This is a genomic window from uncultured Chitinophaga sp., assembly GCF_937874145.1.
Classification (GTDB): Bacteria; Bacteroidota; Bacteroidia; order Chitinophagales; family Chitinophagaceae; genus Chitinophaga.
The window spans coordinates 1-44,741 of the sequence record NZ_CALNBI010000210.1 but is presented as its reverse complement, the minus strand read 5'-3'; the positions used below and the strand labels follow the sequence as shown (position 1 = coordinate 44,741).

35 protein-coding genes and 1 pseudogene are annotated in these 44,741 nt (G+C 55.5%); 23 read left to right on the top strand and 13 right to left on the bottom strand.

Annotation, left to right across the window (positions count from 1 at the left end; all coding sequences use genetic code 11):
• The 3 genes from Q0510_RS10250 to Q0510_RS10240 all read left to right on the top strand — a co-directional run.
• Nucleotides 1-265, top strand: a 265-nt coding sequence (locus Q0510_RS10250) for a winged helix-turn-helix domain-containing protein (RefSeq protein ID WP_298710749.1), incomplete at its 5' end; no start/stop codon positions are given.
• Nucleotides 266-287: 22 nt separating this feature from the next.
• Nucleotides 288-1,523: a HAMP domain-containing sensor histidine kinase gene (locus Q0510_RS10245; protein WP_298710746.1), complete on the top strand. Its 1,236-nt coding sequence runs from the start codon at nucleotides 288-290 to the stop codon at nucleotides 1,521-1,523.
• Between the two features lie 80 nt (nucleotides 1,524-1,603).
• Nucleotides 1,604-3,094 carry a trypsin-like peptidase domain-containing protein gene (locus tag Q0510_RS10240; RefSeq protein ID WP_298710743.1) on the top strand — a complete coding sequence of 497 codons (1,491 nt, stop codon included), beginning with the start codon at nucleotides 1,604-1,606 and terminating at the stop codon, nucleotides 3,092-3,094.
• Between the two features lie 93 nt (nucleotides 3,095-3,187).
• On the opposite strand, the gene Q0510_RS10235 is transcribed toward Q0510_RS10240, so the two are convergent.
• The 5 genes from Q0510_RS10235 to Q0510_RS10215 are packed head-to-tail and all read right to left on the bottom strand — an operon-like array spanning nucleotide 3,188 to nucleotide 8,759.
• Nucleotides 3,188-3,607 carry a response regulator gene (locus Q0510_RS10235; RefSeq protein ID WP_298710740.1) on the bottom strand — a complete coding sequence of 140 codons (420 nt, stop codon included), beginning with the start codon at nucleotides 3,605-3,607 and terminating at the stop codon, nucleotides 3,188-3,190.
• Nucleotides 3,591-4,688 (bottom strand): hybrid sensor histidine kinase/response regulator, encoded by a 1,098-nt coding sequence (locus tag Q0510_RS10230; protein WP_298710737.1) that lies wholly within the window; start codon nucleotides 4,686-4,688, stop codon nucleotides 3,591-3,593. The genes Q0510_RS10235 and Q0510_RS10230 overlap by 17 nt, the downstream gene beginning before the upstream one ends.
• A gap of 22 nt (nucleotides 4,689-4,710) precedes the next feature.
• Complete coding sequence (locus Q0510_RS10225; protein WP_298710734.1) at nucleotides 4,711-6,870, bottom strand: 7TM diverse intracellular signaling domain-containing protein; 2,160 nt, start codon at nucleotides 6,868-6,870, stop codon at nucleotides 4,711-4,713.
• A 58-nt stretch (nucleotides 6,871-6,928) separates the two neighbouring features.
• Complete coding sequence (locus tag Q0510_RS10220) at nucleotides 6,929-7,627, bottom strand: hypothetical protein (protein WP_298710731.1); 699 nt, start codon at nucleotides 7,625-7,627, stop codon at nucleotides 6,929-6,931.
• Nucleotides 7,628-7,655: 28 nt separating this feature from the next.
• The gene (locus Q0510_RS10215; protein ID WP_298710728.1) at nucleotides 7,656-8,759 is read right to left on the bottom strand and encodes a ThiF family adenylyltransferase; all 1,104 of its coding nucleotides are present in this window, start codon (nucleotides 8,757-8,759) and stop codon (nucleotides 7,656-7,658) included.
• Nucleotides 8,760-9,325: 566 nt separating this feature from the next.
• Here Q0510_RS10215 and Q0510_RS10210 point away from each other — a divergent pair.
• Nucleotides 9,326-10,054 carry a superoxide dismutase gene (locus Q0510_RS10210; protein ID WP_298710726.1) on the top strand — a complete coding sequence of 243 codons (729 nt, stop codon included), beginning with the start codon at nucleotides 9,326-9,328 and terminating at the stop codon, nucleotides 10,052-10,054.
• A 325-nt stretch (nucleotides 10,055-10,379) separates the two neighbouring features.
• Here the strand turns inward: Q0510_RS10210 and Q0510_RS10205 are convergent, their stop codons facing one another.
• Entirely contained in the window at nucleotides 10,380-11,585 is a 1,206-nt protein-coding gene (locus tag Q0510_RS10205; RefSeq protein WP_298710724.1) for a glycosyltransferase family 39 protein, read from the bottom strand.
• 113 nt (nucleotides 11,586-11,698) lie between these two features.
• A complete protein-coding gene (locus tag Q0510_RS10200; protein ID WP_298710721.1) occupies nucleotides 11,699-13,138 on the bottom strand; it encodes an LptF/LptG family permease in 1,440 nt (479 codons plus the stop codon).
• 142 nt (nucleotides 13,139-13,280) lie between these two features.
• Here Q0510_RS10200 and Q0510_RS10195 point away from each other — a divergent pair, with 142 nt between their 5' ends.
• Nucleotides 13,281-13,886: a hypothetical protein gene (locus Q0510_RS10195; protein ID WP_298710718.1), complete on the top strand. Its 606-nt coding sequence runs from the start codon at nucleotides 13,281-13,283 to the stop codon at nucleotides 13,884-13,886.
• 5 nt (nucleotides 13,887-13,891) lie between these two features.
• Here the strand turns inward: Q0510_RS10195 and Q0510_RS10190 are convergent, their stop codons facing one another.
• Nucleotides 13,892-14,272, bottom strand: coding sequence for an START-like domain-containing protein (locus Q0510_RS10190; RefSeq protein WP_298710715.1), 381 nt, complete (start codon nucleotides 14,270-14,272; stop codon nucleotides 13,892-13,894).
• Nucleotides 14,273-14,666: 394 nt separating this feature from the next.
• Here Q0510_RS10190 and Q0510_RS10185 point away from each other — a divergent pair, with 394 nt between their 5' ends.
• The 10 genes from Q0510_RS10185 to Q0510_RS10140 all read left to right on the top strand — a co-directional run bounded on the left by Q0510_RS10185 (nucleotide 14,667) and on the right by Q0510_RS10140 (nucleotide 24,469).
• Nucleotides 14,667-15,542, top strand: coding sequence for an RNA polymerase sigma factor RpoD/SigA (locus Q0510_RS10185; protein ID WP_206614510.1), 876 nt, complete (start codon nucleotides 14,667-14,669; stop codon nucleotides 15,540-15,542).
• 106 nt (nucleotides 15,543-15,648) lie between these two features.
• Nucleotides 15,649-16,968 (top strand): signal recognition particle protein, encoded by a 1,320-nt coding sequence (ffh, locus tag Q0510_RS10180; RefSeq protein ID WP_298710712.1) that lies wholly within the window; start codon nucleotides 15,649-15,651, stop codon nucleotides 16,966-16,968.
• Nucleotides 16,969-17,092: 124 nt separating this feature from the next.
• Nucleotides 17,093-17,557: a 30S ribosomal protein S16 gene (rpsP, locus tag Q0510_RS10175; RefSeq protein WP_298710710.1), complete on the top strand. Its 465-nt coding sequence runs from the start codon at nucleotides 17,093-17,095 to the stop codon at nucleotides 17,555-17,557.
• 79 nt (nucleotides 17,558-17,636) lie between these two features.
• Nucleotides 17,637-18,158: a ribosome maturation factor RimM gene (gene rimM / locus Q0510_RS10170; RefSeq protein ID WP_298710707.1), complete on the top strand. Its 522-nt coding sequence runs from the start codon at nucleotides 17,637-17,639 to the stop codon at nucleotides 18,156-18,158.
• A gap of 12 nt (nucleotides 18,159-18,170) precedes the next feature.
• The gene (gene trmD / locus Q0510_RS10165; protein ID WP_298710704.1) at nucleotides 18,171-18,851 is read left to right on the top strand and encodes a tRNA (guanosine(37)-N1)-methyltransferase TrmD; all 681 of its coding nucleotides are present in this window, start codon (nucleotides 18,171-18,173) and stop codon (nucleotides 18,849-18,851) included.
• A gap of 85 nt (nucleotides 18,852-18,936) precedes the next feature.
• The gene (gene rplS, locus Q0510_RS10160) at nucleotides 18,937-19,284 is read left to right on the top strand and encodes a 50S ribosomal protein L19 (protein ID WP_109699867.1); all 348 of its coding nucleotides are present in this window, start codon (nucleotides 18,937-18,939) and stop codon (nucleotides 19,282-19,284) included.
• A 174-nt stretch (nucleotides 19,285-19,458) separates the two neighbouring features.
• Nucleotides 19,459-19,686, top strand: coding sequence for a twin-arginine translocase TatA/TatE family subunit (locus Q0510_RS10155; protein WP_109699868.1), 228 nt, complete (start codon nucleotides 19,459-19,461; stop codon nucleotides 19,684-19,686).
• Nucleotides 19,687-19,767: 81 nt separating this feature from the next.
• Entirely contained in the window at nucleotides 19,768-21,216 is a 1,449-nt protein-coding gene (gatA, locus tag Q0510_RS10150) for an Asp-tRNA(Asn)/Glu-tRNA(Gln) amidotransferase subunit GatA (protein ID WP_298710695.1), read from the top strand.
• Between the two features lie 15 nt (nucleotides 21,217-21,231).
• On the top strand, nucleotides 21,232-22,473 hold the full coding sequence (locus Q0510_RS10145) for a lytic transglycosylase domain-containing protein (protein WP_298710692.1): 1,242 nt from the start codon (nucleotides 21,232-21,234) through the stop codon (nucleotides 22,471-22,473).
• 277 nt (nucleotides 22,474-22,750) lie between these two features.
• A complete protein-coding gene (locus Q0510_RS10140; RefSeq protein ID WP_298710689.1) occupies nucleotides 22,751-24,469 on the top strand; it encodes a carboxypeptidase-like regulatory domain-containing protein in 1,719 nt (572 codons plus the stop codon).
• 78 nt (nucleotides 24,470-24,547) lie between these two features.
• Here Q0510_RS10140 and Q0510_RS10135 read toward each other — a convergent pair.
• A pseudogene (locus Q0510_RS10135) lies at nucleotides 24,548-25,765 on the bottom strand (cation:proton antiporter).
• A 427-nt stretch (nucleotides 25,766-26,192) separates the two neighbouring features.
• On the opposite strand from Q0510_RS10135, the gene Q0510_RS10130 reads away from it, so the two are divergent.
• The 4 genes from Q0510_RS10130 (at nucleotide 26,193) to Q0510_RS10115 (ending at nucleotide 30,913) form a co-directional block, all read left to right on the top strand.
• Nucleotides 26,193-26,579, top strand: a complete 387-nt coding sequence (locus Q0510_RS10130) for an RNA-binding S4 domain-containing protein (RefSeq protein ID WP_298710687.1) — start codon at nucleotides 26,193-26,195, stop codon at nucleotides 26,577-26,579.
• Nucleotides 26,580-26,617: 38 nt separating this feature from the next.
• On the top strand, nucleotides 26,618-27,844 hold the full coding sequence (gene lysA / locus Q0510_RS10125) for a diaminopimelate decarboxylase (RefSeq protein WP_298710684.1): 1,227 nt from the start codon (nucleotides 26,618-26,620) through the stop codon (nucleotides 27,842-27,844).
• A gap of 2 nt (nucleotides 27,845-27,846) precedes the next feature.
• Nucleotides 27,847-28,473: a DUF3267 domain-containing protein gene (locus Q0510_RS10120; RefSeq protein WP_298710751.1), complete on the top strand. Its 627-nt coding sequence runs from the start codon at nucleotides 27,847-27,849 to the stop codon at nucleotides 28,471-28,473.
• A gap of 67 nt (nucleotides 28,474-28,540) precedes the next feature.
• On the top strand, nucleotides 28,541-30,913 hold the full coding sequence (locus Q0510_RS10115) for a hypothetical protein (RefSeq protein WP_298710682.1): 2,373 nt from the start codon (nucleotides 28,541-28,543) through the stop codon (nucleotides 30,911-30,913).
• A 71-nt stretch (nucleotides 30,914-30,984) separates the two neighbouring features.
• Here Q0510_RS10115 and Q0510_RS10110 read toward each other — a convergent pair whose 3' ends face one another.
• Nucleotides 30,985-34,611: a BamA/TamA family outer membrane protein gene (locus Q0510_RS10110; protein ID WP_298710679.1), complete on the bottom strand. Its 3,627-nt coding sequence runs from the start codon at nucleotides 34,609-34,611 to the stop codon at nucleotides 30,985-30,987.
• The gene (locus Q0510_RS10105) at nucleotides 34,608-35,462 is read right to left on the bottom strand and encodes a hypothetical protein (RefSeq protein WP_298710676.1); all 855 of its coding nucleotides are present in this window, start codon (nucleotides 35,460-35,462) and stop codon (nucleotides 34,608-34,610) included. Before Q0510_RS10105 ends, Q0510_RS10110 begins: the two co-directional genes overlap by 4 nt.
• Nucleotides 35,463-35,533: 71 nt before the next feature.
• Between Q0510_RS10105 and Q0510_RS10100 the strand changes: the two genes are divergently transcribed.
• From Q0510_RS10100 to Q0510_RS10085, 4 genes are read left to right on the top strand one after another with little or no spacing between them, the layout of a single operon-like run.
• Nucleotides 35,534-36,760 carry a Pycsar system effector family protein gene (locus tag Q0510_RS10100; protein WP_298710673.1) on the top strand — a complete coding sequence of 409 codons (1,227 nt, stop codon included), beginning with the start codon at nucleotides 35,534-35,536 and terminating at the stop codon, nucleotides 36,758-36,760.
• 3 nt (nucleotides 36,761-36,763) lie between these two features.
• Nucleotides 36,764-38,761 carry a polyphosphate kinase 1 gene (ppk1, locus tag Q0510_RS10095; protein ID WP_298710671.1) on the top strand — a complete coding sequence of 666 codons (1,998 nt, stop codon included), beginning with the start codon at nucleotides 36,764-36,766 and terminating at the stop codon, nucleotides 38,759-38,761.
• Nucleotides 38,762-38,771: 10 nt separating this feature from the next.
• Nucleotides 38,772-39,266, top strand: coding sequence for a DUF4442 domain-containing protein (locus Q0510_RS10090; protein ID WP_298710668.1), 495 nt, complete (start codon nucleotides 38,772-38,774; stop codon nucleotides 39,264-39,266).
• Nucleotides 39,263-40,666, top strand: a complete 1,404-nt coding sequence (locus tag Q0510_RS10085; RefSeq protein WP_298710666.1) for an MBL fold metallo-hydrolase — start codon at nucleotides 39,263-39,265, stop codon at nucleotides 40,664-40,666. The genes Q0510_RS10090 and Q0510_RS10085 overlap by 4 nt, the downstream gene beginning before the upstream one ends.
• Before the next feature lie 4 nt (nucleotides 40,667-40,670).
• On the opposite strand, the gene Q0510_RS10080 is transcribed toward Q0510_RS10085, so the two are convergent.
• Both Q0510_RS10080 and Q0510_RS10075 read right to left on the bottom strand, forming a co-directional pair.
• Entirely contained in the window at nucleotides 40,671-43,769 is a 3,099-nt protein-coding gene (locus Q0510_RS10080; protein WP_298710664.1) for a two-component regulator propeller domain-containing protein, read from the bottom strand.
• A gap of 53 nt (nucleotides 43,770-43,822) precedes the next feature.
• Nucleotides 43,823-44,683, bottom strand: a complete 861-nt coding sequence (locus tag Q0510_RS10075; protein WP_298710662.1) for an ATP/GTP-binding protein — start codon at nucleotides 44,681-44,683, stop codon at nucleotides 43,823-43,825.
• Between the last annotated feature and the right edge of the window lie 58 nt (nucleotides 44,684-44,741).

The window sequence follows — 44,741 nt, the reverse complement described above, 5'->3', positions numbered from 1 at the left end:
CCGTACCGTCCGTGTAGGCAGCCAGGCAGCCGATCTCACCCGCTCCGAATACGATCTGCTCCTCTACCTGCTCACCAACCGCAACCGCGTCGTCTCCAAACACGCCATCGCCGAACACCTCTCGGGCGACGGCGAAGGCCTCTTCGATAATTACGATTTCATCTACGCCCACATGAAAAATCTTAAAAAGAAACTCATACAGGCCGGATGGACTGATCACATCAAAGCCGTATACGGCATGGGTTACAAGCTCGAAGCACCCTGACAGACCATAAAACGATCTCCCGATGAAGCTGCTCAACAAGACCCTGCAATATTATTTCTGGCTGTCCATCGTGCTCCTCATGGTGGCCATCCCCGTCTTTTATTACGTGCTGCAACGCATCGTGATCTCCAACATCGACGCCAGCCTGGAAGCCACCAAAACCCAGCTCATCCCGCGCCTCCGCGTCATGGAGATCCACCCCGGCGCACCGCAGCCCCGGCTCGACGACGGCATCACCCTCGAAAAAGCACCCACACGCCCCGGCAGCGATTCGCTGTACACCTCCGACCGCCACCGCCTGCTCACCTCGTACCTCGTCATCAACCGCGAAACCTACCGCCTGCAAATCAAATCTTCACTGGCCAACCATCAGCGCCTCATCGGGAGCATCATTATTTTTCAATCCGTGTTGCTGATCCTGCTGCTGTCGGGCCTGTTGCTGATCAATCAATCCCTCGCGCGCCGCATCTGGAAACCCTTCTACCAGACGCTTCGCAAACTGCGGGCGTACAAGGTCGACGATCCCGCGCCGCTGCAGCTGGCGCCTTCCAACATCAGCGAGTTCAAGGAGCTGAATACCGCGGTGGAACAGCTGGCGGAAAGAAGCCGGCAATCCTATCTCTCCCAGAAAGAATTCGCGGAGAACGCTTCCCATGAACTGCGGACCCCGCTGGCCGTTTTCCAGGGCAAACTGGAAATGCTCATGCAAACCAACCCGCTGACGGAAGACCAGGCCGCTCTCATTACCGAACTGGCGGACGCCAGCCACCGCATGGCCCGGCTGAACAAAGGGCTCCTCCTCCTTACGCGCATCCAGAACGGGCAGTTCCCCGAAACGGCCGATGTGTCCGTCCGCGATACGGCCCGCCACCTGCTGGGCCAATACGAACCGCAGATCGCGCAAAAGCAGCTGCGTGTTGAAGAAGACTGGCTCGATCAGCTGGAAGTAAATATGAGCCCCAATCTCCTGGAAGTCCTGCTCGGCAACCTGCTCTCCAATGCCATCCGGCATAATGTGGCGGGAGGGAAGCTGCTGGTAAAGGGCGCAAATGGCACGCTGACCGTCTCCAACACGGGGCAGCCTTACCCGCTGCAGGAAGACCGCATCTTCCAGCGCTTCGCCAAAAACAGCAAAGATGCCGAGTCGATGGGGCTGGGACTGGAGATCGTCCGCAAGGTTTGCGACCTGTATGGGTTCGAAGTGAAATACGCCTGGGAGCACGGGCTCCACAACTTCCAGGTGATAATGAAAAGTTAAAATCCGCCCCCCGGTCCCCGATATTCAGAAAGTATTCAGAATGCCATGGCAGTTTTACGCTATCAAAAAACCTGGATACTATGAACAAAAAGAAACTCTTCACAGGCCTCCTCATCGCAGGAGCCGTAGTAGCCGGCGGTTTCGCCCTCAGCGGCAAGGCCGGCAGATTTTCGGACGGTATCGCTTTCAATGATTCCCAACCCCTGATTCAAACAGCATATACAGGCCCGGCTTCGGCCCAGCCTACTGATTTTGAAAAAGCGGCAGGGAACGCGGTGCCCTCCGTCGTGCACATCCGCACGGTCGTAAAATTCAAACAATCCGCGCAACGGCAGCAGTTCGAAGGGATGGACGATGATATCTTCCGCCACTTCTTCGGCGACGGAGGCCCCCGCAGGCAATACAACCGCCCGGACCAGAAAGCCTCCGGTTCCGGCGTGATCATCAGCCCCGACGGCTTTATCGTGACCAATAACCACGTGGTCGACGGCGCCTCCGAGATCACCGTCACCCTCACCGACCGCAAGAACTACAAAGCGGAAGTGATCGGCACCGATCCCAATACGGACCTGGCGCTGATTAAAATCGACGCGAAAGACCTCCCCGCCATCCCCGTCGGCAACTCCGACGATGTGCGCCTGGGCCAATGGGTGCTGGCTATCGGCTATCCCCTCAACCTCGACGTAACGGTTACGCAGGGCATCATCAGCGCCAAATCGCGCAGCATCGGCATCAACCGCCAGGGTTCCGCCCCGGTGGAAGCCTTCCTGCAGACCGACGCGGCCGTGAACCCCGGCAGCAGTGGCGGCGCATTAGTGAACACGAACGGCGAACTGGTAGGCATCAACTCCGCCATAGCATCGCCCACAGGGGCTTATGCGGGATATGCCTACTCCATTCCGTCGAACCTCATGAAGAAAGTGATCAACGACATCAAGCAGTTCGGCAGCGTGCAGCGCGGTTACCTGGGCATCTCCATGGCGCCCGATAACCTCGACGATACGCAGAAAAAACAACTGGGCATCACCGCCGACAATACCGGTGGCGTATACGTGATCGGTACCGATCCCGCGGGTGCTGCGGCTGCGGCAGGCGTGAAGCAAGGCGACGTGATTACTTCGGTGAACGGCAGCGCGGTACATACCGGGTCTGAGCTTTCCGAACAAATCGCCAGGCTCAAGCCCGGAGACAAGGTGGCGCTCTCTTTACTGCGCAATGGTGCGGAAAGCAAGGTGGAAGCTACCCTGAAAGGCAAGCTCGGCAATATGACCGCAGGCAATAATACTTCGGTGAGCGCTCTGGGAGCTGATTTTGCAGCACTTTCGCGCCAGGATGCAGCCCGGATGGGTATCGCAGGTGGCGTACAGGTGCAATCCCTGGAAGAAGGCGGCCTGCTGGACCAACAAACGAATATGAAGGAAGGATTTGTGATTACCCGGGTAGGCGGCATCGCCGTACGCACGGTAGACGAACTGAAAGCGGCCCTGGCGCGCCAGAACGGCAATTTCCAGATCGAAGGGACGTATCCCGGCAGTGGAAAGACGTATTATTACGGTATCAACGAAAACTAAAAAGGAATTGTAACCAGGGGGGCCGTTTTCCGGGCCTCGGCCCGGGGAACATATATGGCTTCTTCATCTCGCATGAAGAAGCCTTTTTTATGCTCAGTTCTGATCGCGGAAAATTCCCTCTATCACATCTTTGAGCTCCCTGGGCTGGAGCGGCTTCTTTAACAGGCGGATTACCATGGGATTGGCGTTGGTGCGGGAGATATCCCCGAAATCCAGGGACGATGATACCATGATGATATAGCACTGGTTCTTGATCTTCTGGGGATAGGAATCGAACGAACGGAGAAACTCGAACCCGTCCATTTCCGGCATCTGGATATCGAGGAGGATGACGGTGGGCGGGATGTGGGGCAGGGTGATGTTGCTGGAAAGGAACTCCAGCGCTTTATTGGCATTGCTGAAAGACAGGATCGTGCGGCTGATCTGCTGAATGGAAATCAACCGTTCATGCAGGAGCAGATCGATGTCGTTATCGTCGATTAATATTACGCGAAGATCAGGTATCGAATTCATTTCTGTTCGGAATGGTAATTTCAAATTGCGTGCCTTCTCCGTAACGGGAGTCTACGCCGATGGTGCCCCCTATCTTGTTCAGGGCTTCTTTAACAATATACAGGCCAATACCGCTTCCGGGCTTGTTGTTGTTCTTGGAGCGGAAGAACATCTTGAAAATGTTGCTCAGGTGCTCGCTGAGGATCCCGATTCCGTTGTCTTCAATCCTGATCGTCGCTTTATGCGGCTCCACTTTTACCGAAAGGTTCACCTGCGGGGAGGATTCGTCCGGTTTCTGATATTTAACGGCATTGCTGATCAGATTGTTCAGGATAACGCTGATACGGAAGAAGTCGCCCTTGAACGGCACCGGCTGGTCTACCGTAACATTGAAGCCGATATTGGTGTTCTGGTGCTTGAACGTATCGATGCAATCGCTCATCAGTGCCTGGAAATCAATTTTTTCGTACTCCAGGTCCAGCCGCGAATTCCGGTAATACTCGATGATTTTCTGGATGAAGCTGTCGAGCCGGGTGATGCAGACCTCAATCATCCCCATATACCCCTGCGGGTCGGTCATCGTATTATCGAGCCGGCTGAGGTTGATGATGCCCTGCACGCTCATGAGGGGCGCCCGGAGGTCGTGGGAAGTGGAATAGATGAACCGGTTGAGCTCATCATTCGTTTTTTCCAGTTCCAGCACCTTTTCTTTCAGCTGTTTACGGGCGGAATAGATTTCGTATGCGTTATTGATGGTCTTGAACAGCTCGTGCTCGTCCCAGGGTTTTTTGATGTAGGAGAAGATATGCCCCTTGTTGATGGCGTCGATGATATCTTCCACATCGGTGTAACCGGTGAGGAGGATGCGGATGGGGTCGGGCAGCAGATCCTTGATCTCGTTGAAGAACTCCACCCCCGTAGTAGTGGGCATTTTCTGGTCCGCAATGATGATGTGGACCTCGATTCCTTTCAGTACCTGCATACCTTCGGCAGCAGAACTCGCGGTATATATCTCGTATGTTCTGCGGAAATTCGCGCGGAATGCATTAAGGTTATGTACCTCGTCGTCGATGTACAAAATCCTGATACGGTTATTTTTCATGTAGGGTTCTTTCTGCTTTTATTTACGCATGACTCTGGGCGATAGGCACATTCTGAGGTAAATATATGATAAATTCCGCTCCCTTGCCGGGTTCTGAATTTACCACGATCCGCCCGTGGTGCTTCTCGATAATACTGAAAACGATGGACAGGCCAAGCCCGGTTCCCTCACCCACGTCTTTGGTGGTGAAGAAAGGCTCGAAAATCTTTTCCTTTACCTTGTCCGACATACCGATACCAGTGTCCCTGATGCTGATGCTGACCATCTGGTCGGCCTCCAGCCGGGTTTTGACCGTAAGGTGCTCATCGCCCTGTTCGGGTTTCATCTTGATGGCGTTCAGGGCGTTGTTGATGATGTTGAGGAACACCTGGTTGAGCTTCCCTGCGAAGCACTCGATTTTCGGTAGTTCGCCGTAATCGTAATGCACGGTCACATTCTTGGGGATATTGTTGCGGAGCAATACCATGGTGGAATTGAGGCCCTCATGGATGTCCACGAATTTGAGGTCGCTTTCGTCGAGGCGGCTGAACGTCCGGAGCCCTTTCACGATCTCGGCAGTGCGGTTCGCGCCGTCTTCGATCCCTTTGATCAGGGTCTCCACTTCTTCATGCAGGTAATCGATATCGATCTGCTGCTTGTACCGGTCGATCTCGGCCAGCTGCGCCGCCACATCCTCGCCGGGGCGGATCGTGTCGTACTTGCGCAGCAGTGAGCGGATATCTTCAAAATCAAGCTTCAGCGGCTTGATGTTGGACGTTACGAAGTTGATGGGGTTGTTGATCTCGTGGGCGATACCTGCTGTCAGCTGACCGAGCGAAGCCATCTTCTCGGCCTCCACCAGCTGCGTCTGGGCGTTCTTCAGGTTCGTCAAAGTCTTGTTCAGCTCGCTGTTGGACGACTGCAACGCCTCGGTCCGTTCCGCCACCTTGGCTTCCAAAATCACGTTCTGCTCGCGCACCAGCTGCTCGTTCTCCTGCGCAATCCGCAGCGCCACCGCCTGGGATTCCTCTTTCTCCTTCCGGTAAATGTTGATTTTATTGGCCAGAGCGAAAGACAGCAGGGTAACTTCCGCGGCGGAGCCTACCTGCAGGGCGTAATACGTAAAGTCGTTGTACGGCAGGATGTTGAAGTTCCGCAGCACGAAAATGCACACGCTCGCCAAAAAGATCCCCCAGGCCACCAGGAAATAAGCCGCAGGCCCGTACCCCTTGCGCCATACCTTGAAGCCGACGAATATCGCCAGGATCGAGGCCGTCATGGCAATGATCTGGGTCATCATGTTGGCCACGAAGTGGTTGCTCATGAACGTGGGCACCAGGGCAAGACTGTAGGCTACCACCACGCCGGTGAGGAGTTTATGCCCCAACTTGTACTTTTCGCGGGTGTGAAGGAAGGATTGAATGAAAAGCGCTGCGGTGATGCCGTTAAAAACCGGGATCAGCAGGGTATCGTGCATCGCCAGCCAGGGACTGTTCGGCCAGAGGAACCGGAACGAATACCCCTGCTGCGAAGCCTGCGTCAGCCCCACGCAAATGATATAGCTCACGTAAATGAGGTAGCTGTTGTCGCGTACCGTGAGCCAGATGAAGAAGTTGTACAGCGCCATCACGAGGATGATGCCGGCGTAGAGCCCGAAAATAAAGTTACGCTCGGTGTTCTTGGCCACCAGCGTAGTTTCCGCTCCCAGGTACACTGGCAGCTGGGCCTGCTCGCCCGCACGGATCTTCAGGTAATATTCACGGGTTTGCCCCTGTGCGATATCGAGGGGGAAAATGTAATTCTGATGGTCGATGGGCCGCAGGTGGAACGGCTGGAACTGCCCCAGGTCGGTCACTTTGTATCCGCCGCCCGGCAATACTTCGTACAGCGATATTTCGTCGATGGTGGGATATTCCACTTCGAGCAGGAGGCGGTTGAGGTGGGAGGCGTTGGTAACGTGCAGCCGCGCCCAGCTGGTGAAGGGCGTGATCTGGAGATTGGGGACTTTGGCGCCCGAGGGCTTGAAAGCCTGCTCGCGCACCTGGTCGATGGTGAGGGCGTTGGAACTGTCGATATAAAGGTCGAGGAATTCGCCGACCTGCATCAGTTTGGCGCTATCGTTGAACACGACCGGCGTTTGCGCGCGGGTCGTGAAATGGGCAGCCAGGGAAAGCAGGATGAGGGCGAAAAAGCGTATAGACATTTTCAGTTCACGGTTGTTATAGTCAGGCGGCGAAATTTCGCAGCAAACATAATGGATTTTACGGAACCATTTGCGGCAATCCCAGCATGTAATTCACCTCGAAGGTCCCTTTCGGTCCCGTTTCGGTCCTGATCTGGTTGGGGCTGCTGCGCAAATCGCGTATGAGCGCCTGCTCCGAGGGATCGGCGCTTGCCAGTTCGTGGTTATCGCGTATGATCATGGCCGTAGCCACGAGGTCGTCTTTCGGATAATAAAACACTCCTTCATTTCCCAGCGAAGTATCGATCACCGCGCCCACCCGCTTGGCGCCCCTCACGGTTACCGGGGCGCAAAGTACGTGGACGTTGCCAACAGGGAGCTGCGAGGTCAGCGCTACGCAAACCCTGCTCAGGATCAGGCTCCCGATCCCCATGCCGGCCACCTCCTTGGAGTTCCACAGTCCGCAGATCTCCGCGCTGCCGGGCACCACGTCGGTATACACCTTCGGGTCGTACTTGCCTACCGCCATCTCGATGGGGAGGGGCAGCACCCCGTCGGCAATCTGTACACGGGCCCCGCCGTACGTTTTGGTGCCGGTCTCGTCTTCCACGATCACCACAACCGTGTTTTTGTGATGGAGCCAGTCCACATTGCCGGAGGTGATCTTATGGATGCCAAAGTAAATCTGCAACAGCTTACTGTGGCCCTCGTAAAACCGCATGCATGCTTCCGGGTCGTCTGGTGCGAAAAATGCCCTAACGTTGATCGGTGCGCTCATTGATTGCTTCGTTTAGTTGAATTGGGCGTTATTGAATGAGTTGATCGAAATCCACATAATACCTGCCGGAACTGCGTAGCTGATCCAGCAGGATCCTCCGGCAAGTGTCCGTCACCAGCGCCCCGCCTAACATAACGGAGGAGGCCAGCTGTGGCCAGGTGGTGATGGTTTTGCCGATCTCTCCCAGCGAATATTTCATACGGGGGCTCATGTGCGCCATGCCTGCCATAGGCCCCAGGATAGGAATCTTTTCTTCGTTGGACAAATGCTTCAGCGTGCTCAGGTCCTCGATGGGAGGGATGAGCCCATGCAGCAGCGGGTATTCCGGGTCCAGGTCGAACCGCTCGATGTCGAGCATGCCCCGGTCGTTGGTGTCCATCACCACCGGGATGCCATGCTTGCGGGCTTTCTGCCGGCTGAGGATCTTCACGTCGATCCCGTCACACTCTTCCACCAGCACGTCCAGCTTGCCGCCATCGGTCAGGAAGCTATCCAGGTTCTGCTCCGTAGCCCCGTCACGATATATCTTCACCGTCAAAAACGGGTCCATTTCAGCTATTTCCCGGGCCGCCACGATCACCTTGGGCATCCCCAGGTTGTCGACCGTGGTGCGCAGCCGGTTCATATTGGTCAGCTCCACCGCGTCGAAGTCCGCCAGCCGCAGTTCCCCGCACACCCGCTCCATGGCCAGGGTGAGGGCGATGGTCTGGCCTACCGACAAGCCGATGACGCCGATTTTCTTTTCCTGTAAGACATCCCGCTCCGCGGCGGTGATCTTATGCATATTGCGCGAAGTGCGCAGGGCGATGAATTCGGGTTTATCGAGCAGGTGGACCAGCCTGGCCGTCCACGGATAATATACCCAAACGCCGTACTGCTCTTCCGGAACGCCGTTCAGGTGGGCCTGTACGGCTGCTGCCGTTTCCGCTTCACTGAGGCGGCGGGTAGGGTGCTGGATCTTCACCAGCTCCCGGAGCTGGCTGCCCAGCTCATCATATACCCTGATGTGCGGGTGCTCCTGCAGCAACTGCTGCAAGGCTTCCTGGTCTGCCACCCGGCTCGGGTAATAAAACTCCGGGGAGAAGGTGACAGGCGCCGACTGTGTCTTTTGTATGCGTTCCTTGAGTGTCATACTGCCGCTACGCTCGATTTTCTTTTAATGATAAATTGGCCCTTGTGCTCTAATTGTTGTTAAAAATCAAAATCCGCCCGGCATTATCGGCGCCGGCCGGTCGAGAACTGAGTTGCCGCTAACCCAACCGATTGCGGTGAGCCAGCTATAAAATCCTGTGTTACCTTTCCTTTGCAGGAAACAGGGGTATTAATTAATGAACTTTAACGGAAAAGAATTGCGCTTGAACTAACTATTAAGGGGGGATGGACGATACCCGGATTTCGCCGGAATTGGCAGTCAGGCACGCCGGCGGCTTCACTTGCATTCTTTCGCGGGCAGGTCCTGGCTCCAGGGATAAATGGCTTCATCTTTTCAAAATGATTAAGTACACTACAGCTTACACATGAATAGAAAAGTAAAATAGCAATAAAATTCAAATTAAACGATTCTCGATGGCATTATTTTGAATTAATTCCAAAATACGGACTTCCGTAGACGCAAATTAGTAAAACCGCAAGCATTGGTGTAATATTTGCATGGTTTTACGCCGGAAATAATAGATTTGTAATAATAATATGTTCATTATGAATAAGAGAGAATTCATAAAACTGGCCGGACTGGCCGGCGTGGCCGCCCTGGCCAATCCCTCGGGGCTTTTTGCCGCAGGCGAGCAGAACAAGGAACTCCTCGCAGCCAAAGCACCCTTCGAGCTGCCGCCCCTCCCTTACGCCGTTGGCGCACTGGAGCCGAATATCGACCAGCTCACCATGGAAATCCACCACGGCAAGCACCACGCGGGCTATGTCAAGAACCTGAACGATGCGCTGAAAGCGAGCCCCCTGGCCGCCAAATCCCTCGGGCAGATCCTGGCGTCCGTCAAGCCGACAGACACCGCCATCCGAAACAACGGCGGCGGCCATTATAACCACTCCTTCTTCTGGAGCATCTTGTCGCCCTCCAAAACCGAGCCCTCCGCCAAACTGAAATCCGCCATCACCGCGGCCTTCGGTTCCGACGAAGCCTTCCGCACCCAGTTCGCCGACGCCGCCAAAGGCGTATTTGGCTCCGGCTGGGCCTGGCTCATCGTGAAAAAAGACGGCAAGCTCGCCATCACTTCCACCCCCAACCAGGACAACCCGCTGATGACGCACATCGCCAAAGTACAGGGTACACCCGTTCTCGGCCTCGACGTCTGGGAGCACGCCTACTACCTCAAACACCAGAACAAACGCCCCGATTACATCTCGGCTTTCTGGAACGTGGTAAACTGGGAAAAAGTGAGCGCCCTCTACGAAGAAGCCCTCAAAAAGTAAAAAGCCGCAAGGCCCCGTTCATAAAAGCGACCGCCGCCTCCCAGGCAGCGGTCGCTTTTTTATAGGTCACGTCGTAAAAGATCGGTCGATGAGGGACGGTGGTCACGTCCTAAAAATGGTTTACACCAACTTGTAGTAATGGCTCAGTAGGGATTCAGTACGGATACAGTACTGTAACAGTACTAAACCGGTCATGATAATTTGCAGGACGCGATGTTTACATGTATATTGTAATTTGTTTACAATTAGTTTACGTGCCGCTGAAAAGCGTCACCACGGTATACGTTAACGCGGCACCTTTTGCAGTAGTAAAAAGTAAGTTTTCTTAGTGAAGGAGCTTCGGCACAAACCGCATCGCCGCGAAGGCGATCAGCAGCATCCCGCCGGCGAGCATCACCAGCAGCCCTTCCTGCGCCTGTTTCTTCCCCACCATCGCCGCGCCGGCCGCCACCAGGATCATATACACGATGCCGTAAGCCATTTCAGCTACCTGCCAGTCGGCATCCGCGCGGAAGCATTTGGGAAGCGCCTCCGGTTGGTAAACTCCCGCCAAAGGCAGCAGCGCCAGTGCCAGGCCGGTTCCCAGGCCTACGAGCAGCAGCAGGATAAAATTCCAGGGTTTCAGCCGCAGGCGGCCTTCCAGCACGCGGTACACCTGCACCGTAGCCAGGTAACTGAGCGGAATATGCAGCAGCGAAGCGCCCGCCAGGGGCGCGCGCATCACGGCCAGCGCCAGCAGCCCGGTCCAGAAGAAGGCCCACATCCACCATGTAAGGTCCCGGTTTTCGGCCGGTTGCGCCAGGTAAATGGAGCGCGTGCGCGCGGTTTGCAGCCAGGTGAAAAGAAATGCTACTGCCGGGAAGCAGGCCAGCATGGCGAGCCAATGCCCGGAAAAAGCCGCGCCGGGAGCCGGGAACGGTTGTATGTGCAGCCCCTTCAGCCCGCCGCTCCATCCCAGCCAGGCGTAATACCAGCCCGCGGAAACCGCCGCCATCATAATGATAAACAGCAGCAGGGGCCACTTCATGCCGGTATGGAAACGCTTCCAGGTCCAGTAGACGAGCCCCGTGAGCAAGGCGATAAGCGGCGCCATGAATCCGGCGGACAGTGTCGCCAGCCCCAGCATTACGCCCGAAAGCGCGGCGGCGCGCCAGGGTTTCGACGTCCAGGTTACCCGGTAGGCCAGGTAAACGGACAGGAAAAGGAAATAATTCCCCCAGATCATCGGCGCACCGGTCCTGAAGAGCAGCTGCGGCAGCCAGGAACCGGCCAGCATCAGCGCCCACCACATCCCGAAACGTTCGTCCTGCCGCTGCTTCCCGACCTGGAAACAGGTCAGCACCGTGAGGATGCCCGCCAGCGCATTCGGCACGCGCATGGCAAAGGGCCCTGCCCCGAAAATAGCTTCGGAAGCGGCTTGCAGCCATCCGTACAGCGGCGCTTCCGCGACGGGCGGGATGCCTGCCTGGTAAAAAACGGGAAATGGAAGGAATAGCAGCGCTGCTGCCAAAACGATCAGGATTTGCTTCATGAGTCTGATATGGTTTGCCGGTCAACGGCCTGTTCAACCGTAATAACGCAGTTCCCCCGGGCGGTAGTGCCCTCCGGGAAAATCGTTCTTACCGCATCAACCGTGCCGCAAACTCAGGCAGGCTCTTTTTTGAAGCGTTTTTGCCATTCCTTCTTCATTTTCTGGTAGAAGCGGAAGTAGAATTCTTTGTTGAAAAGCTGGCTGTCGTTCATCGCCTTGTACACGAGGAACGCGGCAATGGGCAGCAGCACGATGTTGGCGAGCCACATCCCGCTCCAGGAGGCCATCACCTCGCGGCGGGCCATTTTTTCGCCCGTCATGAAGAAGATATTGAAGATCACGAAGAAGATCACCGCGAACACCAGGGGCGTACCCAGCCCGCCTTTGCGGATGATGGAACCCAGCGGCGCGCCGATGAGGAAGAGCACCACGCAGGCCGCCGCCAGCGAGAATTTGCGCTGCCATTCCACTTTGAACAGCGAGATGCGCTCTTTGTTGTCCGTGTAATCTTTGGCGGAAGTAGTAAGGGAAGATTCCGTTTCACGGAGGTTCGATTCCACCCGCTCAACGACATAACGGCGGTTGGCTTCGGGGATGGAATTATAAAAGGTATCCACTTTCAGCGGGGCGACGTTGGCGGCCCAGCCCGTGTCTTTCCATTTGTAGAAGGGATAGCGCGAGGTCACATAGGCGTTCACGGTACGGATCAGGGCGGAGTCGATCCGGCGGAGCGAATCGATGCCGTAATCCAGCTGACGTACGTTGAGCATCTGCTGGTTGTTGGCGAAGAGGTCCATGGGCAGGCGGTTGAGGGCGAACGATTTCAGGTCGAAGGGTTTGATGTACCTGTCGAACCCAAGCCGGATGAGCTCATTGCCTTGCTGGGCGCGGGTGTTGCCGCGTTCTTCGTATCTCCAGCCGTTGTAGAGCGTGAAGAGGAGGTAGCGTTTGTCGCCCGAGAGCTCCATGGTGCCTTTTTCGGCGAGGATGATGCGCGGATTTTTATCGCCCACGGTATTTTCATAGATCATCACCTGGTGGATGGTCTTGTTATCGGCTTCTTTTCTGGCGACTTTGATGGTGTATCCCGGGATATCGCTGTAGAACACGCCTTGTTTGATATTGAAGGCGGGCTTGGAGTTGGTGATATCGTAGAGGAGGGATTTGGCGCGGAGGTTGGCGATGGGGATGACGTAGTTGGCGAAGAGGAAAGCGCCGATGCCGATGCCGATCGAGAGGAACAGCAGGGGGCGGATGAAGCGGAGCAGGGAGATGCCGGCAGACTTGATAGCTACCAGTTCGAAGCTTTCGCCGAGGTTGCCGAAGGTCATGATGGAGGAGAGGAGCACTGCCAGGGGGAGGGCGAGGGGCACGAGGCTGGCGCTGGTATAGACGAGCAGCTCTATGATCACCGGTGTATCGAGGCCTTTGCCCACGAGGTCGTCGATATATTTCCAGATGAACTGCATGATCAGCACGAACAGCGTCACGAAAAAAGTGGCGATGAACGGGCCTACGAAGGTTTTGATGATCAGTTTATCGAGTTGCTTCACGTATCGGCGAATAAAAAATAAAATGGTAAAATGTAAAAAGGCCTGGTTTTCAGATTAATTTTGAAAAGCGGCCGCACAAAGTTAACACGAATCCGGACAGGAGGAACAGCGGCGCGCCCAAAAATCCGTTAATATTTTTGATATGCAAGCGTATGAACTGACGGCCAGTGAAATGGCCCTGGCGGCCGATGCGGAAATCATTCTGACGAAGAACAGGGTAATCGGGAAGGTGTATGCCCTTTTCGGGGCCTTGCAAACGGCCATGGAGGCCGATGCGGTGATCGGGAGGTATGGTGCCGGGGAGTCGGACCCGCCGAAGATTTCGCGCGGGGAGCAATATGAAGGGTTGCCATACGTCATGCTGGATTATCCGCGCGCCTTCGGGCGGGAAAGCATCTTTGCCTGCCGCACGTTTTTCTGGTGGGGCAGGTTTTTCAGCCTCACGCTGCACCTGGCGGGCGGGGCGCTGGAGCGCCACCGTGGCGCGCTAACGGGCATGCACGAACGCGTCGCATCCGCGGGATGGTACGTTTGTGTCAACGACGATCCCTGGCAGCATCATTTCAGGGAAGACAACTACCGCGCGGCCGCATCCGTTTCGCAAACGGAATGGGAGGAGCTCCTGCGGAAGCCTTTCTTCAAATTAGCTAAACAGTGTAAGTTGAGGGATTGGGAAAAAATCATGCCCGTTGCGGCGGCCAGTTATGCTTCGCTGCTGGGCTGGCTGGGTGGTTCCTCAGTCAGATAGTCAGGTTAATTGCCGATACGGTGGAAAAGGTCCTTGATCTGGTAATCCCAGAGCTGGCTTTGATCCGCCACTTCTTTTTTCTCTGCAAAATCCTTGATGACCAGGATCGTCATGTTGGTTACTTCTGAAATCCGGATACGGAATTCGAAATACTCGTTTTTGGGAGCGTGTGTCCAATGTAAACGGATAAACTCGTCTTCTTCCTGTTCCAGTACTTCTGCTTCCTCTGCTGATCCGTTCCAGGAAAAGGAGAAAACATTGTCCCGGAAATCTACCTTGTCTGCAAACCACTCCTGGAGGCCTGCCGGGGTTGATAAAAACTCGAAAAGAATACTAGGAGAGCACCGCACCGGATATTCTAACTCATATTGCACTTTCTTTGACATCGCACTGTATTATTATAAAAATCAAAATCATCTGCCTGCAATTATAGAAAAATATTTATTCTATCAAAATAAATTTTGAAAAACATTTTTTCGCCTAATCCCTTCATTTTCACGATTTACAACTAAAAGGCATATAAAAATATTATTTTATGTATTTTGCAACGGATTACAGATTTAAGCCAACCCGTCTTCCATTACCATGACAATCAACGGTGAATCCAGTACCAGTGCCGGTTAATGCAGTATAACACGAACGGATTATCACCAACAATCGATTTTGCTTGAAAAGGATTCAATGGTTAGTAATTTTTTTTGGGTCGTATCTAAAAAAAGTTATTTTTGTTGGGCATTCTTCTAAATTAACTTTTAAATAACCTGTAACTGTTCCCGTGCTATGTCAATGCGCCAACTAAAAATCACGAAGTCCATCACGAATCGTGAGTCCCAGTCGCTAGAAAAGTATTTGCAGGAGATCGGCAAAGTGGATCTCATTACGCCGGAAGAAGAAGTCAACCTGGCCATCCGCATCAAGCAGGGCGACCAGCGCGCGTTAGAAAAACTAACCAAGGCCAACCTCCGCTTCGTGGTATCTGTCGCCAAACAGTACCAGAACCAGGGCCTTTCCCTCTCAGATCTTATCAACGAAGGAAACCTCGGCCTCATCAAAGCCGCCCAGCGCTTCGATGAAACCCGCGGGTTCAAATTCATCTCATACGCCGTATGGTGGATCCGTCAGTCCATCCTCCAGGCCCTGGCAGAGCAGTCGCGCATCGTGCGCCTCCCGCTGAACAAAGTGGGGCTCTCCAACAAGATTTCCAAAGCCTATTCCCAGCTGGAACAGGAATTTGAACGCGAGCCCTCGCCCGACGAGCTGGCCACCATCCTCGAAATCAATACCGAGGAAGTGGAAGCCACCCTGGGTGTTGCCGCCCGCCACGTGTCTATGGACGCGCCGTTCATCGACGGGGAAGACAACTCCCTGCTCGACGTGCTCGAGAACCCCAACGCCGTATCGGCAGACGAGGAGCTCGACCACCACGATTCCCTCCGCCGCGAGATCGAACGCTCCCTTTCCACCCTCACCGACCGCCAGAAAGACGTGATCATGCTCTATTTCGGCATCGGCGTGGAACATCCCATGAGCCTCGAAGATATCGGCGAAAAATTCGGTCTTACCCGCGAACGCGTACGCCAGATCAAAGACAAGGCGATCACCAAGCTCCGCACTACTTCCCGCAGCAAACTCCTGCGGAATTACCTCGGCGGCTGATTTTTTTCCCGCGAACGCAGTAAAAACTTATTTTTGCAGTCCAAATGGTGAATATTCGAAATATTCACCATTTTGCATTTTTTAAAGATCATACCAGCTTACGAATATGTTTGAATCATTATCAGAGCGGCTCGAGTCGGCCTTTAAACAGCTGAAAGGCGAGGGGCGCATCTCGGAGATAAACATCGCTACTACCGTGAAAGAGATCCGCCGCGCTTTGGTGGACGCGGACGTGAACTATAAAATCGCTAAAGACTTTACCGATAAAGTAAAAGACAAAGCCCTCGGCGAAAAGGTAATTACCGCCATCTCTCCCGGCCAGCTGATGGTGAAGATCGTGAAAGACGAGCTGGTGGAACTGATGGGCAACACCGAGGTGGAGCTGGAGCTGAAAGCCAATCCCACCGTGATCCTCATCGCGGGCCTGCAGGGTTCGGGTAAAACCACCTTCTCCGGCAAGCTGGCCAATTTCCTCAAATCCAAGAAAAACAAGAAACCCTTGCTCGTGGCGGCGGATATTTACCGTCCCGCGGCGATCGACCAGCTGCAGGTGCTCGGCGGGCAGATCGGGGTGGAAGTATATAGCGAACCCGAGAACAAGAACGCCGTACAGATCGCGGAAAACGCCATCAAACAGGCCAAAGCCAACGGCAATAACGTCGTGATCATCGACACCGCGGGCCGCCTGGCGGTCGACGAGGTGATGATGACCGAGGTGAGCAACGTGAAAAAGGCCGTGCAGCCCCAGGAAATCCTTTTCGTGGTGGACTCCATGACCGGCCAGGATGCGGTGAATACCGCCAAGGCGTTCAACGAAAAGCTCGACTTCTCCGGTATCGTGCTCACGAAGCTGGACGGCGACACCCGCGGTGGTGCGGCGCTGACCATCACCTACACGGTGCAGAAGCCGATCAAGTTCGTGTCTATGGGCGAAAAGCTCGACACGCTCGACGTGTTCTACCCTGAGCGTATGGCGCAGCGTATCCTGGGCATGGGCGACATCACCACGCTGGTGGAGCGGGCGCAGGCACAGTTCAACGAAGAGCAGGCCAAGAAGCTGGAAAAGAAAATCCGCCAGAACCAGTTCGATTTCGACGATTTCAAAGAGCAACTGGCGCAGATCAAGAAGATGGGTTCCATCAAAGACCTGCTGGGCATGATCCCTGGGGTGGGCAAGGCCGTGAAGGACCTGGACATCAGCGACGACGCGTTCAAGGGCATCGAGGCCATGATCAATTCCATGACGCCGGCGGAGCGGGCCAATCCCGATTTGATCGACGGCAGCCGCCGCCGCCGTATTGCGAAGGGGGCTGGCAAGGAGATTTCCGACGTGAACCAGTTCATGAAGCAATTTGAGCAGATGCGGCAGATGATGAAAATGATGAATAAGATGCCCGGAGGAGCCAAAGGGCTCAAGATGAGATAGTTAAAATAGCGGCAAAAGTAAAAAGTGAAGTTTTATTTTGTGAAATTCATTTTAAGCTATACATTTGCTGCCCCAATAGAAACAATTTTTTTTCACCACTCGCAAAAAATAATTCGACTTATTTATGCCAGTTAAGATCAGATTACAGAGACACGGCGCCAAGAAAAGACCTTTTTACTTTATCGTAGTGGCTGATGCCCGCGCGCCCCGTGATGGTAAATTCATTCAGAAAATCGGTACCTACAATCCCCTGACTGTACCGGCTTCTATCAACATTGACACGCAGAAAGCGCTCCGCTGGCTGCAGAAAGGTGCTCAACCCACCGACACTGTTCGTAGAATCCTGTCTTTCAAAGGCGTACTGTACCTGAAGCACCTGCTCCGCGGTGTGAAACTCGGTTTGTTCGACGAACCTACCGCTTACACCAAGTTCGAGCAATGGCAGGCTGAGCACGAAGAGAAAGTGACTGCCCGCCGCGAAAGCCAGAAAAGAGTAGTACGTCCTGCCGCTCCGGTAGTTCGTAAAGTTGAGGACGTAGCTCCGAGCGCTCCCGCCGCTGAAGAAGGCGAAGCACCGGCAGAAGCATAATCGACAGTATAACACATTTCAAAAAGGGAAGATTTGCTCGCAAAGATTCCCTTTTTGCTTTTTATCACCACCCGTTCTCATGGCGAATTATTTCAATATCGGCAAACTGGCCGCCGTTCACGGTACGGACGGGGAATTGCTGCTGAAGCACAGCCTCGGCAAGCGATCTTCCCTGAAAGACGTGACGGCCATCTTCATCGAGGAGCGGAAAGGCAGTTTTCTCCCTTATTTCGTGCAGAAAGCCCGGGCGAAAGACGCGGAGCACATCTACCTCAAGCTGGAGGGGATCGGCACGCGGGAATCGGCCAGGGGGTATTTGCAGAAGGGGGTTTATCTCCAGGAGGAAGACTTCCAGGCCCAGGCTTCCGGCCAGGCGCCCCTGAGCCTGCTGGGCTTTACGGCGCAGGACAAGGAGCATGGGGAGCTGGGGCCGATAGACGAGATCATCGAGATGCCGCATCAGCTGCTGGCCCGCGTTACCTACCGCGAAAAGGAAATGCTGCTGCCGCTGAACGAGCAAACCATGCTGAAGGTGGACCGCAAGGGTAAGATCCTGCACCTCGACCTGCCGGCCGGGCTGCTCGACATTTATTTAGGGTAACAGAAAAACGATATGCGGATAGACATCATTACCGTACAGCCCGATCTGCTGGAGAGCCCTTTCTCCCATTCGATCATGAAAAGGGCGCGGAACAAGGGCCTGCTGGAGGTGAACGTACACCAGCTGCGCGACTATTCCACGCTGAAAAACAGCCAGACCGACGATTACCAGTTCGGCGGGGGCGCGGGGATGGTGATGATGATCGAGCCGCTGGTGAACGCCATCGAGTCGCTGCAGAAGGAAGTGGCCTACGATGAGATCATCTACATGACGCCGGACGGGCAAACGTTCGACCAGCGGACGGCCAACCGGTTGTCGATGAAGGGTAACCTGTTGATTATCTGCGGTCATTATAAAGGGATCGACGAGCGGGTGCGGGAGCACTTCGTGACGATGGAGATCTCCATTGGGGATTTCGTGCTGTCGGGCGGGGAGCTTGCCGCGGCGGTGGTGGTGGATGCGGTGGGAAGGTTGTTGCCCGGGGTGCTGGGCGACGAGACTTCGGCGCTTTTCGACTCATTCCAGGACGATTTGCTGGCGCCGCCGGTGTATACCCGTCCGGAGGAGTTTCGGGGCTGGAAGGTGCCTGCTATTCTCATGAGCGGGGATCACCGGAAGATAGACGAGTGGCGGCATGAGGAGGCGGTGAGGCGGACGAAGGCCCGCCGGCCGGACATGCTGGACCATGATTGAATCAAATAAATTTTAAAAAACCGGGAAAAGGTCTTGGTAATTGGATATTCTTCCTTACCTTTGCCGTCCTAATAATAATTGAAAGATGAACGCGATTTCTTTTGTTCACGAGCAGTTGACTGCTAACAAGCAATTTCCGAAGTTTAAAGCCGGTGACAACGTTACCGTTAACTATAAGATCGTTGAAGGAAACAAGGAGCGTATCCAATCCTTCAAAGGCGACGTGGTGAAGATCCAGGGTACTGGTTTTACGGCTACTTTCACTGTTCGTAAGATTTCTGACGGGGTAGGCGTTGAAAGGCTGTTCCCGCTGTATTCTCCCAACATCGACAGCATCCTGCTGCACAAAGTTGGTAAAGTAAGAAGGGCTAAACTGTACTACCTGCGCGAGCGCCAGGGTAAAGCAGCCCGTATCAAGGAAAAAAGGGTTTAGTATTTTATACAGGGAAATTAGTATGCGGGGGTCCGGTAGGATTCCCGCTTTTTTATTTGGTGGGATGGGGGTTGTTAGCAAGACCTTAAAACTCGATTAAAGTCCGCCTGCGGGCTTGCGAAAGCCCAAATAAACGTTATCTTTGTTAGCTCGAACATTATAAAAAACTGAGAAATGACTGCTATTTTCGTTAAATCACCTTTTTTACTTTTCCAGGAACTCGGTATGACTGAACTGATCCTCATCGCTGCTGTGGTATTACTGCTGTTTGGCGGTAAGAAGATTCCTGAGCTGATGCGTGGCCTGGGTAAAGGTATCCGTGAGTTCAAAGATGCGAAAGACAATGTGCGCCGTGAAGTAGAGGAAGGCATCCGTGAGTCCGAGGTAAAGAAACAGGCTTAATTCCTGTACCCGCGACTAATAGCAGGTGCAGCGCCGATTTTTGCAGAGATCTACCATTGTAAGATTTAAACTGGTTTGGGTTTGACTGAATACAGCAGTATATCGTCTTTTCAGGAGGCGTTGTATGCCGGGAAAGCGAACTGCGAGGACACGGTACGTATGTACCTGGGCCGCATCGAGCAGACCCGTCATTTAAACGCATACCTGGAAGTTTTTACGGAAGACGCCCTCCGGCAGGCCCGCTCCCTGGATGAAAAGATCCGAAGAGGAGAGCGGCCAGGTTTGCTGGCGGGCGTTGTCGTTGGCATCAAGGACGTTATATGTTACAAAGGGCATGCCGTGAGTGCGGCAAGCCGGATATTGGAGGGTTTTGAGTCCCTCTACAATGCCACGGCGGTGGAACGGCTCCTGGAAGCAGGGGCTATTATCATTGGCAGGCTGAATTGTGATGAGTTCGCGATGGGCTCTACCAACGAGAATTCCGCTTACGGCCCCACGCTCAATGCGTTGGATGAAACGCGTGTGCCGGGGGGATCGTCGGGTGGTTCGGCGGTAGCGGTGCAGGCGGGGCTTTGCCACGTCAGCCTGGGCTCGGATACCGGAGGTTCGGTACGCCAGCCGGCGGATTTCTGCGGTATCGTGGGGCTGAAGCCCAGTTACGGCCGGATCAGCCGCCATGGCCTGTTAGCTTATGCTTCATCATTTGACCAAATAGGCATTTTTGGCTCGAATATTGCAGATGTAGCGAAAGTTCTGCAAGTCATAGCCGGTCCCGATGCCTATGATAGCACGGCGTCTCAAAGTGAGGTGCCTGAGTATCAGTTAAGTACCGATCTGCACAATAAAAAGCGCAAATTCGCGTATCTAAGGGATGCCCTTCATCACGAAGGGCTGGATCCGGAAATGAGGGGAGGATTTGAAAGTTTCTTTGAACAGTTAAAGGCGGAAGGTCATACCGTGGAAGCGGTTGATTTTGAATACCTTGATTTCGTAGTTGCCGCGTATTACGTGTTGACTACGGCTGAGGCGTCCAGTAACTTAAGCCGGTACGACGGGGTCAAATATGGCTACCGGACGCCGGAAAAGGGGCTGGACCTGACCGATTTCTACAGGAAAAGCCGGTCTGAGGGCTTCGGGAAAGAGGTAAAAAGGCGTATATTGCTGGGAACTTTCGTGCTGAGCGCCGGGTATTACGACGCATATTTCACGAAAGCGCAGCAGGTGAGACGGCTGGTGGTGGAAAAGATGCGGCAGATCCTGCAGGCATATGACGCCATTCTCCTGCCCACGGTACCGACGACTGCGTTCAAAATCGGGGAGAAGACAGATGATCCGATCGCGATGTACCTTGCCGACATTTATACGGTGCTGGCCAACCTCACAGGGGTTCCGGCGGTATCCGTTCCTTTAACGAGGCATTCGAACGGAATGCCTTATGGCCTACAGATTATAACTAAAGAATTAGACGAGCAGAACCTGTTAGAAATTGCAGAAACAGTGTTGCAGATGCAACAAATGAATACAGTTTAAAACAAACCTACGCGTATGACGAAAGTCTTTTTACTTCTATCATTGCCGGCTTTAGTGGGGAGTTCCAGTGCAGTTGCCGCCAGCGTTGAGGTGAATAAGGAGATGGTGTATTCCGTACAGGATGCACCCGCCGATACCTCCGTTACCTTGAAAAAGGCCGGGCACCTGCCGAAAGACACGACGGTGCACGGGGCTCCAGCCTCCATGTCGGTAAAAAGAGCTGCCCAGGCTCTTCCTTCTGTGATTCGTACCCCCAAGGTGTACGAGCAGATGAATAATAATTTCGTAAAGAATTATATCAACGACTATGCCAACCGCTACAGCAAGCACCTTTCGGTGATGGTGGAACGGTCCGCGCCATATTTCGTGATGATCGAGAAAGTATTTATGGACCATGGCATCCCCGAGGAAATGAAATACCTCGCGGTGATCGAGTCCAGCCTCATGCATAATGCCCGCTCCCGTGTAGGGGCCGTGGGCATGTGGCAGTTCATGAGCGGCACCGCCCGCATCTTCGGGCTGAGCGTGGGAAAGAAAGTAGACGAACGGAAGGATATCTACAAATCCACTGTAGCCGCCGCCAAATACCTCAACGAATTATATGACCGGTTCGATGACTGGTTGCTGGTGGTAGCCGCTTACAACTGCGGCGCCGGCGGTGTGATGCGTGCGCAGAAGATCAGCGGCCGCAGCGATTTCTGGGGTATCCAGTACTTCCTGCCCGCGGAGTCCCGCAACCATGTGTACAAATTCATTGCAACGGGTTATATCCTCGACAGGTTCAACACCTTCTTCGGCGTAGGCAGCAATTACACGACCGCAAACGTGTCGCTCCCCAACGCAAGGGTGAACACCGCCACCGAATTCCGGAAAGCGGCCCCCCTTACCGAAGAAGACATGTTCAACACCGTTGAGTTCAATGTAACCGGTAAATACCGCATCGAAGCCATCGCCAAAAAGCTGGCCATGGAAACCGATGAACTGGCCCGGCTGAACCCCGGCTTCGCACAGGCCCTCGCCGGCGAAACCAGCAGCTACGACCTGCGCATCCCCAAAGAGAAGATGAAACTCTTCCAGGCGGAAAAAGAGGAGATCCTCAAAGAATCCCTCCAGATGACGCTGGACGATAAGGCCGCCACCGTAGACAGGAGCAGGTTCCCCGCCCCGGTGAAAAAGCCTGAAGTGAAAGCGGCTCCCGCCAAGAAACCCGTGGCTAAGAAAGCCCCGGCGAAAAAACAAACCACCACCAGGAAGTAATAATCGTATTCTTTTTATATCTAAAAGGGCATTGCAGGAAAAGCATTGCTCTTTTTTTTGCCCTGTATCCGCCCCGACACATCCGCCCTCCCGCCCATTTCACCCCCCAGATCCCACGCTTCAGTGCATAAAACCGGCATTCCCCGCAACCCGGTAATCAGGAGTTGGCAGCTTTTGCTTTTTTCGCACTTCAGCTTCCATTATTTACCCTTCATCATTCAGCATTATGCACTTCCGTCCCCAAAACTACTTCCGGCGCCGCCGGACACACGTAATCATGCTGCTTTCCGTATTGTTACTGGCCGCATGCAAAAAAAGCAATGAGCCCGGTGCAGAAGGCCCCCCCGGAAATTACAGCGGCCCCATCGAACTGACCGGCACGGTTGTCGACGAAAATGGCGCCCCCATGCCCGGAGCCACCGTCAAATCCGATGTTCAACAGGTTACTACAGACGCAAAAGGTACTTTCGTGATGCAGGGCCTCCAGATGGCAGCCGGTAACGTGATACTTGTACAGGGCTCCAAAGCCGGGTATCATGGCCAGGTCCGCCGCTTTACCACTGCCGGCGGCAATACCGCCGCCGTCCGCCTTACACTGAAACCGAAAAAGGTGACCCACACCCTCCAGTCTGCCGCAGGCGGTACGCTTACCGTAACGGGAGGGGCTTCCGTCCAGATTCCGGCGGGCGCCATCGTGAAAGCCGACGGCACCACATACACGGGCGTGGTCAACCTGGCAGTGACACACATCGACCCTGCAGACCCCGACTTCAGCCTGAAGATCCCCGGCGGCGATCTCAGCGCCATCCGGACCGATCAATCCGCCGTGATGCTGTACTCCTATGGTATGGTAGACGTGGAGATGGAAAGCCCCTCGGGCGATAAACTCCAGCTCAAAGCCGGGAAAACTTCCACCGTGAAATTTCCCATCCCCGTATTCCAGCAGGCCACTGCTCCCAACACGATTCCCCTTTGGCATTTCGACAATGCAGCCGGGGTGTGGAAGGAAGAAGGGCAGGCCACCCGGCAGGGGAATTTCTATACCGGCACCGTCGGCCACTTCTCCACCTGGAACGTAGATGCGCCGGAAGTAACCGCCATGGTGGAAGGTTTCGTGAATGATCCGTGCAGGAGCGCTTCGAAAGGAGTGGGCGGCGCCAACGTCACGCTGGGCCAAATTACCGTTACAACGGATAAAGACGGCCGGTTCAAGGCGCGGGTACCTGCGAACAGAGCCACCACCGCGCGCCTCGATCCCCGGCTGAACAACGGGCGTGGCGCTACGGCAGACATTCCCGCCATGGCAGCAGGTAAATCCATGACCCAAAACCTGTCCTTCCCCTGCGGGCCTTCCCTGTCCGGGAAGCTCACCGACTGCGAAGGACGGCCTTACGCCGGTTTCGTCAATATTTATCTTGACGGCAAGCACATCGGCAGCGCATATACCAACGACCAGTCGCAATTCACGATATACGGGCCGAAGGGCAAGACCGTTTTGCTGAAAGCATTCGATATGCTGGGCGGCAGCGCGGAGTTGACGGTGGCTATTCCTGCAGACGAATCGGGTAAAGAACTGGGAGATGTGCGCATTTGTCCCAGGGAAGAAATGACCCCGGTCCGCTTCCGGATACATGGTGGCGGCTACAACCAGCAGCAGATCCAGATCGGCGGCGTGGCGGGGCAAACCTTCGTGGCGATGGCGCTGTACGACTTCCGGAGCCATGAAACGCTTTGCACGATGGTAGCCGGTACGCACCAGCTGACCTTGAATTTCGAAGGCGAAACAGCCGGTAACTACGAAGATGTGACGATGGTGCTGGAACTGAACGGCAAGCGCTATGTTTCCGAAACAATGAAAGTCGGTATCTCCGTTTTCGGGCAGGTAGGGGAAAAGTTGCAGGGAACGTTTTCAGGTGTGGCGGAGGAATTCGGCGGAACGGCGACGGTAACGATCAGTAACGGTACTTTTGAGGCGTTGCGGATAGCGGCGCAATAAACGGATAATACCCGAACGGATATACCGTAAAAGGCCCGGACTGCGCAGTCCGGGCCTTTTTATGCGGAGCTATTGGTATCAGGACATTGCCCTGGCCTTTCGGCCGTGGAAATACCATCCGAAATAATCGAGGAGGGGGCCGGTCATGAAGGTGGTGGCGAGGGCCATGAGCACCAGCATGGCGAAGACTTGCGGGGTGAGGATGCCCAGGTCGTACCCGATGTTGAGCACCACCAGTTCCATGAGCCCGCGGGTGTTCATGAGGGCGCCGATGGAGAGGGATTGTTCCCAGGACTGCCCCATGAGCCTGGCCGTGAATGCGGAGCCCGCGAATTTGCCGGCTACCGCCACCAGCATGATCACAGCGAACACGCCCCATAGGTGCCCTTCGTTGAGGAGCCCTATCTGGGTGCGGAGGCCGGTAAAGGCGAAAAATATGGGCAGCAGGATCACCACGCTCACGTCTTACAGTTTATCCTGCAGCACTTGTTTGATATTGGTTTCGGCAGGCATGATCACCCCGGCCAGGAAAGCCCCGAACAGCAGGTGGATACCGATCACTTCGGCGATATAGCCCGCGATGAGCAATACAAAGAATCCCAGGGCCACTTTGGTTTTGTTGCCGTTGAGGGTACGCATGCGGCGTTGCAGCCAGGGGCGTACGAGGCAGAGCATACCGGCCACGAAAACGACCGCCAGGCCGATGGTCACCAGTGCGCTCACGAGCCCGCCGGCCTTGGCGATGGCCACTACGATCGCCAGGATGCACCAGGCGGTGATATCATCCGCCGCGGCGCAGGTAATGGCCATCACGCCGAGGGGCGTACCTGTAAGGTGGCGCTCCTGTACGATGCGGGCCAACACGGGGAAGGCCGTCACACTCATGGCGATGCCCATGAACAGCGCGAAGCTCAGGAAACCTACGTTTTGCGGCGCAAACTGTGTGAAAGTGAAATAGGCGAAACATACGCCGAGAAAGAAGGGGATGATGATGCTGGCGTGGCTGATCATCACGGCGTCGTGGGCTTTGCGGCGGATTTTGGAGATATCCAGCTCCATGCCCACGATGAACATGAAGAAGGCCAGTCCGATCTGGCTGAGGAACTGCAGCGGCGGCAGCGAGGATTTGGGGAAGAGGGCGTTCATGGCCTCCGGCGCCAGGAGCCCCAGGAGCGAGGGCCCCAGTACGATGCCGGCAATGATTTCTCCTACAACGGCGGGCTGGCCGGCCTTACGGGCCAGGTATCCGAAGGCGCGGGTGGCGCAGAGGATCACGATGATCTGCAGCAGCAGCATGCTCAGGGGATGCTGCAAATGATGCATGAGGTCAGTGAAAAGGCCCGTGTTTGCGGCGGCGGATGCGGTTGCAGGGGGAACGGGATGGAGGAGGGGACCGGCGGCGGGAGGGGCCGGAAGTTGCTCCCCCCGGGCGATGATGAACCAGGTCATCATCCCGAAAATCCCGATGATAAGGGGGTAAAGCAGGTGCTTTTTATGCATGGCAGCAAGGCGGTTTAGCGGGCCGTAAGGTACAAAACAGGCGGGAAATCCATGTTAAGAGTAGCCGGACCAGCCATTTCCGGCGCTGAAGTGTGCGACGCAACGGCGGCCCCGGACAAATACCACCGCCGGCTGCATGCCATTAATCCCGATTTTCCGGCGGACGAGCGGTATTCGTCAAACAGGGCTGGACAAGCAGGCGCGCGTTTCGTATTTTTGCAGGATGACAGCTGAAAAACTGCGTGTAGACAAATATCTCTGGGCCATCCGGGTGTTCAAGACCCGAACGGCCGCTGCTGCCGCCTGTGATAACGGCAAGGTGAAGCTCAACGGGGTGGCGGTGAAGGCGGCCAGGGCCGTGAGCGTGGGAGACGAATACGACATCCGCACCGAATCGCGGAAGTGGAAAGTGAAGGTGACGGGGCTGCTGGCCAACCGCCAGGCCTACTCGGAAGCCATTAAATATTACGTTGATATCACACCGGAGGAAGACCAATTGCTCAATAAGCGCATGGCTTCCAGCTTCGATACGGGTAAAAGGCAGAGTAAAATCGGCCGTCCTACCAAGAAAGAACGCCGCGACCTCGACGATTTTATGCAGGAAGACTAATTTCTTATTATTTTCGCACATTCAATTTACCCGATACAATGGCTAAACAAAGCGACGTACTCAGCGCGGACTTCCTGGTAAAAACAGCGCAGGAATTCGGCACCCCGGTGTATATCTATCACGCCGAAAAGATCAAGACACAGTATGAGAAGCTGAAGGATGCCTTCAGCAAGGCTGACGCGCGCTTTTTCTACGCCTGCAAGGCGCTGACGAACGTCAACGTGCTGCGCTACATCAATTCCCTGGGCTGCGGGCTGGATACCGTGAGCATCCAGGAGGTGCAGCTGGGGCTGAAGGCGGGTTTCGATCCGAAAAACATCATTTTTACGCCCAACTGCGTGGACCTGAGCGAGATCATCGCGGCGAAGGACCTGGGCGTGAACATCAATATCGACAACATTTCCATCCTGGAGCAGTTCGGCAACCAGTTCGGGGACACTTACCCGATCTGCATCCGCCTGAACCCGCACATCATGGCTGGCGGCAACTTCAAGATCTCGACCGGGCATGTGGACAGCAAGTTCGGCATCTCGATCCACCAGATGCGCCATATCGAGCGCATCGTGAAGAGCACGAAGCTGAAGGTAACGGGCCTGCACATGCACACGGGCTCCGAGATCAAAGACGTAGACGTGTTCCTGCGCGGGGTGGAGATCATGTTCGAAATGACGGAACACTTCCCCGACCTGGAGTTCATCGACCTGGGCAGCGGTTTTAAAGTTGCGTACCAGCAGGGCGACCCGGAAACGGATATCGATCTGCTCGGCAAGAAGCTCAGCGAGGCTTTCAACAAATTCGCGAAAGCTTACAGGCGCCCCCTGCAGCTGTGGTTCGAACCGGGGAAATTCCTCGTGAGCCAGTGCGGTTATTTCGTGGTGAAAGCCAACGTGATCAAGCAAACGACCGCTACGGTGTTCGTGGGCGTGAACAGCGGGTTCAACCACCTCATCCGCCCCATGTTCTACGATTCCTTCCACCTGATCAAAAATATCTCCAACCCGAAAGGCACCGAGCGCATTTATACCGTTGTGGGTAATATCTGCGAAACCGATACTTTCGGCTGGGACCGCAAGATCAGCGAGGTACGCGAAGGCGACCTGCTGGTGTTCTACAACGCCGGGGCCTATGGCTTCGAGATGTCGAGCAACTTCAACTCCCGCCTGAAACCCGCCGAAGTGCTGGTGAAAGACGGCAAGGCGCACCTGATCCGCAAGCGCGATACGATCGACGACCTGCTGAAGAACCAGGTGGAAATCCCCATGTAGTGATGAACAGTCCCCTGCGCGACGAGCTCCTGGCCCAAGGGTACACCGAACTGGCCGCTTACCGGATAAGCGAGCTGCTGGTGCCCGTGAAGGACGGCGTGCGCAGGGGATCTCTTTTTTTCCGGCTGCTGATGGCCGCTTCCTTTCTGGGCGGCGGGCTGATCGCAGCCGCATATATCTATTCCCGTCAATCGGGTTCCCTGTCTGTCGGGGAGTTCATAGCCTGGCTGGCCCTCGGCATGGCGTCCGTTATCCTCCTCATTCCTTTTCATGAAGGCATCCATGGCCTTTTGTTCCGGGTTTTCGGTGCGAAGGACGTGCGGTACGGCGTGGTATGGCGCAAGCTCATGTTTTACGCCGTGGCGCATGATTTTGCCGTGAATTACCGGCAGCTGCTGGTGATCGCCCTGGGGCCGTATGTGGTGCTTTCGCTGGGGATGGGCCTGGCGGCGGTGTGGCTGCCCATTGGGTGGAAGGTCTTTTTCTCGGGCATGTATGCGTTCCATACGCTCTGTTGCGTGGGGGATTTCGGGCTTTGCGGCTATATGCACCGGTTCCGCCATCTTAAACCACTCACCTTCGACGACGCGGATGCCCGCATTTCGTATTTTTACGTAACTTCGCAATAGCAACTATTCCCCCGAACAATTACTGTTATCCTGCACTGTCGCTGTTAGCCATAAAGGTTTAGAAAATATGAAGATACTTACCGCAAACCGGGATCAGCTGATAGAGGAACACCTGATAGAGAGCCATATCTCGTTCGTCCCTTTCATGCGCTTCATGAAAGACAAAGCGCAGAATGCCAAGGGGGCCAGGGCCGCGTTCTTTTCCGAGATCGTCCGCCATTTTGAAAGCAATCCCGAATTACAACAGCCACTCAGCAGTGATGTGGACGTCGCCAAATACCAGGAGTACCTGGACCTTGTGACCGCCACCGTTTTTCCCGTAACGATCGACGATTCCCGCGATATATTCGGCATCGGCGTGCCATACCGCTTCGCCATATTCTACTATTCAGATAAATTCCAGCAGATATTTTCGGAAGACGGAAAAGAGCTGATGGCCATGCCGAAGGGTATGTCGCCCGACAAAATCCGCCGCGACAAGCTGTCGTGGTTATATAAACTGATCCTTGAAAGGTGGTATAACCTGCAGATCAATTACGACACGGATATCGTGCATACCATCAGTTTCCCGGACGACGACGGGTTGCTGCGCTATATCAAAGTGAACATCGACCCGCGTTTCGTGGATGTGCGGCTGAAAGGCGACCTCCCGAAGCTCGACTGCGGCGAGATCTGCTCCGGCGACTTCCGCTCGCAGGACCTTTCCGTACTGCAGGAACTGGTGCCGCTGGACGCTTTCGCGCTGGAAGGTTTCGTGATCTGGACCATCCAGGACGTGACGCGGGATTATGTGGTCAACGGCATGAAGAGCCTGGTGCTCAACATCCGGAAAGACAATGAGCTTAAAACGTACACCCAGGCGCGGGAATATCTCAAAACCCTCGCCGGCCGGGCCGACCTGAATATTCATTTGATCCCATTCCTGAAAGTCAATAACCGCAATGTGCTCGAGACAACGTATGTGGCGCAGAGCATCATTTTCAGCAGTGCGCGCAGCGACCAGGAAAGGCTGGCGCTGAACGATCAGCTGATGACGTTCCTCAAGGCCAACCCGCAACCGCTGGTGCTGAATGAAGTGTCGCGGGGGACGGTGGAACTGTATCCATTCCTCAAATACCTGCCGTTGCACGGCGTCAAAAGTTTCATCCTCTTCCCGATCCTGCATGAAAATAACCTGCTGGGCATGCTGGAACTGGCCACATCCGAACAGACGCCGCTGGACTGGGAGATACTTTCCAACCTCCAGCCGGTCTACGCCCTGGGCTCGCTGCTGCTGCGGCGGAGCGTGGAGCTGGCCAATGAGCGGATCAATGAAGTGATCAAAGACCAGTTTACCGCGCTGCAACCCGCCGTGGAATGGAAGTTCACGGAGGCGGCCTGGGAATATCTCCACACACCGAAGAACGTAAAACAGAAAGATATCGGGAACATCCTGTTTGAAGATGTGTACCCGCTGTATGGCGCTGTTGACATCCGCAACAGTTCCGTGGAAAGGGGCACGGCTATCCGCGACGACCTTCGCGAGCAGCTGCAGCTCATCCAGCAAACGTTCCGGGGTATCAACGGCAGCCTGCACCTCCCGCTGCTGGATGAGCTGCAATACAAGAACAACCGCCTGCTTTCGGGCATGCACGACACGCTCTTCGCGGAAGACGAAGTGAAGATCAACGAGTTCCTCGACCATGAGATCGCGCCTACATTCCGCCATCTGTACGACAGCGAAGACGGGCTGAAACCCTTGCTCAACGAATACTTCACGAAGATCGACAAGCACACGGGACATATTTACCACCATCGCCGCGAATACGAAGAAAGCCTGCGGGAGATCAACTCCGCCATCAATAATTTCCTGGAAAAGGAAAAAGACGAACTGCAGCAATCGTATCCCTGCTACTTCGAGAAGTACCGGACCGACGGTGTGGAGTATAACATCTACATCGGCCAATCTATTGCGCCGGAACGCAAGTTCGATATGATGTACCTGCGGAACCTCCGGCTGTGGCAGCTTTCATCGATGGCGAAGATCGCCAGGCTCACGAACGACCTGGCGCCCACACTGAAGCTCCCGCTGCATACCACGCAGTTGATCCTTGCGCATTCCAACCCCATCGCAATCAGTTTCCGGAAAGATGAACGGAGATTTGATGTGGAAGGGGCGTACAATATGCGTTACGAGATCATGAAAAAGCGGATCGACAAAGTGCGCATCAAGGATACGAATGAACGGCTTACGCAACCCGGCAAAATCGCCATCGTATATTCGTATACGCGGGAAGCGGAAGAATACCGCAAGTTCATCGACTTCCTCATCGACAAAGACGTGCTGCTCCGCGATGTGGAAATGCTGGACCTGGAAGAGCTCCAGGGCGTCAGCGGCCTCAAGGCCATCCGCCTGTCGGTGAATATGGGCCGCGCATTGCCCGCAGGCAATCCCTCCTGAATATGATCACCTCCATAAAAAAACGGCTGTTCAGCATATGAACAGCCGTTTTCTTTTTTCAGCTTTCTTCGTCAGAATTTAAATCCGAACGTCACATACGGCAGGGTGCCTTCGGTAGAATGGCCGAGCACCGCTGTAAGCACTACGAGGTTGACGGGCGAGAAGTACACGCCGCCGCCGAAGCCGTTATGCCATCTCCCCGAATCTTCCCCACGATACCATACGCGCCCTACGTCGTTGAAGCCGATAAGGCCCACCGAGCCGGGGAGAATGTACGAAGTGAAGTCGAACAGCTTGACCCGCAGCTCCATGTTGTTGTAGAACATACCGTGACCGGCGAAGCGGTTGTTGCGGTAACCGCGCAGGTTGGCCGTTCCCCCGAGCGACAGCGCCTGGAAGAATTCCGGGTTGCCCCAGGTATATCCGCCCCCGAAACGGGTAACGAGCACAACGTTGGGGGGCAGGCCGAGGGAGGCGTAAATGCTCATGTCCGACCGGATCTGCAACATGTTCCTGCTCGCGCCGGTGAGGCCTTTGCTGCCGAGGATGTACGTGTTCCAAAGCAGGCCACGGGTGGCTACGAGCTTATTGTCGCGCGTATCGATGGCGAAGGCACCGCGCAGGCCGGCGTAGGTTTTGTTGGCATACAGCCGCGCGGAATCCGCTTTATCGAAATCGCCGAAATACCGGCCCTGGTTTTCGATCGCAGAAATAGTGGCCGCGGTGATGGAGGGGCCTATTGCGAAACTGATGTTCTGCGCCAGATTTGTACGCAGCATCGCTTCCGCCGAATAAATATTGAAGCGGCTGCGGTAGTAACGGATAGGCGGATCGGTGATGTTTTTATCATACACCGTTTCGTTACCAAAGCCGAAGAAGTTGACCGTATTGTGCGGCGCGCGCGCCAGGCCGTGCAGTAACAGGTCTGTTTTGCCGATCACGTCGTTGAATTGTCCTTCGTACCGGAACTGCCATGCTTCCGTTGCCAGGGCATGCATGCCGGTAAGACGGTGGCGCACGGCGAAGGAATCCTTCCGGAACCCTTGCCCGGAGTATTCCATGCCCAGACCGAGGAGCAGCCCGTCGTCGAGGTTAAAGCCGCCGGTGACCAGGGGCATCAGTTTATTATACTTGAACGCCATCCGGTTGTAACGGATCACGTCCGGGTTGGACGAAAGCCGCAGGCCTTCGCGGCTGCCGATGGCGAAACTGTCTTCTTTATGTTTCAGGTCGTAGATGAGTGCTTTTTTACCACCGCCGGATGGGATGCTGTCGAAATACGTATCCTTTTCCGCGCCCCCGATCAGCCGCACCCGGATGCGGGGATGTCCGTCGCCGGTGAGGATGAAGCGGTCTTGCCCGCCCAGCCCATAGATCGCCACTTCCTTCGTGTGCGCGGGGTCGAAGGTGCGGTCGAAGAGCTTTTGCTCGAGGTCGCCCGACTTGCTGATCTTGCGCGACACCACCCGTACCTTACCGTCTTCCAGCCGGGTGATGGTGAACTGTTCATTCTTCTGCGAGCCGGTTACATCCACGCCTTTGGCGAGGAAGCGGTAATATTTGAGGGCTTCGCTTTTCATGATGCTTCTCCTCGCTTTCAATCGTTCCAGCATCATATCGCCGGTGAGGCGGCGGATGGAATCGGGCAGCTGGGCCACGGCTTCTTCGATGGCTTCGTCGGTCATCTTCGCCGTAAAGGCATCCGCTTCTTTTGCCCACTGCTCTTCGGACAGATCAGTGAGGAAGTTGCGGTCGAAGTAACGCGGGTTGAAGTTTAGCCCGTTGATGTTGGGAATGTTTTTCCGGAAGCCCTGGATATTGGGCATGAGCCAGGCGCGGCTCGCCATGCGGGGGATCACGCCTTCGTTGATGAAGAACGCCTGGTCGCGGTCGCGGGGGATGGGGAAGAACTCTTTCTTCTTCTTATCCTTTTCCGCCCACCAGCGCCACTGATCGTCGTGCCGGTCCCAGTCGCCGATGAAGAAATCGAGCAGGCGCGCCTGCAGCACGGCATCCTGGTTCACGGAATTATCATTGTCTTCGAGCAGGTTCTCCAGTACTTTGAGCGTGTTGTAGGTTTTGCTGGCCGTCACGGGCTCGCGTTCTTCGAACAGGTACACGCCGCCGGCGAAGTCGTGGCGGAAGATGCCCAGCGCGGTGTCGTCGGGGAGATAGACGAACGAGGGATTGGTATGCGGCACACCGGCTTTCTCCGCCAGCGAAGACACTACCAGCGGTGCGTAAGGGTTGGAAGCGGATATCTGGTCCTGCACGATCTCCCGCGCAAAGGTTTCCCGCAGCGCTTCGGGGACGGCGGATGTTGGGTTTTTCACCAGCGACCGCAGCACCCATTCCCTGCCGGAAGTATCTTCCAGCCGGAGGGAGCGTGTTTGCATCCCGCCGCCGCGCTTGGTTACTTTCAATCCGCCCTTCGTGGTATCGATATCGATCACGGGGAAGGTGAGGGGCGTAGCCCAGACTTTCCGGTAGTTCTCGCCGAGCATGAGCCGGTGGAAACCGTTGATATTGACGTAACGGGGATCGGCGGCCATGGTCACGCTGTCGGGCATGGGTTTGGCCGCTTCCTGCGCTAGCTTTTTCCGGTATTCGTTCAGGTCGAACATGGGATGCGAGAAGATGGGCGTGGATTCGTTTTCATTATAGAAATCCACCTTCACCCTGCCATTTTTCATGACGGTAATCACGCTGTAGCCGTAAAACTTACTGACGAACAAGGCGCCCGGGCCCTGTTTCACCCGGCTGTCTTTCGCACCGGCGCCACTCACTACAAAATAGCGGTGCCCTTCGTTGATCAATTGCAATGTATGCTCATGGCCCGCCACAAACACCGCCGGCGATTCTTTCGGAATGGCATCTTCGATCCCCCGGATCAGGCGCTTGTACAAGGGATGCGGAAGGTCTTCCCGGGTGCCGAATACGCCGCGCACCAAAGGATAAATACTGCCGATAACAGGCATGGGCACGTATAAATAAGGTTTGGCGTCGGTAAGGGGGAAGATATGCTGTTTGATAGTGTAATACCCGCCATGGATGCCGTAGCTGCGCAGCGGATGGTGCGCGGCGAAAACGAGCAGCTTGCCGGGATTGGCGGCAGCGATATCCTTGATTTCGGCCAGCACCTCGTCTTCCGTCTTCTGGTCGCAGGACGATTCCAGCCCGGGTTTGGCGCCGGGGTAGAGCCACCATTCGGAGTCCATCACAATCAGCAATACGTCATCTCCCAACGGCACGGCCAGCGGACCGGGGCACCCGTCCTTCGGGAGGAAGTCGACATTCGGGAGTTTCAGCGAATCGATATACTGCTGCTGGTTGCGGATCTGCCGCCAGCCATCGGGGCGGTGCTTGGACCAGTCGTGGTTGCCGGGGATGAAGATCCCTTTAGCATTGGTCCCCCTCACGAGATTGACCTGGTAGTCGAGGATAGCGCGGGCTTCGGGGAAGTTCTTCGCCAGCGGCCCGGGCAACCCGAGCGGGTACACATTGTCGCCGAGGAAGAGTATGGTATTGGCGCCCTTGTCCAGCGGAAAGTTGCGCCTGACCGCATCTACGACGGGGTTGATGCCGTTGCGCATTTCGCCGGCGTCCCCGATGAGGATGATGCGCTGCTGTATGCTGTCTTCCTGCGCAGATGCCTGCAAGGCAAAGCAAGCGAGGAAAAGGAGTATAAGGTATTTCAATTCCTGGGGGTGTATTTGAATTTGAGAATATCGGCCGTATGGTCTTCATCGCCTTCGTTGGAAATATACATATCGCCATTGGGCGCGAAGGTGATGCCTTCGGGCTGGGAGAAATGCTTCCTGGGGAGGCGGTGCGTTTCCTGGACTTTACCCTGAAGGTCGGTAATGACGAGCAGTTCATTCACGGAAGCCACGATATATACCCTGTTTTCGATGGGATGGACAGCGGCGCCGGAGGGCCTGAAGTGCTTGGAGGGGCCTTCTTTCAGGCCGGGAAGGCTGTCGTTGGAAAAGCGCCATACCGGCTCGGGGTTCCAGGTCAGCGAATCGGGACTGAAAGCATACACGCTGGTCTGCTTTTGTCCTTTATCCACTTCGCAGCTTTTGCAGATGGCCACGATCCTGTTGGATTGGATATCATAATACGCCGCTTCGAACTCCCGTTTCCAGTTATGCGGGAAATGCGCCATGGTGGAAGATACGGTGTCGGTAAACATCCCGTCTACCCGGTACATGCTGCCATTGCTTTTGAGCACGAACCAGTCTTTCCCGGTGAACACGGTTTCTTCATAATCCCCGCCTTTCCCGAATTTCCAGGAGGGGTATGGGGCGGTGGCGCGGAGGTTGACCTGGAAGAGTTTTCCCTGTTCGTCGTTATTGGCGATGAAATGCGCTTCGTCGCGGTGGAATACCAGGCCGGAGATTTCCTGCAGCGATTCCCGCACGCGGAATCGTTCGTATTGTTCGAGCCGGTAACCTTCCGGGGAGGTTTGCCGCTTTGCTTCATTTTGCCCCGCCGACTGGCAGGAAATGAGCATGATTGCAGGCAGCAGACAAGGAAACATCTTCATAAGCCATTCTTTATAGGATAAAATTAACGCAAAAAATGCCGTAATTTGGAATATAGTAAATACACCACCAGATGGAAATTAGTTCAGTGTTAGCAGCCGCGCAGGCCTATGTGACCCGGCAATACGAATCGCACCCCGACCCGGTGCTGGTATACCACAACCTCGTACATACCAGCCAGGTAGTGCAGGCGGCCGACCAGATATCCGCCTATTACCGCCTTTCGGAAGCCGACCATCTGATCGTGATGCTGGCGGCCTGGTTCCACGACATGGGTTACCTCGAAGGAGAGCGCTCCAGCCATGAATCCGCCGGAGCAGACGCCGTGCTGGCATTCGCTAAGGCGCAGGGCTTATCGGAAGCTACAGGCCGCGCCGCCGCAGATTGCGTGCTGGCCACCCGGATGCCCCAGCAGCCGAATAACCTGCTGGAGCAGATCGTGTGCGATGCCGACCTGTTCCATCTTGGCAGCAAAGAATTCTCCAAGCGCAACAAGCTCATGCGCACCGAAGCAGAACTGGCCATGGGCAAAAAGATCAGCAGCGTCGAATGGACGCGCACCACCATCCAGTTCCTCGAATCCCATCAATACCACACCGCTTACGCCCGTACTTTGCTCAACCCGCAGAAGGAAGACAATATCGAAAAGCTGAAAATCAAACTGGAAGAGAAACAGCGGGAAGCGATGGAAGAAAAACCCGGTATCGCGAAGGCGGAAAAGAAAGCGGAAAAAGTGAAAGAAGAAAAGGAAGAGAAGGGCGAGAAGAAGAAACCCGGCGTGGAAACGATGTTCCGGACCACGGGTACGAATCACATCCGCCTCAGCTCGATGGCCGACTCCAAAGCGAATATCATGATCTCGGTGAACGCCATCATCATTTCCGTATTGTTATCGGTATTGCTGCGCAAGCTGGAAGATTATCCCAACTTCATATTACCCGCCGTCATCTTCCTGGGCACCAGCGTCACCACCATCGTGTTCGCCGTACTGGCCACGCGGCCCAATGTGACCAGCGGCCGCTTCACGGAAGAAGACATCAAAAACAAGAAAGCGAACCTCCTATTCTTCGGCAACTTCCACCAGATGTCGTACCCGGAATATGAAGAAGGCATGGAAACCATCATCAAAAACCCGGATTACCTCTACAGCAACATGATCCACGATATATACAACCTGGGCGTGGTGCTGGGCCGGAAGTACCGGCTGCTGCGCCTGGCGTACAATACTTTCATGTTTGGTATCGTGGCTTCCGTGATCGCTTTCACGGTGGCGGCTATCTTTTTCCCGGTAAAAGGTTAGGCATTGGAGCAGCAAACGATCCCCCTGAACGACCGCGACCTGAGCTGGCTGCATTTCAATTTCCGGGTGCTTTCCATGGCTGAAACACCGGGCGTTCCGCTGTATGAGCGCGTGAAATTCCTGTCTATCTTCTCCTCGAACCTCGATGAGTTTTTCCGCGTCCGCATGCCGGCGCTGCTTGCCCTGCACCAGTTGCATGAGGGCGAGAAAGGCGCCCTGACTGCCGCGCAACAGGAAATCGCCCGGCAGCTCAACGAATACGGCCGCATCTTCAGGCAGGTGGTGATTCCCGGGCTGCAGGAAAAAGGCGTCCGGTTGTATTACGGGGAATCCCCCGCGCCGGAGCACCTCCCCGCCATCCGCGATTATTTCTTCAATACGATACTGGCCTACCTCCAGCCCGTACGGCTCCGGCTGGATGAGCCGATGGAACTGTTCCTCGAAAACAACGCCCTCTACCTCGTGGTATGCCTGGAAGACGGCGGCACGGGCATCGTCAATGTACCGTCCGACCACCTGCCGCGCTTCCTCCGCCTGCCCGGCAACGATATCCTTTTCCTCGACGACGCCATCCGCCAGCACCTCGGTTTCCTGTTCCCGCATGTGGGCATCAAGGCGGCCTATAGCATCAAGGTGACGCGGGATGCGGAGATCGACGTCGATGAGTTCAGCGGCCACCTGCTGCAAAAGGTGGAAGACATGTTGGTGCAACGCCAGATGGGCGTGCCCACCCGTTTCCTCTACGATGCGGCCATGCCCGCTCTGCTGCGCGACCAGCTGGCGGCTTATTTCCGCATCGCCCCGCAGGAGCTGGCTACCGGCGGGAGGTATCACAATCTCCGCGACCTGTCGGACCTGCCGCTGCCGCCCGACGCTTCGCAGGAATATCCCAAAGCGCCGCCCGCGCACTGCAACGCCATCGATCCCGGCCGCCCGCTGCTCGACCAGGTGCAGGAGCGCGACGTTATGCTGCACGTGCCCTATCAATCTTACGATTACATCCTCCGGTATTTCAATGAAGCTGCCACGGATCCTGATGTTCGGGAGATTTACGTCACCCTTTACCGCGTGGCCTCCACCTCCCGCATTGCGCATGCGCTCATGAGCGCCGCCAAAAACGGGAAAAAGGTGACGGTGATGGTGGAACTGAAAGCCCGCTTCGACGAGGCCAACAACATCCGCTGGGCCAAACGGATGAAAGCGGCCGGCGTCAAGATACTGTACAGCATCCCCGGCCTGAAGGTGCATGCGAAAGTGGCCCTGGTAAAGCGCAAACGCGGGTTCTACTGGGACCATACGGCCCTGCTGGCCACGGGCAACTTCAACGAAAGCACCGCGCGGTTTTACGCCGATCACGTCCTGCTCACCCGCCACCAGGCGCTCACGCAGGAACTGGAGCTGCTGTTCATTTATATGCAAACCGGCATCCAGCCCGGCAAGTTCAATTTCATGCACTTCGAACATCTGCTGGTGGCGCAGTTCAACCTGGTGGAACAATTCAAGTCGCTGATCCGCGCCGAAGCGGAGAACGCCCGCAACGGCAGGCCTGCGCGCATCACTATCAAGCTGAACAACCTGCAGGAAAAAAGCATGATCGCCGAGCTGTACGCCGCGGCAGATGCAGGGGTGGAAATCGACCTGGTCGTCAGGAGTATCTGCTGCCTGGTGCCCCGCCAAGGCATCCGCGTGCGGCGGATCGTAGACCGCTACCTGGAACATGCCCGAGTGTTCATTTTCCATAACGGCGGCGAAGAGCTGATATACCTGGGTTCGGCCGACTGGATGAACCGCAACCTCCACCGCCGGATCGAAGTGTGCTTCCCGGTGTACGACCCGGCCGCCAGGCAGCAGCTGAAAGATATTATCGCCTTGCAGCTTGCGGATAATACAAATGCCGTAATATTGGGGGCCAACGCCCGCAACCTGCCGGTTCCGCGGGAAAAAGGCGGCCCTGACGTCAACGCACAGCGAGATACTTACGCATACGTTCGGAAACTATAAAATACCCGGTATGGCAACAACCCGCAGCGCATCCCAATTTTTCAACCGGGTGAACAACCGGTTCGCATTCTCGTTGTTTCTGTTGTATAAGCTCCCCAGCGCGTGGATCGCCGGCGTTCGCGCAGGTGGCGCCTCCGAGCTGTCGTGCACCACATCCGTCCCGTACCGCTGGCTTTCCCAGAATCCATTCCGCAGCACTTATTTCGCCTGCCTGGCCATGGCCGCGGAAATGAGCAGCGGGATCCTCGCCATGGGGCATATCGATGGCGCACCGGCCCGCGTGTCGATGCTGGTAACGGGGATGGAAGGCATCTTCCTGAAAAAAGCCAAAACCAAAACATATTTCACCTGTAACGAAGGCGCCGCCATCCGCGACGCCATCGCACAAACAATAGCAACCGGCGAATCCGTGGCGCTGACGGTAGAAGTGACCGGCAAGAGCAAGGATAATACGGAGATCGCGCGGTTCAGGATTACGTGGAGTTTTAAAAAAGCATCATCATGAAAATCGCATTTCACGGAGCAGCACGCACGGTAACGGGGTCCAAGCACCTCATCACCCTGAAGAAAGGACTGAAGATTTTACTAGACTGCGGCATGTACCAGGGCATGGGCCGCGAAACAACCGCCCTCAACCTCGATTTCGGCTTCAACCCGGAAGAGATCGACATCATGATCCTTTCCCACGCCCACATCGACCATTCCGGCCTCGTGCCGCGCCTCAGCAAACTGGGCTACCGCGGCAGCATCTATTGCACGCCGGCCACGCGCGACCTCACCGAAATCCTCCTCCTCGATTCCGCTGAGATCCAGGAAGATGATATCAAATACGTCAACAAGAAAAACGCCCGCGAAGGCAAGCCCTACGTGGAGCCGTTATATAAATTAGACGACGCCAAGCGCGCCGTGGACCAGCTTGTGCCCATGGCTTACGGCAAATGGTTCCGTATCGATGAAGACGTGGAAGTGCTCTTCACCGACGCCGGCCACATCATCGGCAGCGCCTGCGTGCACCTCAAGATCAATGAAGGCGGGAAAACGGAGCATATCACGTTCAGCGGCGACATCGGCCGTTACGGCGATCCGATCCTGAAATCACCGGAAGAATTCCCGCAGGCGGATTACATTATCATGGAATCCACCTACGGCAGCAGCCTGCATCCCGATATCAAACCGGCCGACGAAGAACTGCTGCGCTACATCCACGAAACCTGCGTCATGAAAAAGGGAAAACTCATTATCCCCGCGTTCAGCGTAGGGCGCACCCAGGAAATCCTCTTCGCCCTCAACCGCGCGCAGCTGGCAGGCAAGCTTCCGGCCGTGGACCTGTTCGTGGACAGCCCGCTGTCGCTCGAGGCCACACAGGTCACCCGCATGCACCCGGAATGCTTCAACCGTAAAGTAGCCAAACTGCTGGAAGTGGATGAAGACGTATTCAGCTTCCCCGGCCTGCGTTACATCAAAACGGTGGAAGAATCGAAAATGCTCAACTTCCGCAAAGAGCCCTGCGTGATCATTTCCGCCTCCGGGATGGCGGAAGCCGGCCGTGTGAAGCACCACATCGCCAATAACATCGAACAATGGAAAAACACCATCCTGATCGTGGGTTATTGCGAGCCGCAATCCCTCGGCGGGCGGCTCATGCGTGGCGCTACGGAAGTGTCGATCTATGGAGATAAATTCGAAGTGAAGGCGGAAGTAGGTGTGATCCGCGCCCTGAGCGCGCATGGCGACTATGAAGATATGAGCCAGTGGCTGGCCTGCCAGAACCCCCGCGGCGTGAAGCGCCTCTTCCTCGTTCATGGCGAATATGAAGTGCAGACCGTTTTCCGCGACTGGCTCATCAAGAAAGGTTTCCAGGATATTGAAATCCCGACCCGCCATTTCGAAATTGGTTTAGGCTGATGGCTTAATCCTCCGTCAGCGGGAACCACAGGTTCACCCGCGTTCCCGACGGATGGCCGTTTTCATCTGTCAGATCTTCGATGTCGAAAGACGCATCCATATTGTACCGGCTGTTGTAAATCTGCAGCCGGTCTTTTGTTATCTGGAGGCCCCGCGACACATGGGCCGGGTGGCTTTGCTGTTTCAATACCGTAGCGGCTTCGCGGCCGATGCCGTCGTCTTCGATCACGCAATGGATCTGCTGCCCTTCGCGCGTGAAGCCGATATATAATTTGCCCGGCGCATTTTTATGCTGCAATCCGTGCCAGATGGCGTTTTCGACGAATGGTTGCAGCACCATGGCGGGGATTTCGGTGAAATCCTGGTCGAGGTCCGGGTCAATGGAAATAGTGTAATCGAAGCGCCCGTCGAGCCGGAGGCGCTCCAGTTCCAGGTAGTTCTCCAGCATCTCCGTTTCCCGCGTGATGGAAATATTGTTGAGCTGCGAATGGTCGAGCACGTTGCGGATGAGCTTCGCGAAGCGGCTGAGGTACGCCAGCGCCGTGTCTGTTTCATTTTTCAACATGAATGTCTGGATCGAGTTGAGGGCGTTGAAGATGAAATGCGGGTTCATCTGCGCGCGGAGCGCTTTCATCTCCAGCTGCGACAATTCTTCCCGGAAAGCCGCTTTGCTGCGGGCTTCCTTCTTCACCAGGTACATCCTGAAACGGAAATATCCGTACACCAAGCCCGCGGCCAGCAGGAACAGCAGCGTCCTGAACCACCAGGTTTGCCAGAACGCCGGCAGGATCACGATATGCAGGGAGGTGGTGTTGCGGGAAAAAATGCCCGCCGTGTTCATGCTCTTCACATTGAACGTGTACTCGCCCGGCGGCAGGTTGGTATATCGGGCCGAGAGCACGTTTTCCGCCGGCAGCCAGTCTTTGTCGAGCCCTTCCAGCTGATAGAAATATTGCAGTTTTTCGCCGTGGTATTGCAGCGATTTGAAGTCGATGCCGAGGAAATTTTCGTCGTGGTGCAGGTAAACCGGCTTGTTGAAAAACATCGCGGAATCCACCATAACGGCGTTGTTCAGCACCCTGAATTCCACGATCGTCACGTCAGGCGGTGCGGGCTTCACTTCGAGTTTATCGGGGGAGAAGGCGATCGCATGGTCGGTGGCGCCTACCAGCAGGCGGCCGTCTGCCATCTGGACGATACTCCGCCGCACCATCCGCGCATCGGTGATGATATCGTTGTTCTGCACGAAGATGGACAACGTGCGGGTAGGGCCGTTCAGCCGGTAGAAGCCGGATTGGGTGGTGAGCCAGTAGCGGTTGTTGCCCGCCGGCGCCATCGACAGTATCCATTCGTTGAACTGGCGGTTGTTGATCATGAGGGCTTCCCATTTCCCGGAAACAGGATAATAAAAATAAACACCATGATCGGTGCCGGCCAGCAACGTCGTATCGTTGACGGGAAGCAGCGCCGTGATGTTGCGCACGGTATCCTTGCCGCGCATGAACATCACCGCCGAAGTCACTTTCCCTTCTTTCTTACTGAACCGCAACACGCCGCCCCTGCTCGATCCCAGCCACAGCAGGCTGTCGCCGCCGGGAACGATGGCGGTAATGGCCGTATTCCGGCGGATGAATTCCGTGATCTGCGGGTAATTCAGGAACTCGCCGGAAACAGGGTTCCACTTCGACATGGCTTCTTTATACAACCCGATCCAGACGGTGGTATCGTTCTCCGGGAACATCGTGAGCACGGCCTGGTCGTGCAGGGCCGGCGGCCTGTGGTGGCGGAAGCGTTGCTTCACCGGGTCATACTCCGAGATCATCCCGTTTTCCTGGCCCACCAGGATCGTTCCGGAAGGTAATTCCGCAAGGCTCCAGACCAGGTTCCGGTCTTCGGTGAGGCCATTGGGACCGTAAGTATAATGCCTGACGGGGCTGAGATCGGGACGCAGGTGCGAAAACCCTCCGCCCCAGGAGGCCATGTAAACATCTCCGTTCTTCGCCGTCAGCAACCCCGTCACCTCCGCGCCCGGCGCCGGATAAGTAGGCTGGTCGAGGCGGGTGAAACCTTCGTTGTGCAGGCTGAGTATGTTAACGCCTACGTCCGTTCCCACCCAAAGGTGGCCGTCGCGGTCCGGGACGAGGCAATTGGTTTCGTAGTTGAGGTGCAGCCCCAGCGAATCTTTCGTGGGGCCGATGTGCAGGGAGAATGTATCCTGCGCGTCGTTGTAACGGTACAGGCCGTTGTCTTTCATGCCCGCCCAGATGTTGCCGTGATGATCTTCCGCCAGCTCATACACCTGGTCGGGAGGCTGGTTGCCGAAACGGAACTGGAACCGCCGCATGGCGCTGCTGTCCGGCGTCCAGCACAACAACTCGTTGGTAATGCGCGTTGCAGCCCAGATGCGGCCCCGCTGGTCTTCCAGCATTTCTTTCACGCTGGCGAAAACGTTGAGCAGGGGGTATTTGTGCGGATTATTGTAGGAACTGAAAATCTGCTGCCGGTCCTGCGAGATCATATACATTTCCTTTTCCCCGCTGATCCAAAGCCGGCCGTGAGCGTCTTCCAGGATGGCGGATTGCATGTTGACGCTGATGCTGTCGGGAATGAATGCCGGCCGGCGGAAGCGCCGGTGCACAGGGTCGAGCTGCAGGAGCCCCGCTTCCGAAGTGAGGTACAGCTGGCCTTTGTGGTCCTGCAAAAAGGCATAACAGCCGATTTCTTTCCCCGCGGGAATACCCGCGTCGATGGGAATGGTGGAAATGCGGGTTGTTACCGGATCGTATAACCGGATATTCTCCGGGGCGCCAATCCAGATATGGCCCTGGCGGTCTTCGTACAGGGCGATGTCGTCGTAATAAATGGATCCGGGCAGCCGGTCGAACTGGGTGATGGTGATGTAATTTTCGCCGTCGAAGCGCTGCAACGCGTTGCTGGCGATCCAGATAAACCCTTTTTTATCCTGCAGGATACCGGAAACGTGGTTGCCGGAAAGGCCGTTGTGAATGGTGAGATGGGAGAAAACATAAGCCTGCCGCGAAGACTGTGCTTTAACGGTATAAACAGTGAACAAGAGTGCGAGCAGCAGGTACAGATACTTCATGCAGGTGATGTAACTGCCGGAAAGCGTTTGCTGGCTTCCCGGCAGGAATTAATTTAGTTGACGGTAAGCTTGTAGGCGGTTACATGGTTACCAAAGAAGGTGGGAATATAAACGATTTTCTTTTTCGGATCGTAGCCGATGTCGGCAGTCTGCAGTTTTTCGGCCTGGGTGTCCAGGATTTTGTCGGCCGTGTTGTTTTTGATATTCACGTAATACACATCGCCTTTCCAGCAGGAAACGATGTATTCGTCGCCTTTCACGTGTTCGATACCGTCGGCGCCGTTGGAAGCGGGAGCTACTTTGGTGAGGGTGCCATCGACGCCGGCGATTTTCACGGAACTGTCGTCGAGCACGAGGAGCCCTGCGGGGCTGGCGAGGATGCCGTTGGGGCCTTTCAGGCCGCTGCGGGCGCTGTCGAGATACGGGCCGCTGTTCGTTTCCGGAACCACTACGTGCACGGTTTTCTTGCGGGAATCCGTTACGAGCACTTGTCCGTTCGGCGCCACGGTTATGTCGTTCAGCCCTTCGGCATTGGCGATGGCGATGCGTTTTTCGATGGCGCCTTTTTCGATGTCGATCACCACTACTTCGTTCAGGTCGGCAACATACAGGCGGTTTTTATAGAGGCCCATGCCTTTGGGGGCGTGGAGCCCTTCCACCCAGCGGAGCGCAACGATCTTGCCGTCTTTCGGCGACACGCGGGAAACGAACCCCTGTCCATCCTTCCCCCACGGCTGGCCGTCGATGTTGGTGACATAGAGGATCTTGCGTTTGGCGTCGAAACACACGGATTCGGGGACCTTCAGCGTCGTGTCCGTCGACCATAACTTCGTGAGCGTGGCCTGCTGGGCCAGGGCATCAAGGCATGGCGCGCCGGCGAGGAAAAGACTAAGGATAGCATATTTCATTTTCATAACACGTAGAGATTAGGCTTTAAATTTAATAAATGTATTTTTAATGGGTATTATGAAT

Excerpts from the sequence above, each read along its gene's own strand:
- Q0510_RS10185 (WP_206614510.1), top strand. The coding sequence starts at position 14,667 with ATGTCAATGCGCCAACTAAAAATCACGAAGTCCATCACGAATCGTGAG.
- Q0510_RS10085 (WP_298710666.1), top strand. The coding sequence starts at position 39,263 with ATGAAAATCGCATTTCACGGAGCAGCACGCACGGTAACGGGGTCCAAG.
- Q0510_RS10075 (WP_298710662.1), bottom strand. The coding sequence starts at position 44,683 with ATGAAAATGAAATATGCTATCCTTAGTCTTTTCCTCGCCGGCGCGCCA.
- rplS (WP_109699867.1), top strand. The coding sequence starts at position 18,937 with ATGAACGCGATTTCTTTTGTTCACGAGCAGTTGACTGCTAACAAGCAA.
- Q0510_RS10130 (WP_298710687.1), top strand. The coding sequence starts at position 26,193 with ATGACAGCTGAAAAACTGCGTGTAGACAAATATCTCTGGGCCATCCGG.
- Q0510_RS10155 (WP_109699868.1), top strand. The coding sequence starts at position 19,459 with ATGACTGCTATTTTCGTTAAATCACCTTTTTTACTTTTCCAGGAACTC.
- Q0510_RS10105 (WP_298710676.1), bottom strand. The coding sequence starts at position 35,462 with ATGAAGATGTTTCCTTGTCTGCTGCCTGCAATCATGCTCATTTCCTGC.
- rpsP (WP_298710710.1), top strand. The coding sequence starts at position 17,093 with ATGCCAGTTAAGATCAGATTACAGAGACACGGCGCCAAGAAAAGACCT.
- Q0510_RS10080 (WP_298710664.1), bottom strand. The coding sequence starts at position 43,769 with ATGAAGTATCTGTACCTGCTGCTCGCACTCTTGTTCACTGTTTATACC.
- Q0510_RS10215 (WP_298710728.1), bottom strand. The coding sequence starts at position 8,759 with ATGACACTCAAGGAACGCATACAAAAGACACAGTCGGCGCCTGTCACC.
- rimM (WP_298710707.1), top strand. The coding sequence starts at position 17,637 with ATGGCGAATTATTTCAATATCGGCAAACTGGCCGCCGTTCACGGTACG.
- Q0510_RS10190 (WP_298710715.1), bottom strand. The coding sequence starts at position 14,272 with ATGTCAAAGAAAGTGCAATATGAGTTAGAATATCCGGTGCGGTGCTCT.
- Q0510_RS10100 (WP_298710673.1), top strand. The coding sequence starts at position 35,534 with ATGGAAATTAGTTCAGTGTTAGCAGCCGCGCAGGCCTATGTGACCCGG.
- Q0510_RS10245 (WP_298710746.1), top strand. The coding sequence starts at position 288 with ATGAAGCTGCTCAACAAGACCCTGCAATATTATTTCTGGCTGTCCATC.
- Q0510_RS10230 (WP_298710737.1), bottom strand. The coding sequence starts at position 4,688 with ATGAAAAATAACCGTATCAGGATTTTGTACATCGACGACGAGGTACAT.
- Q0510_RS10225 (WP_298710734.1), bottom strand. The coding sequence starts at position 6,870 with ATGTCTATACGCTTTTTCGCCCTCATCCTGCTTTCCCTGGCTGCCCAT.
- Q0510_RS10115 (WP_298710682.1), top strand. The coding sequence starts at position 28,541 with ATGAAGATACTTACCGCAAACCGGGATCAGCTGATAGAGGAACACCTG.
- lysA (WP_298710684.1), top strand. The coding sequence starts at position 26,618 with ATGGCTAAACAAAGCGACGTACTCAGCGCGGACTTCCTGGTAAAAACA.
- trmD (WP_298710704.1), top strand. The coding sequence starts at position 18,171 with ATGCGGATAGACATCATTACCGTACAGCCCGATCTGCTGGAGAGCCCT.
- ffh (WP_298710712.1), top strand. The coding sequence starts at position 15,649 with ATGTTTGAATCATTATCAGAGCGGCTCGAGTCGGCCTTTAAACAGCTG.
- Q0510_RS10120 (WP_298710751.1), top strand. The coding sequence starts at position 27,847 with ATGAACAGTCCCCTGCGCGACGAGCTCCTGGCCCAAGGGTACACCGAA.
- Q0510_RS10205 (WP_298710724.1), bottom strand. The coding sequence starts at position 11,585 with ATGAAGCAAATCCTGATCGTTTTGGCAGCAGCGCTGCTATTCCTTCCA.
- Q0510_RS10240 (WP_298710743.1), top strand. The coding sequence starts at position 1,604 with ATGAACAAAAAGAAACTCTTCACAGGCCTCCTCATCGCAGGAGCCGTA.
- Q0510_RS10235 (WP_298710740.1), bottom strand. The coding sequence starts at position 3,607 with ATGAATTCGATACCTGATCTTCGCGTAATATTAATCGACGATAACGAC.
- Q0510_RS10145 (WP_298710692.1), top strand. The coding sequence starts at position 21,232 with ATGACGAAAGTCTTTTTACTTCTATCATTGCCGGCTTTAGTGGGGAGT.
- Q0510_RS10220 (WP_298710731.1), bottom strand. The coding sequence starts at position 7,627 with ATGAGCGCACCGATCAACGTTAGGGCATTTTTCGCACCAGACGACCCG.
- Q0510_RS10140 (WP_298710689.1), top strand. The coding sequence starts at position 22,751 with ATGCTGCTTTCCGTATTGTTACTGGCCGCATGCAAAAAAAGCAATGAG.
- Q0510_RS10210 (WP_298710726.1), top strand. The coding sequence starts at position 9,326 with ATGAATAAGAGAGAATTCATAAAACTGGCCGGACTGGCCGGCGTGGCC.
- Q0510_RS10195 (WP_298710718.1), top strand. The coding sequence starts at position 13,281 with ATGCAAGCGTATGAACTGACGGCCAGTGAAATGGCCCTGGCGGCCGAT.
- Q0510_RS10090 (WP_298710668.1), top strand. The coding sequence starts at position 38,772 with ATGGCAACAACCCGCAGCGCATCCCAATTTTTCAACCGGGTGAACAAC.